At 63.6% G+C, this 49,540-nt stretch carries 52 protein-coding genes and 1 riboswitch; of the genes, 20 read left to right on the top strand and 32 right to left on the bottom strand.

Annotation, left to right across the window (positions count from 1 at the left end; all coding sequences use genetic code 11):
* The first annotated feature begins 417 nt into the window (after positions 1 to 417).
* Entirely contained in the window at positions 418 to 1,374 is a 957-nt protein-coding gene (locus tag J7573_RS22340) for an AraC family transcriptional regulator (RefSeq protein WP_294340433.1), read from the top strand.
* A 6-nt stretch (positions 1,375 to 1,380) separates the two neighbouring features.
* On the opposite strand, the gene J7573_RS22335 is transcribed toward J7573_RS22340, so the two are convergent.
* On the bottom strand, positions 1,381 to 2,532 hold the full coding sequence (locus J7573_RS22335) for an acyl-CoA dehydrogenase family protein (protein ID WP_159410252.1): 1,152 nt from the start codon (positions 2,530 to 2,532) through the stop codon (positions 1,381 to 1,383).
* 16 nt (positions 2,533 to 2,548) lie between these two features.
* Complete coding sequence (locus J7573_RS22330; protein WP_294340431.1) at positions 2,549 to 3,619, bottom strand: enoyl-CoA hydratase/isomerase family protein; 1,071 nt, start codon at positions 3,617 to 3,619, stop codon at positions 2,549 to 2,551.
* Positions 3,620 to 3,920: 301 nt separating this feature from the next.
* Here J7573_RS22330 and mdcA point away from each other — a divergent pair, with 301 nt between their 5' ends.
* The 9 genes from mdcA to madM all read left to right on the top strand — a co-directional run bounded on the left by mdcA (position 3,921) and on the right by madM (position 11,266).
* The gene (mdcA, locus tag J7573_RS22325; protein WP_294340428.1) at positions 3,921 to 5,582 is read left to right on the top strand and encodes a malonate decarboxylase subunit alpha; all 1,662 of its coding nucleotides are present in this window, start codon (positions 3,921 to 3,923) and stop codon (positions 5,580 to 5,582) included.
* A gap of 104 nt (positions 5,583 to 5,686) precedes the next feature.
* On the top strand, positions 5,687 to 6,553 hold the full coding sequence (locus J7573_RS22320; RefSeq protein WP_294340419.1) for a triphosphoribosyl-dephospho-CoA synthase: 867 nt from the start codon (positions 5,687 to 5,689) through the stop codon (positions 6,551 to 6,553).
* Position 6,554: 1 nt separating this feature from the next.
* Positions 6,555 to 6,854 (top strand): malonate decarboxylase subunit delta, encoded by a 300-nt coding sequence (locus tag J7573_RS22315; RefSeq protein WP_294340418.1) that lies wholly within the window; start codon positions 6,555 to 6,557, stop codon positions 6,852 to 6,854.
* Positions 6,847 to 7,695, top strand: a complete 849-nt coding sequence (locus J7573_RS22310; protein ID WP_294340416.1) for a biotin-independent malonate decarboxylase subunit beta — start codon at positions 6,847 to 6,849, stop codon at positions 7,693 to 7,695. The genes J7573_RS22315 and J7573_RS22310 overlap by 8 nt, the downstream gene beginning before the upstream one ends.
* Positions 7,692 to 8,483: a biotin-independent malonate decarboxylase subunit gamma gene (gene mdcE, locus J7573_RS22305; protein ID WP_294340414.1), complete on the top strand. Its 792-nt coding sequence runs from the start codon at positions 7,692 to 7,694 to the stop codon at positions 8,481 to 8,483. Before J7573_RS22310 ends, mdcE begins: the two co-directional genes overlap by 4 nt.
* 1 nt (position 8,484) lies before the next feature.
* Positions 8,485 to 9,099, top strand: coding sequence for a malonate decarboxylase holo-ACP synthase (locus tag J7573_RS22300; protein ID WP_294340412.1), 615 nt, complete (start codon positions 8,485 to 8,487; stop codon positions 9,097 to 9,099).
* Positions 9,096 to 10,016, top strand: coding sequence for a malonate decarboxylase subunit epsilon (gene mdcH, locus J7573_RS22295; protein ID WP_294340411.1), 921 nt, complete (start codon positions 9,096 to 9,098; stop codon positions 10,014 to 10,016). The genes J7573_RS22300 and mdcH overlap by 4 nt, the downstream gene beginning before the upstream one ends.
* A gap of 60 nt (positions 10,017 to 10,076) precedes the next feature.
* Positions 10,077 to 10,499: a malonate transporter subunit MadL gene (gene madL, locus J7573_RS22290; RefSeq protein ID WP_294340408.1), complete on the top strand. Its 423-nt coding sequence runs from the start codon at positions 10,077 to 10,079 to the stop codon at positions 10,497 to 10,499.
* A gap of 2 nt (positions 10,500 to 10,501) precedes the next feature.
* Positions 10,502 to 11,266, top strand: a complete 765-nt coding sequence (gene madM / locus J7573_RS22285) for a malonate transporter subunit MadM (RefSeq protein ID WP_294340406.1) — start codon at positions 10,502 to 10,504, stop codon at positions 11,264 to 11,266.
* 156 nt (positions 11,267 to 11,422) lie between these two features.
* Here madM and J7573_RS22280 read toward each other — a convergent pair whose 3' ends face one another.
* From J7573_RS22280 to fni, 4 genes are all read right to left on the bottom strand, one after another.
* The gene (locus J7573_RS22280; RefSeq protein ID WP_294340405.1) at positions 11,423 to 11,692 is read right to left on the bottom strand and encodes a DUF3077 domain-containing protein; all 270 of its coding nucleotides are present in this window, start codon (positions 11,690 to 11,692) and stop codon (positions 11,423 to 11,425) included.
* 91 nt (positions 11,693 to 11,783) lie between these two features.
* Positions 11,784 to 12,026 (bottom strand): hypothetical protein, encoded by a 243-nt coding sequence (locus J7573_RS22275; RefSeq protein WP_294340403.1) that lies wholly within the window; start codon positions 12,024 to 12,026, stop codon positions 11,784 to 11,786.
* 368 nt (positions 12,027 to 12,394) lie between these two features.
* On the bottom strand, positions 12,395 to 13,306 hold the full coding sequence (locus tag J7573_RS22270) for a LysR substrate-binding domain-containing protein (RefSeq protein WP_294340402.1): 912 nt from the start codon (positions 13,304 to 13,306) through the stop codon (positions 12,395 to 12,397).
* A gap of 51 nt (positions 13,307 to 13,357) precedes the next feature.
* On the bottom strand, positions 13,358 to 14,404 hold the full coding sequence (gene fni / locus J7573_RS22265; protein WP_294340401.1) for a type 2 isopentenyl-diphosphate Delta-isomerase: 1,047 nt from the start codon (positions 14,402 to 14,404) through the stop codon (positions 13,358 to 13,360).
* Positions 14,405 to 14,537: 133 nt separating this feature from the next.
* Positions 14,538 to 14,744: riboswitch (cobalamin riboswitch) on the top strand.
* A 98-nt stretch (positions 14,745 to 14,842) separates the two neighbouring features.
* Between fni and cobW the strand changes: the two genes are divergently transcribed.
* Genes cobW through J7573_RS22245 form a run of 4 tightly spaced genes read left to right on the top strand, consistent with a single transcriptional unit; the run spans position 14,843 to position 21,346 of the window.
* Positions 14,843 to 15,910, top strand: coding sequence for a cobalamin biosynthesis protein CobW (gene cobW, locus J7573_RS22260; RefSeq protein WP_294340399.1), 1,068 nt, complete (start codon positions 14,843 to 14,845; stop codon positions 15,908 to 15,910).
* 3 nt (positions 15,911 to 15,913) lie between these two features.
* Entirely contained in the window at positions 15,914 to 19,675 is a 3,762-nt protein-coding gene (gene cobN, locus J7573_RS22255; protein WP_294340398.1) for a cobaltochelatase subunit CobN, read from the top strand.
* A gap of 1 nt (position 19,676) precedes the next feature.
* Positions 19,677 to 20,678 carry an ATP-binding protein gene (locus J7573_RS22250; protein ID WP_294340397.1) on the top strand — a complete coding sequence of 334 codons (1,002 nt, stop codon included), beginning with the start codon at positions 19,677 to 19,679 and terminating at the stop codon, positions 20,676 to 20,678.
* 35 nt (positions 20,679 to 20,713) lie between these two features.
* Entirely contained in the window at positions 20,714 to 21,346 is a 633-nt protein-coding gene (locus tag J7573_RS22245) for a VWA domain-containing protein (protein WP_294340395.1), read from the top strand.
* A 114-nt stretch (positions 21,347 to 21,460) separates the two neighbouring features.
* Here J7573_RS22245 and J7573_RS22240 read toward each other — a convergent pair whose 3' ends face one another.
* Positions 21,461 to 21,727: a hypothetical protein gene (locus J7573_RS22240; RefSeq protein WP_027919312.1), complete on the bottom strand. Its 267-nt coding sequence runs from the start codon at positions 21,725 to 21,727 to the stop codon at positions 21,461 to 21,463.
* Between the two features lie 345 nt (positions 21,728 to 22,072).
* On the opposite strand from J7573_RS22240, the gene J7573_RS22235 reads away from it, so the two are divergent.
* Positions 22,073 to 23,398: a sigma-54 dependent transcriptional regulator gene (locus tag J7573_RS22235; RefSeq protein ID WP_294340393.1), complete on the top strand. Its 1,326-nt coding sequence runs from the start codon at positions 22,073 to 22,075 to the stop codon at positions 23,396 to 23,398.
* On the opposite strand, the gene J7573_RS22230 is transcribed toward J7573_RS22235, so the two are convergent.
* The 10 genes from J7573_RS22230 to J7573_RS22185 all read right to left on the bottom strand — a co-directional run bounded on the left by J7573_RS22230 (position 23,399) and on the right by J7573_RS22185 (position 34,312).
* The gene (locus tag J7573_RS22230) at positions 23,399 to 25,600 is read right to left on the bottom strand and encodes an LTA synthase family protein (protein ID WP_294340392.1); all 2,202 of its coding nucleotides are present in this window, start codon (positions 25,598 to 25,600) and stop codon (positions 23,399 to 23,401) included. It abuts the gene before it with no gap.
* Positions 25,601 to 25,721: 121 nt separating this feature from the next.
* Positions 25,722 to 27,002 (bottom strand): hypothetical protein, encoded by a 1,281-nt coding sequence (locus tag J7573_RS22225; protein ID WP_294340390.1) that lies wholly within the window; start codon positions 27,000 to 27,002, stop codon positions 25,722 to 25,724.
* A 47-nt stretch (positions 27,003 to 27,049) separates the two neighbouring features.
* A complete protein-coding gene (locus J7573_RS22220; protein ID WP_294340389.1) occupies positions 27,050 to 27,796 on the bottom strand; it encodes a hypothetical protein in 747 nt (248 codons plus the stop codon).
* A gap of 46 nt (positions 27,797 to 27,842) precedes the next feature.
* Complete coding sequence (locus J7573_RS22215; RefSeq protein WP_294340387.1) at positions 27,843 to 28,523, bottom strand: C39 family peptidase; 681 nt, start codon at positions 28,521 to 28,523, stop codon at positions 27,843 to 27,845.
* Positions 28,524 to 28,591: 68 nt separating this feature from the next.
* Entirely contained in the window at positions 28,592 to 30,079 is a 1,488-nt protein-coding gene (locus tag J7573_RS22210; RefSeq protein ID WP_294340386.1) for a heme utilization protein, read from the bottom strand.
* 53 nt (positions 30,080 to 30,132) lie between these two features.
* Positions 30,133 to 30,711 carry an adhesin gene (locus J7573_RS22205; RefSeq protein ID WP_294340384.1) on the bottom strand — a complete coding sequence of 193 codons (579 nt, stop codon included), beginning with the start codon at positions 30,709 to 30,711 and terminating at the stop codon, positions 30,133 to 30,135.
* 1 nt (position 30,712) lies between these two features.
* Positions 30,713 to 31,144 carry a hypothetical protein gene (locus J7573_RS22200; protein ID WP_294340383.1) on the bottom strand — a complete coding sequence of 144 codons (432 nt, stop codon included), beginning with the start codon at positions 31,142 to 31,144 and terminating at the stop codon, positions 30,713 to 30,715.
* 297 nt (positions 31,145 to 31,441) lie between these two features.
* On the bottom strand, positions 31,442 to 31,993 hold the full coding sequence (locus J7573_RS22195; RefSeq protein WP_294340435.1) for an AAA family ATPase: 552 nt from the start codon (positions 31,991 to 31,993) through the stop codon (positions 31,442 to 31,444).
* 11 nt (positions 31,994 to 32,004) lie between these two features.
* Positions 32,005 to 32,571 (bottom strand): nicotinamide riboside transporter PnuC, encoded by a 567-nt coding sequence (pnuC, locus tag J7573_RS22190; RefSeq protein ID WP_294340381.1) that lies wholly within the window; start codon positions 32,569 to 32,571, stop codon positions 32,005 to 32,007.
* 106 nt (positions 32,572 to 32,677) lie between these two features.
* Positions 32,678 to 34,312, bottom strand: coding sequence for a methyl-accepting chemotaxis protein (locus tag J7573_RS22185; RefSeq protein WP_294340379.1), 1,635 nt, complete (start codon positions 34,310 to 34,312; stop codon positions 32,678 to 32,680).
* Between the two features lie 299 nt (positions 34,313 to 34,611).
* Here J7573_RS22185 and J7573_RS22180 point away from each other — a divergent pair, with 299 nt between their 5' ends.
* On the top strand, positions 34,612 to 35,442 hold the full coding sequence (locus J7573_RS22180) for an undecaprenyl-diphosphate phosphatase (RefSeq protein WP_294340378.1): 831 nt from the start codon (positions 34,612 to 34,614) through the stop codon (positions 35,440 to 35,442).
* 1 nt (position 35,443) lies between these two features.
* Positions 35,444 to 35,872: a DUF1294 domain-containing protein gene (locus J7573_RS22175; protein WP_294340376.1), complete on the top strand. Its 429-nt coding sequence runs from the start codon at positions 35,444 to 35,446 to the stop codon at positions 35,870 to 35,872.
* Here the strand turns inward: J7573_RS22175 and J7573_RS22170 are convergent, their stop codons facing one another.
* Both J7573_RS22170 and J7573_RS22165 read right to left on the bottom strand, forming a co-directional pair.
* Entirely contained in the window at positions 35,873 to 36,232 is a 360-nt protein-coding gene (locus J7573_RS22170) for an MmcQ/YjbR family DNA-binding protein (protein WP_294340375.1), read from the bottom strand. It abuts the gene before it with no gap.
* Positions 36,225 to 37,127, bottom strand: coding sequence for a LysR substrate-binding domain-containing protein (locus tag J7573_RS22165; protein ID WP_103447234.1), 903 nt, complete (start codon positions 37,125 to 37,127; stop codon positions 36,225 to 36,227). The genes J7573_RS22170 and J7573_RS22165 overlap by 8 nt, the downstream gene beginning before the upstream one ends.
* A 133-nt stretch (positions 37,128 to 37,260) precedes the next feature.
* Between J7573_RS22165 and J7573_RS22160 the strand changes: the two genes are divergently transcribed.
* A complete protein-coding gene (locus J7573_RS22160) occupies positions 37,261 to 37,872 on the top strand; it encodes an FMN-dependent NADH-azoreductase (RefSeq protein ID WP_294340374.1) in 612 nt (203 codons plus the stop codon).
* Between the two features lie 130 nt (positions 37,873 to 38,002).
* Complete coding sequence (locus J7573_RS22155) at positions 38,003 to 39,037, top strand: dienelactone hydrolase (RefSeq protein WP_294340373.1); 1,035 nt, start codon at positions 38,003 to 38,005, stop codon at positions 39,035 to 39,037.
* Here J7573_RS22155 and J7573_RS22150 read toward each other — a convergent pair.
* The 11 genes from J7573_RS22150 to J7573_RS22100 form a co-directional block, all read right to left on the bottom strand.
* The gene (locus tag J7573_RS22150; protein ID WP_294340372.1) at positions 39,008 to 40,201 is read right to left on the bottom strand and encodes an MFS transporter; all 1,194 of its coding nucleotides are present in this window, start codon (positions 40,199 to 40,201) and stop codon (positions 39,008 to 39,010) included. The genes J7573_RS22155 and J7573_RS22150 overlap by 30 nt on opposite strands.
* Positions 40,202 to 40,467: 266 nt before the next feature.
* A complete protein-coding gene (locus J7573_RS22145; RefSeq protein ID WP_027919182.1) occupies positions 40,468 to 42,054 on the bottom strand; it encodes an ABC-F family ATPase in 1,587 nt (528 codons plus the stop codon).
* Positions 42,055 to 42,074: 20 nt separating this feature from the next.
* Positions 42,075 to 43,268, bottom strand: a complete 1,194-nt coding sequence (locus J7573_RS22140) for a site-specific integrase (protein ID WP_294340369.1) — start codon at positions 43,266 to 43,268, stop codon at positions 42,075 to 42,077.
* Between the two features lie 212 nt (positions 43,269 to 43,480).
* Entirely contained in the window at positions 43,481 to 43,903 is a 423-nt protein-coding gene (locus J7573_RS22135) for a hypothetical protein (protein ID WP_294340368.1), read from the bottom strand.
* Between the two features lie 64 nt (positions 43,904 to 43,967).
* Positions 43,968 to 44,165 carry a hypothetical protein gene (locus J7573_RS22130; protein WP_294340367.1) on the bottom strand — a complete coding sequence of 66 codons (198 nt, stop codon included), beginning with the start codon at positions 44,163 to 44,165 and terminating at the stop codon, positions 43,968 to 43,970.
* A 52-nt stretch (positions 44,166 to 44,217) separates the two neighbouring features.
* Positions 44,218 to 44,625 (bottom strand): DUF2591 domain-containing protein, encoded by a 408-nt coding sequence (locus tag J7573_RS22125; protein ID WP_294340365.1) that lies wholly within the window; start codon positions 44,623 to 44,625, stop codon positions 44,218 to 44,220.
* Positions 44,622 to 44,945, bottom strand: a complete 324-nt coding sequence (locus tag J7573_RS22120; protein ID WP_294340364.1) for a hypothetical protein — start codon at positions 44,943 to 44,945, stop codon at positions 44,622 to 44,624. Before J7573_RS22120 ends, J7573_RS22125 begins: the two co-directional genes overlap by 4 nt.
* Entirely contained in the window at positions 44,942 to 45,193 is a 252-nt protein-coding gene (locus J7573_RS22115) for a hypothetical protein (protein ID WP_294340362.1), read from the bottom strand. Before J7573_RS22115 ends, J7573_RS22120 begins: the two co-directional genes overlap by 4 nt.
* Positions 45,190 to 45,630: a hypothetical protein gene (locus J7573_RS22110; RefSeq protein ID WP_294340361.1), complete on the bottom strand. Its 441-nt coding sequence runs from the start codon at positions 45,628 to 45,630 to the stop codon at positions 45,190 to 45,192. The genes J7573_RS22115 and J7573_RS22110 overlap by 4 nt, the downstream gene beginning before the upstream one ends.
* Positions 45,627 to 45,956, bottom strand: a complete 330-nt coding sequence (locus tag J7573_RS22105; protein WP_294340359.1) for a hypothetical protein — start codon at positions 45,954 to 45,956, stop codon at positions 45,627 to 45,629. The genes J7573_RS22110 and J7573_RS22105 overlap by 4 nt, the downstream gene beginning before the upstream one ends.
* Before the next feature lie 320 nt (positions 45,957 to 46,276).
* Complete coding sequence (locus J7573_RS22100; RefSeq protein WP_294340357.1) at positions 46,277 to 47,086, bottom strand: hypothetical protein; 810 nt, start codon at positions 47,084 to 47,086, stop codon at positions 46,277 to 46,279.
* A gap of 421 nt (positions 47,087 to 47,507) precedes the next feature.
* Between J7573_RS22100 and J7573_RS22095 the strand changes: the two genes are divergently transcribed.
* The gene (locus J7573_RS22095) at positions 47,508 to 47,921 is read left to right on the top strand and encodes a hypothetical protein (protein ID WP_294340356.1); all 414 of its coding nucleotides are present in this window, start codon (positions 47,508 to 47,510) and stop codon (positions 47,919 to 47,921) included.
* Here J7573_RS22095 and J7573_RS22090 read toward each other — a convergent pair whose 3' ends face one another.
* Entirely contained in the window at positions 47,922 to 48,845 is a 924-nt protein-coding gene (locus J7573_RS22090) for a DNA cytosine methyltransferase (RefSeq protein ID WP_294340354.1), read from the bottom strand.
* Between the two features lie 13 nt (positions 48,846 to 48,858).
* Complete coding sequence (locus J7573_RS22085) at positions 48,859 to 49,083, bottom strand: hypothetical protein (RefSeq protein ID WP_294340352.1); 225 nt, start codon at positions 49,081 to 49,083, stop codon at positions 48,859 to 48,861.
* Between the last annotated feature and the right edge of the window lie 457 nt (positions 49,084 to 49,540).

The raw sequence follows: 49,540 nt of genomic DNA, 5'->3' as shown, positions 1-49,540 counted from the left end.
GAGAGGTGGTGGTTGTTGGGCGATAATCGAACGGATTTGCGGATTTGTGTTGCCTGTACCGGCCTCTTCGCGGGCACGCCCGCTCCCACAGAGATCGCGCAAGCCTGAAGCTGACGCTATTCCTGTGGGAGCGGGCGTGCCCGCGAAGAGGCCGGTACAGGCAACACAAATCCGCAAATCCGTTCGATTATCGCCCAACAACCACCACCTCTCTGTCCGCTATTCGCCCACCCAATCCGAACATCTCATTGCCCAACCCCCGCCTTTTTGCTTAGTGTGTCACTTGTGCGCCAGTGGTCAGTTGCCCCCGAAACCCTGACCCCAGCCCGATAGAATGACCGTGAACGACCGCAACCACGAGCCCAGGGCCAGTAGGAAGCGGCGCCCAGAACAATAACGATGCCGAGTGCCTAGCCTATGGAAAGCCGCCTGCTGAGCGAGCGCAGTAGCGTGTTCCATCACGCCGACCCCTATGCGGTGTCCGACTACGTCAACCAGCACGTCGGCCAGCACTGCATCGGCCTGTCGCGTACCACCCACCCACAGGCCAGCCTCAGCCACCGCAAATTCGCCGAACTCGACCTTTGCCGCATCAGCTACGGCGGCAGCGTGCGGGTTACTTCGCCGGCGCTGGAATCCATCTACCACCTGCAAGTGCTGCTCAACGGCAACTGCCTGTGGCGCGGGCACCAGCGTGAGCATCACCTGGTGCCGGGCGAACTGCTGCTGATCAACCCGGACGACCCGGTCGACCTGACCTATTCCGAAGACTGCGAGAAATTCATCCTCAAGGTGCCGACCCGGCTGCTCGACACCATTTGCGACGAGCAGCGCTGGCAGCGGCCGGACGGCGGCGTGCGCTTCCTGCGCAACCACTACCGGCTGGAAGAGCTGGATGGCTTCGTCAACCTGCTGGCCATGGTCTGTCACGAAGCCGAGGTCAGTGATTCGCTGCCGCGGGTGCAAGGGCACTACAGCCAGATCGTCGCCAGCAAGCTGATGACCCTGATGAGCACCAACATCCGCCGCGAAAGCCTGGGTACGCCGGGTGCGAGCCTGGAGCGGATCCTCGATTACATCGAGCGCAATCTCAAGCTGGAGCTGACCGCAGAGGCGTTGGCGGAGCAAGCCTGCATGAGCCTGCGTTCACTGTATGCGCTGTTCGACCGCCAGCTGGGCACCACGCCCAAGCAGTATGTGCGCCAGCGCAAGCTGGAGCGGGTGCATGCGTGCCTGAGCGATGGCAGTTGCGCAGTGCGCAGCGTGACCGAACTGGCCATGGATTACGGCTTCCTGCACCTCGGGCGGTTCTCCGAGGTGTATCGCCAGCGGTTTGGCGAGCTGCCTTCGGAAACCCTCAGGCAGCGCCACTGATGGGGCTTACAAGGGGTAGTGCTTGAGTTCACGGGCGATCAGCATGCGCTGGATCTCGCTTGACCCCTCGTAGATCTGGGTAATGCGCGCATCGCGGTAGTAGCGCTCGACCGGGTAGTCCTCCAGGTAGCCATACCCGCCGTGCACCTGAATCGCCATCGAGCACACCCGCTCGGCCATTTCCGAAGCGAACAGCTTGGCCTGCGATGCCTCCGACAGGCACGGCTTGCCCGCCGTGCGCAGCCGCGCGGCATGCAGGATCAACAAACGCGCAGCGTTCACCTGCACCTGCATGTCGGCCAGCAGGTTGGCGATGCTCTGGTGCTCGTTGATCGGCTTGCCGAACTGGATGCGGTCGCGCGAGTACACCAGCGCCGCCTCGAACGCGGCACGGGCGATGCCCAGTGCCTGGGCGGCGATGCCGATACGCCCGCCTTCGAGGTTGGACAAGGCGATGGCCAGGCCCTTGCCGCGCTCACCGAGGATATTGGCCGCCGGAATGCGGCAGTTGTCGAAGGTCACCGCGCAGGTGTCGGAGGCGCGGATGCCCATCTTGTGTTCGCTGCGGTCAACCTTGAACCCGGGGTTGTCGGTGGGCACCAGGAAGGCCGACAGGCCTTTCTTGCCCAGCTCCGGGTCGGTGACGGCGAAGACGATCGCCAGCCCGGCACGGCGGGCGTTGCTGACGAACTGTTTGGACCCATTGATGACCCATTCGCCATTGACCAGCTCGGCGCGGGTACGCAGGTTGTGCGCTTCGGAGCCTGCCTGTGGCTCGGTCAGGCAGAAGCAGCCAATCACCTCGCCAGTGGCCAGGCGTGGCAGCCAGGCCTGCTGCTGTTCGGGGGTGCCGTAGGCGAGCAGGGGGCCGCAGCCAACCGAATTGTGGATGCTCATCATCGCGCCGGTGGCGCCGCAGCCGGCGGCGATTTCCTCGACGGCCAGGGCATAGGCCACGTAGTCGGTGTAGCTGCCGCCGAAGTCTTCGGGCACGACCATGCCGAGCAGGCCCAGCTCGCCCATCTTGCGCACCACACCATCGTCGATCCAGCCGGCCTTTTCCCAGGCCTGGGCATGGGGCGCGATCTCGCCACGGGCGAAGTCCCGGGCCATGTCGCGGATCATGATCTGTTCTTCGCTCAGTTCCAGGTCTTGCATCGGTGTACTCCCGGGCTCACAGGCCTTCGAAGAATTGGTCGACCCGCTGGCGCGACAGCCCGGCCAGGGTCGGCGGGTTCCAGCGCGGCTGCTTGTCCTTGTCGATGATCAGGGCGCGCACGCCCTCGATGATGTCGCCGTACTGGAACCACTGGCGGTCGATGTGCAGCTCCATGGCGAAGCAGTCTTCCAGCGCCAGGTGGCGACCGCGGCGCAGCATCTCCAGGGTAACCGCCATGGCCAGCGGCGAGCGGCTTTCCAGCTGTTCGGCGGTCGCCAACGCCCACTGGTGGCTGTCGCCGATGCTCACCGCGCGCAGTTGCTCGATGATCGCCGCCAGGTCGGGCTGGGCGAAGAAGTGGTCGATGACCGGGCGCAGCTTTTCCAGCGGCGCATCGTCCAGCACCTGGCTGCCAAGCCTGGCCAGCAGGTTCTGCAGGTCCTTGAGCGGGTGGTCGCCGAAACGCAGCGTATCCAGGCCTTCATCCAGCGCGGCAAGCTTGTCGCTGGCCAGGTACCAGTCGGCCAGCCCGCAGTACAGCGCATCGGCGGCCTGGATCTGGGCGCCGCTGACGCCCAGGTAGGTGCCCAGTTCGCCCGGGATGCGCGAGAGGAAGTAGCTGCCGCCGACGTCCGGGAAGTAACCGATGCCGACCTCAGGCATGCCCAGGCGGCTGCGTTCGGTGACGATGCGCAGGTCGCAGCCCTGGGCCAGGCCCATGCCGCCACCGAGGGTGAAACCGTCCATCAGTACCAGCACCGGCTTGCGGTAGCGGTGGATGGCCAGGTCCAGGGCGTATTCCTCGACGAAGAAATCCTCGTGCAAGGTTTCGCCAGCCTTGTAGCTGTCGTGCAGCGAGCGGATATCGCCACCGGCGCAGAAGCCCTTGGGGCCTTCGCCGCGCAGCACCACGGCCTGCACCTGTGGGTCTTCGGCCCATTGGTCGAAGTGCTGGCGCAGGCTGCGCACCATGTCCAGGGTCAGGGCGTTGAGGCCGGCAGGGCGGTTGAGGGTGAGGTGGCCAATCTGGTTGCGGACCTCGGCCAGTACATGAGCCGTTGCCGAGGTATGAGCGTGCGCGGTCATCGCGTTCTCCCTGCTTTGTTATTGATTTTCCAAGTGAAGTCTGGAGTGCGCTGGAGGATCGCTGGATCCTGGCATGCGAATTTGCCTTGTACAATCGACAAATCTGCAGGGGCATCGTGCGTTTTTGTCGTATAGGTGGCGCACACCGGGCTGTGTACAGCCACTCTAGCAAGGTATTGCCCAAGGCCCTATCCGGCCGATCATTACGATGACCGTAACGATCAGCCCTCCAGCTTGATTGATCCCCCAATCGCGCTCGCCCTAATGTGCCCCCACGACAGCGAACCCGTGGAGTCACCCAATGACCATAACGAAGAATCCACCGCCGCAATGGTCCAGGCGACGCGCCGAGAAGCAGCGCCGCCTGGACCGCGTCCGTCACCTGGCCGACGGTGTGGTGCTGCCCACCGAGCGGATCGTCGAAGCGCTTGAACTGCTGATCGCCCCGGGCGACCGGGTGGTGCTCGAAGGCAACAACCAGAAGCAGGCCGACTTCCTCTCGCGCTCGCTGGCCAAGGCGGACCCCGAGCGCCTGCACGACCTGCACATGATCATGCCCAGCGTCAGCCGCGCCGAGCACCTGGACCTGTTCGAACGCGGTATCGCCCGCAAGCTCGACTTCTCCTTCGCCGGCCCGCAGAGCCTGCGTATCGGCCAACTGCTGGAAGACGGCCTGCTGGAAGTCGGTGCAATCCACACCTACATCGAGTTGTACTCGCGGCTGCTGGTCGACCTGATACCCAATGTCACGCTGGTCGCCGGTTTCATGGCCGATCGCGACGGCAACCTGTACACCGGCCCCAGCACCGAAGACACCCCGGCGCTGGTCGAGCCTGCGGCCTTCAGCGACGGCCTGGTGATCGCCCAGGTCAACCAGCTGGTGGACCGCGTCGACGACCTGCCACGGGTGGACATTCCGGCGTCCTGGGTCGACTTCGTGGTGGTCGCCGACCAGCCGTTCTACATCGAGCCGCTGTTTACCCGTGACCCGCGCCATATCAAGCCGGTGCACGTGCTGATGGCGATGATGGCGATCCGTGGCATCTACGAAAAACACCAGGTGCAGTCGCTGAACCACGGCATCGGCTTCAACACCGCCGCCATCGAGCTGATTCTGCCGACCTACGGTGAGTCGCTGGGCCTCAAAGGCAAAATCTGCCGCAACTGGACGCTCAACCCGCACCCGACGTTGATCCCGGCCATCGAGACCGGCTGGGTCGAGAGCGTGCACTGCTTTGGTACCGAGCTGGGCATGGAGGACTACATCGCCCAGCGCCCGGACGTGTTCTTCACCGGCCGCGATGGCTCGTTGCGGTCCAACCGCATGATGTGCCAGCTGGCCGGGCAGTACGCAGTCGACCTGTTCATCGGCGCCACCTTGCAGGTCGATGGCGACGGCCATTCTTCGACCGTCACCCGAGGCCGCCTGGCGGGCTTTGGCGGGGCGCCGAACATGGGCCATGACCCCCGCGGCCGGCGCCATGCGACCCCGGCCTGGCTCGACATGACCGTGCCCGAGACGATGCTTGAACGTGGCCGCAAGCTGGTGGTGCAGATGGTCGAGACCTACCAGGAAGGCGGCAAACCCACCTTCGTCGAAACCCTCGACGCCGTGGAGGTGGCGAAGAAAGCCGGCATGCCGCTGGCGCCGGTGATGATCTACGGCGACGACGTCACCCACTTGCTCACCGAAGAAGGCATCGCCTACCTGTACAAGGCGCGCACCTTGGAGGAGCGCCAGCAGATGATCGCCGCCGTGGCCGGGGTGACCGCCATCGGCCTGCGCCACGACCCCAGGGACACCCAGCGCCTGCGCCAGCAAGGCCTGATCGCCTTGCCCGAGGACCTCGGTATCCGCCGCACCGACGCCAGCCGCGAGTTGCTCGCCGCGCGCAGCATCGCCGACCTGGTGGAATGGTCCGGCGGCCTCTACAACCCGCCCGCACGGTTCAGGAGCTGGTGATGAATGCGCACGACTTGAAACCGCACCAGCTTCTTCGCGAGCACGCTCGCTCCCACAGGGTTAGTAGTGAACTCCAGTTCGGCGCGGTCCCTGTGGGAGCGGGCATGTCGGAGCGCCGAACCGCCGCGAAGGGGCCAGCACAGCAAACGGATATCTCCCTGGCTGATCAGTTGGCCGACCTGGCCACCGAGGCCCTGATCGACGAAGCCGACCTGTCCCCCAAACCAGGCCTGGTCGACCGCCGCAGCAGTGGCGCCCACACCGACATGACCTTGGCCCTGATGCACGCCTCGGCGCTGGCCTTGTGGCCTTGCCTGCGGCAAATGGCCGAAGCTGCGCAGGCCCATGGCGAAATTGGCCCGCCGCTGCGCGCCGAACTGGGCCGCATCGGCCGTGAAGGCGAACAGGCCATGCTCGCCACCACGGGCGGCATCAACACCCATCGCGGTGCGATCTGGGCCCTTGGCCTGCTGGTGGCCGCGCAAGCGCTCGATGCCAAGGCCGATCCCCAGGCGGTAGCCGCACGTGCCGGCCGCATCGCCCTGATCGACGACCCGGCAACCCCTGTTCAGGAAAGCCACGGCACCCAGGTCCGCCACCGCTACGGCGCCAGCGGTGCCCGCGAACAGGCCCAGCAAGGCTTCCCCGCCGTGCTCGAACACGGCCTGCCACAACTGCGCCGCAGCCGCGCCGCCGGCGCCAGCGAAAGCCACGCCCGGCTGGATGCCTTGCTGGCAATCATGGCCGCCCTCAGTGACACCTGTGTGCTCTGGCGCGCCGGCCCGCAAGGCCTGCAAACCCTACAGGCAGGCGCTCGTGCGGTGCTGCAAGCGGGCGGCTGCGCCAGCCTCGATGGCCGTCGTCAGTTGCGCCTGCTGGACGCACAACTGCTGCAACTGAACGCCTCACCGGGCGGCGCCGCCGACCTGCTGGCCGCCTGCCTGTTCCTCGACAAAGCCGGGAGCCTGTGAAATGGAAACCCTGAACTTTCAATTCCCCGCCGCCGAGCCTGGCCGTGGCCGCACCTTGGTCGGCTGCGTCAGCTCCGGCGACCTGGAAGTGCTGATCGAGCCCGGCAACGCCGGGCGCCTGGAGATCCAGGTGGTCACCTCGGTCAACGGCAGCAGCGCACGCTGGCAGCAGCTGTTCCAGCGCCTGTTCGAAGGCCGCACGCTGCCTGCGGTGAAGATCGACATCCACGACTTCGGTGCTACCCCTGGCGTGGTGCGCCTGCGCCTGGAGCAAGGTTTCGAGGAGATTGCCCATGACTGACATCGCCCGCCTGCTGCAAAGCCGCAGCTTCGTCGAACTCGGCGCCCGCCAGCGCGCCCGTGCCTTGCTCGATGCTGGCAGCTTCCGTGAACTGCTCGGCCCGTTCGACCGCCTGATGTCTCCGTGGCTGCCACGCCAGGGCATCGTGCCCCAGGCCGACGACGGTGTGGTCATCGCCAAGGGCCTGCTCAATGGCCGCAATACGGTAATTGCCGCCATCGAAGGCGCGTTCCAGGGCGGCAGTATGGGCGAGGTCGGCGGTGCCAAGATCGCCGGCGCTCTGGAGTTGGCCATCGAGGACAACCGCAACGGCATTCCCACCTGCGCCGTGCTGTTGCTGGAGACCGGTGGCGTGCGCCTGCAAGAGGCCAACCTTGGCCTGGCGGCCATTGCCGAGATCCAGGCGGCGATCGTCGAGCTGCGCGGCCACCAACCGGTAATCGGCCTGATCGCAGGCTCGGTTGGCTGCTTCGGTGGCATGTCCATCGCCGCCGGCCTGTGCAGCCACCTGTTGGTCACCCGCGAAGCTCGCCTTGGCCTCAACGGCCCGCAAGTGATCGAGCAGGAGGCCGGTATCGCCGAGTACGACGCCAAGGACCGCCCGTTCATCTGGAGCCTGACCGGGGGCGAACAACGTCACGCCAGCGGCCTGGTGGACGGTTATGTGGCGGATGACGTCGACAGCATCCGCCAACACTTGCTGCAACTGCTGGAAACGCCATCGGCCAATCGCGCCGGCTGCCACGCCTGGTACCTGGAGCGCCTGGCCAGCCTGGGCGTCGACTGCCCGCAACTGGACGCCGCCGCCGTGCGCGCCCTCTACCAAGGAGATGCCCCATGAACCGTGCCCTGAACTGGCTGCCGGGCCTGGCCGCTGGCGAAGCGCTGTCGGGCTATCCCGCTTCACTGCGGGTGATCGATGGCGAACTGGACAATCGCCTGGCGCGCTTCATTGCCGTGGTACCCGACGCGCACAACCCGTTCCCACGGGCGCGTGCTGGCGAAGTCGGCCTGCTCGAAGGCTGGGGCCTGGCCAAGGCGGTGAGTGAGGCGGTCGAGTTGGACCGCGAGGGCGAGAAACGGGCCATCGTCGCCGTCATCGATGTGCCGAGCCAGGCCTATGGCCGTCGCGAGGAAGCTCTGGGTATCCACCAGGCACTGGCAGCCGCCGTGCAGGCCTACGCCCAGGCGCGCCTGGCCGGGCACCCGGTGATTGGCTTGCTGGTCGGCAAGGCCATGTCCGGCGCCTTCCTTGCCCACGGTTATCAGGCGCAGAGGCTGATCGCCCTGGATGACAGCGGTGTGATGGTGCATGCCATGGGCAAGGCGGCCGCAGCGCGGATCACCTTGCGCAGTGTCGAACAACTGGAGGTACTGGCCGCCGAGGTACCACCGATGGCCTATGACCTCGCCAGTTACGCGTCGCTGGGCTTGCTTTGGCGGCGCCTCCAGGTCGAGAGCGCCGATGCACCGAGTGCCGCTGACATTGCCCAGGTACGCGCCTGCCTGGCCGAGGCTGTGCGAGATATTGGCCATTCGACTGACCTCAAGTCACGCCTGAACGGTGGACACCGCAGCGCCTCCCGCGACGTGCGCGCCCGCCTGCGCAGCCAGTGGCAGGAGGCCTGAGATGAACCTGCCGCAGCCACATGACCTGCTCTGGGGCATGCCCCCGGCCGACCTGCCTGCCGATGCGCCTGCCTGGGCCGTGCGGGCATTGGCAGCCGGGCAGCCGGTGGTGGTGCGGCGTGCCGCCTGCGACAGCGGCTGGGTGGCAGTGGGCGTGCGTGGGCAGGGGCGGGAGCAGCGCCTGGGTGTGCACATGCGTGTGCGCGATATCCAGCGGCAGCTAAGCCCCGAGGCATTGCGCGGGGCGGGGCAGAGTCCCTGGCCAGCCTTGCGGGCGCTGGTCTCGGTGGCACCTGTGCTCGATGCCTGCGGCCTGGCTTGGGGGCCGACGGGAGGGGTCGGCTACCAGTTGGCCACCGGCTGCAATGTCGTGCATGGCACCAGTGACCTCGACCTGCTGGTGCGCACGCCACAGTTCATGGCGCGTGCGAAGGCGTGCGAGTTGCTGGATATTCTCGATTGCGGCCCGTGCCGTATCGATGTGCAACTTGAGACGCCAGCCGGTGCTGTGGCCCTGCGCGAGTGGGCTGGCCTGGCGCGCCGGGTGTTGCTGAAATCAGCCCAGGGTGCACGCCTAGTCGCCGACCCTTGGAATGCGCTGGAGTGTGCAGCGTGAGCAGCCTGTTCGCTTTCCCAGGCCAGGGCGCGCAACAGGCAGGCATGCTGCAGCGCCTGCCCGAGGGCGCCGCGCTGCTGCTGGAAGAAGCCAGTGATGCACTGGGCGAGCAGGTAGCGACCCTCGACACTACGCCGGCCTTGCAGTCGACCCGTGCCGTGCAACTGTGCCTGCTGCTGGCCGGGGTGGCCTGGGCGCGCTGGCTGCAGCAGCGCAGCCCGGCGCCGGACTTTGTGGCCGGCCTGTCCATCGGTGCTTATCCCGCTGCCGTGACAGCCGGGGCACTGCAGTTTGCCGATGCGGTGCGCCTGGTGGCCTTGCGTGGCGAGTTGATGCAGCGGGCCTACCCACAGGGATACGGCATGACCGCCCTCAGCGGCCTCGACTTGAGCAGTGTCGAACGCCTGCTGGAGGACGTGGGCGGCGAGGTGTACCTGGCCAACCTCAACAGCGATAACCAGATCGTCATCGCCGGCAGCGACACGGCCATGGCCGAGGTCGCCGCCAGGGCACGTGCCCGCGGCCAGGGCGTGGCCCGGCGCCTGGCGGTGAGCGTGCCATCCCACTGCGCATTGCTCGCCGGCCCGGCCGCCGAGCTGGCGGCTGCGTTCGCCAGCGTCGAACTGCGGCGCCCGCGCATCACCTACCTGAGCGGCAGCAATGCGCGGCCGATCTTCGATCCACAGCGCCTGCGCGATGACCTGGCCGGCAACATGGCCCGGCTGGTCGACTGGCGTGCTACGTTGCGCAACGCCTATGAACGTGGCGTGCGTCTGCACCTGGAAATGCCGCCGGGCAGCGTGCTCAGCGGCCTGGCTTGCCCGGTGTTCGAACAGGGCAGGGTGGTTGCCCTCGAAGCCACCCGCTGGGACACCGTTGACGCGCTGCTGCGCCAGGAGGTGGCCGACAACCGATGACGGCGCTGCAACTCGAAGAACAACAACAAGCAACTTCGACTCAAGCTGAGGACAACAACAATGATCATCTATGGTGTGGCTCTGCTGGCGGTATGCACGCTGGCTGGCGTTATCGTCGGCGACTTCCTGGGCGTGCTGCTGGGCGTCAAATCCAATGTGGGCGGGGTTGGCATCGCCATGATCCTGCTGATCTGCGCACGGCTGTACATGCACCGCAACGGCGGTATGAGCAAGGAGTGCGAGTTCGGCGTCGGCTTCTGGGGCGCCATGTACATCCCGGTGGTGGTGGCGATGGCCGCCCAGCAGAACGTGGTCACCGCCCTGCACGGCGGGCCTGTGGCGCTGCTGGCGGCAATCGGTGCGGTGCTGGTGTGCGGGCTGACCATTGCCGTAATCAGCCGCAGCCATCGCGGCGAACCCTTGCCGGCGCTTGATGCACCTGAAGTTGCCAATACGCAGGTTGCCCCTGCAGGAGGGCGCTGATCATGTGGCCGATCATTGACAATGCCCTGGAACACAATGGCCTGATCACCGCCTTCGCGGTGGTCGGCGGGATCATGTGGTTGTCGGTATTGCTGTCGAAGTACCTGACCTTTGGCCGGGTGCACGGCTCGGCGATCGCCATCGTCATCGGCCTGGTGCTGGCCTGGGTCGGCGGGACAGTGACCGGTGGGCAGAAGGGTCTGGCCGACATGGCGCTGTTCTCTGGCATCGGCCTGATGGGCGGGGCCATGCTACGCGACTTTGCCATTGTCGCCACGGCATTCGAGGTGCAAGCCACCGAAGCACGCAAGGCCGGGCTGATCGGTGCGCTGTCGCTGCTGCTTGGCACCGTGCTGCCGTTTATCGTCGGTTGTGCTGTGGCTTATGCCTTTGGTTATAGGGACGCAGTGAGCATGACCACCATTGGCGCCGGGGCGGTGACCTATATCGTCGGGCCAGTGACCGGGGCGGCGTTGGGGGCGAGTTCAGATGTGGTGGCGCTGTCGATTGCCACCGGGTTGATCAAGGCGATTCTGGTGATGGTGTTCACGCCGGTTTCGGCGCGGTTGCTGGCGTTGGACAATCCGCGTTCGGCGATGGTGTTTGGTGGGTTGGCGGGGACGGTGTCGGGGGTGACTGCCGGGTTGGCGGCTACTGATCGGCGCTTGGTGCCTTATGGTGCGCTGACTGCCACCTTCCATACCGGGTTAGGGTGTTTGATGGGGCCTTCGATACTGTATTTCTGTGTCAGAGGATTGGTTGGCTAGTGGCGCGTTCCCTGTGGGAGCCGCGCTTGCCGGCGATGGGCCGCAAAGCGGCCCCGCGATTTCAAGGTTGTTGCATAAATTGCCGGGGCCGCTTCGCGGCCCATCGCCGGCAAGCGCGGCTCCCACAAGTACAAGCGCATGCCTGGAAGTTGGTGATCAAGGCGTTTTCATCATGCCCAGTTCGGCATCATCGAGCAGCGCCTTGGCCAGGGCGCTGAGGTAGTGCGAGGCCCAGAGCAGCTGAGGTTTGTCTTCCATGAGCCCGTCGATGGTCAGGTCGCGAACATAGCCCATCAGTTCAGAGGCCTGTTCACGGGCGCTTTGGCAAGGGATTCCGGGTTCGATACGGAAAAGGGGATGGGTCTGGTTTTCACCTTGGAAGAAGGTGGTTTTGCCGACTGTGAATTGGGTTTCTTCGGTGGCCATGGCTTGATCCCCCTGAAGTTGTAACTGCCTGGGCTGGCCCTGCCGCCGACAACCCTGCGAAAGCGTCGGGCCAGGCTCATCATGATGCGGATTAATGCAGCGAGTGCGGATCGGCTGGCTTCTGGATTTGAGTTAGCGCCGATTCGAGCAATTTGCGCAGGGAATCCAATTCGTGCATTGACGTCATGATCAACAACGACACGGGTGATTTGGGCTGCATCAACATCGCCTGCTGGGCAACGACTTCTGCGCAAAGTGCGTAGTCGGCCGCCATCATCAGTGTGTCTTCGAGGGAGTGGAGATTGTAGGGTGGATCGGGGACTATCTTCAGCATGCTTACGCTCCAACAATGGTTGAGCTGCACACCGATCAGCCGTCAAGCATGGAGAGTGGCAACTGTACGCAGGTTGACGGACCGAGATTGTTGGCACTCGGCGCACTCAATGTGCCCGTACGTACAGCCGCCATAAGCGTATGCACACGAACAACAATCTACGGCCCGTCAAGGTCGGTCGCTGAATTGGCAGCGACCGGCCGAGACTAGGATCCACGTTGATCATGTGCAACGAAAAATGGGCGTCGGCAGTATCTTTGGGAAAGGTCCTACAAGGAAGGGGCTAAATCTGATTTTTTCAGCGGCTAGGCGTAACAGGATGTAACGCGTGAGCGTGCAGGCGCTATCTCTGCCGTGAATGGTCCAACTCAATTTTCCCGGCTGTACATCCGGCATTCAGCTAACAAAGCCAGCAAATTGGGCTCTCGTTCCCGGGCCTTCAGAAACACCACACCGATATGCTGCTGCAGCCGGTAGCGCGATTGCAGTGCAATCAACTTCACGCGGTTCTCGTAAACCGCTGCGATCCGCCCCGGCAGCAGCGCGAAGCCAACCCCCGAACTGACCATGCTCAGCAAGGTAAAGATGTCGTTCACCTGCATCGCCACCTTCGGCTCGAACCCGGCCTGCTGGAACACCCGTGCGCCGTCGCGGTGGGTGGCGAAGCCCTGGGTCAGGGTGATGAAGGTGGAGTCGGCCAGGTCCGCCAGGTCCACTTCCTGCTGCTCGGCGAACGGTGAATCGGTCGGCACGGCAAGGAAAATGTCGTCGGAGAACAGCGGCAGCTGCTCGCATGCCGGGTCCGCGACGCTTTCGTCCAGTGACACCAGAATCGCTTCCAGCTCGTGGTTTTTCAGGCGTTGCAGCAGGTCGACGTTGGAGCCCAGGGTCAGGTCGATGTTCAGTTCGCTGCGCCGCAGCTTCAGGCCCATCACCAGCTTTGGCACAGTCTTGACGGTCAGCGAATACAGCGCGCCAAGGCGGAAGCGTTCGGCATAGAAACCGGCCGCCTCGCGGGTCTGGCGCACCATCTGCTCGGCGTCCTGGATCAGTTGGCGGGCTTTCTTCTCCAGCACGTAGGCGCTTTCCAGCGGGATCAGCTGGCGGCCTTCGTGTTTGAACAACGGGCAGCGCAGGGCGCTTTCCAGGGAGTGGATGGCGCGGTGCACGCTGACTGCGCTGGTGGACAGCTCGGCGGCGGCGCGGCCGAGGTTGCCGCTGCGCATGAAGGCGAGGAAGGTTTCGAGCTTTTTCAGGGTCAGTTCTTCGTCGATCAGCATGCACAGGGGCCCGAGGGAAGTGAGCCGCTGATCATGCCACAGCAGCCAGCGTCATGGCGGCGTCAGGTTGCCCGGCAGCAAGCGCGCACGGCGCAGTTGCGCAAGGTTGCGCGAGCCGGTACAGAAGCAGGCGATGCGCAACTGACGCAGGAGAATATCGAAATGTTCCACCACGGCCTGGGTGGAGATCATTGCCGCATTCAGTACATTGGCGGCCTGGCCTACCAGGTCGGCACCGAGGCGAATGGCCTTGGCGGCATCGACGCCGTTGGCCACGCCGCCGGAAGCGATCAGGCCGATTTCCGGTACGGCACGGCGTACCGCCAGCAGGCACTGCGCGGTCGGGATGCCCCAGTCGGCAAACGCCAGGGCGACTTCGCGTTCTGCGGCGTTGCCGGCGCGCTCGGCTTCCACGGCTGCCCAGCTGGTGCCGCCGGCACCAGCCACGTCGATCATGGCTACGCCAGCGTCGTGGAGCATGCGCGCCACGCGGGGAGAAATGCCGGCACCGACTTCCTTGACGATCACTGGTTCTGGCAACTGGGTGGTCAGGGTTTCGATGCGTTTCAGCACCCCGCGCCAGTCACGATCGCCTTCTGGCTGTACGGCCTCCTGCAGTGGGTTCAGGTGGATGATCAGGGCATTGGCCCGCAGGGTGTCGACGGCGCGGCGTGCCAGGTCCAGGCCGTCGGCCTCTCGCAGCTGGGCCGCGCCTAGGTTGGCCAGTAGCGGCACATCCGGTGCCAGGCGGCGCAGCTCGCCGGTCAGGCCCTGGTCCTGGCCGCTGCGCAGGCTGACCCGCTGCGAGCCTACGCCCATGGCGATGCCCAGCGCCTGGGCGGCTTCGGCGAGGTGCTGGTTGATGAAGCGTGCGCGTTCGGCGCCACCGGTCATGGAGCTTATCAGCAGTGGGGCGCGTAGTGCTTGGCCGAAAAGTTCGGTGCCCAGGTCGATGTCGTCCAGGGCCATTTCCGGCAATGCACAATGTTCGAAGCGCAGTGCTGACCAGCCAGGGTCCACGGTATGGGCGGTGGTGCCGGCGGCCAATACGATATCCAGGTGATCGTCCTTGCGTTGGCTTAGCGGGGTTTTCTTCATGCCGGCTCCATGTCGAGGGGGCAGCAGTTGTATGGCGCTTGTGTTGTATAGATAAGCTGAAATATCAGGCAGCAGGGCATGCTGCTGGTTCCTTTGGCGGACACCTGCCAGTTGACCACCCGCCACCCCCCGCGTAGCCTTGCGTCTTCGAGGTTCTTCGGCCCTGCCGAAGCTAAGACGGGAACGCGGTACAAGCCGCGGCTGCCCCCGCAACTGTAGGCACCGACAACGGATCGACACAGCCACTGCGCCAACGCGCGGGAAGGCGTCATCCCGCCAGACTCTTTACCGGGCTGGAACGGTGCAAGCCAGGAGACCTGCCTCGAGACGATTTCGACTTTCAACCGGGCGGGGTGATCCGGTGGCGAACGAGCCCGGCCGGCCTGGCCCGCGCTTTCGTCCCGTGTGCCCGCGCCATCCTGCCAAGGGCAACGCGACATGAAAACACTGGCCAAGCTCCCCGTCACCATCGTTACCGGCTTCCTCGGCTCGGGCAAGACCACCTTGCTCCGCCACATGCTCGACAACGCCCAGGGCCGTCGCATCGCGGTCATCGTCAACGAATTCGGCGAGCTTGGCATCGACGGCGAAATCCTCAAGCAATGCAGCATCGGCTGCACCGAGGAAGAAGCCAGCGGCCGCGTCTATGAACTGGCCAACGGCTGCCTGTGCTGCACCGTGCAGGAAGAGTTCTTCCCGGTGATGCGCGAACTGGTCGCACGCCGCGGCGACCTCGATCACATCCTCATCGAGACCAGCGGCCTGGCACTGCCCAAGCCTCTGGTGCAAGCCTTCCAGTGGCCAGAAATCCGCAACGCCTGCACCGTCGACGCGGTGATCACCGTGGTCGACAGCCCGGCCGTGGCTGCTGGCACCTTCGCCGCCTACCCGGACCAGGTCGACGCACAACGCAAGCTCGACCCCAACCTGGACCACGAATCGCCGCTGCACGAACTGTTCGCCGACCAGTTGGCCAGTGCCGACCTGGTGGTGCTGAACAAGGCCGACCTGATCGATGCCGAAGGCCTGGCCAAGGTCCGTGCCGAAGTGGCTGAGGAGCTGCCGCCAGCGGTCAAGGTGATCGAAGCCAGCAGCGGCCGGCTGCCGCTTGAAGTACTGCTGGGCGTGGGCGCAGAGTCCGAGGCGCACATCGATGGCCGTCGCACCCATCACGATTCTCACCATGATGGCGATGATCATGACGATCACGACCACGACGCCTTCGACTCGATCTCCATCGACTTGCCCGAAGCCGACGAAAGCCTGCTGCTCGATGCCCTGACCCAGCTGGTGGTGGAGTTCGGCATCCTGCGCGCCAAAGGCTTTGCGGCCATCCCTGGCAAGCCGATGCGCCTGTTGGTTCAGGGCGTTGGCACCCGTTTCGACAAGCACTTCGACCGCGCCTGGCGCGCCGACGAGCCACGCATCACCCGTCTGGTGCTGATCGGCCAGGACCTCGATGCCGTGCAACTGGAAGCGCGCCTGCGCCAGGCCCTGGGCGCCTGACCCGTGCACCTGCTGCGGACCCAGCCCGGCGGCTTCGTGCCGGACGACAGCATCGCCGACCTCGGCCAGACACCCGCCGACCTGGTGATCCTCTGCAGCGGCGACTCGCACCTGGCATTGCTCGCCGAAACCGCCGAGCAACTGCCGGACGATTTCCCCAGCCTGCGCCTGGCCAACCCGATGCAAGTGCAGAACCATGCCTCGGTCGACCTGTATGTCGACGAGGTACTGCGCCATGCCAAGGTGATCCTGGTGTCGCTGCACGGCGGTGTCGGTTACTGGCGCTACGGCGTCGAGCAGCTGGTCGAGCTGGCAGCACGCGGTGTGCAACTGATCCTGGTGCCCGGCGATGACCGCCCGGACCCGGAGCTGACCGGCCTCGGCACGGTCATCGGCGAGCCGGCCGAGCGTCTCTGGCACTACCTGCGCCAGGGCGGCAAAAGCAATGCCGTCAACCTGTTCAAATGCCTGGCCAACCAGTGGCTGGGGCGCGATTACCGTTGGGACGAACCGCAGCCTTTGCCGCGGACTTCGGTGTATCACCCGCGCAAACCTAGCGCGCTGCTCGAAGACTGGTACAGCCAGTGGAACCCCGAATACCCGGTGGCCCCGCTGTTGTTCTATCGCTCGCACCTGCAGGCCGCCAACACCGCCTTCATCGACGTGTTCTGCGAGCGCTTGCAGGCCGCCGGCCTCAACCCGCTGCCCATCGCAGTGGCCAGCCTCAAGGAAAGTGCTTGCCTGGAACAGGTCGAGGCCTGGCTGGACGACGTGGGTGCGCAGGTGTTGATCAACACCACAGGGTTTGCCTTGTCCAGTCCGGAACGCCCCAACCTGCGCCCGTTCCGCCGTGACATCCCGGTGCTGCAGGCCATCTGCGCGCAGGATAACCAACCCGGTTGGGAGGCTAGCGAGCAGGGCCTCGGCGCTCGCGACCTGGCCATGCACATCGCCCTGCCGGAACTGGACGGACGCATCATCACCCGCCCGGTGAGTTTCAAGGACATGGCCTGGCGCAGCGAGCGCAGCCAGTCCGACGTGGTCTGCTACCGCGCGCACCCCGAGCGCATGGACTTCGTCGCCGAGCTGGCACGGCGCTGGGTCGAACTGGCGCGCCTGCCCAATGGGCAAAAACGCGTGGCCCTGGTGCTGGCCAACTACCCGACCCGCGATGGCCGCATTGGCAACGGCGTCGGCCTGGACACCCCGGCTGCCGCCCTGAACATCCTCAAGGCGCTGCAGGCCGAGGGCTATCCGCTCGCGGAGCTGCCAGGCAGCGGCACGCAATTGATTCATCAGCTGCTTGGCGGCGTCACCAACGACCTCGAACACCTCGACCAGCGCCCCTGCGCCCAGAGCCTGAGCCTGGCGGACTATAAGGCGGCGTTCGAACGCCTGCCCGAGGCCAACCGCCTGGCCGTGATGGAACGATGGGGGCCGCCCGAGCAGGATCCGATGTACCGCGCAGGCCGCCTGATGGTAGCTGGTTTGCGTTATGGCCTGACCTTCGTCGCCATCCAGCCGGCGCGTGGCTATCAGGTCGACCCCAGCGCGGTCTACCACGACCCGGACCTGGTGCCGCCGCATGGTTACCTGGCGTTTCACTTCTGGCTGCGCCATGCCTTTGCTGCCGATGCCGTCATCCACGTCGGCAAGCACGGCAACCTGGAATGGCTGCCCGGCAAGGGCGTCGGCCTTTCCGCGCAATGCTGGCCGGACGCGCTGCTCGGCCCGCTGCCGAACATCTACCCGTTCATCGTCAACGACCCTGGCGAAGGCGCCCAGGCCAAGCGCCGGACCCAGGCGGTGATCATCGACCACCTGATGCCGCCGCTGACCCGTGCCGAAACCTACGGGCCCTTGCGCCACCTGGAGCAGCTCGCTGACGAATTCTACGAAGCCCAGTTGCTCGACCCGCGGCGCGCGCGTGAGCTGCAGCGCGACATTCTGGAACTGGTCAAGGCCAACCACATCGACCGTGAGTTGCAGCTGGAAGGCCAGCTGGACGATGCCGCCGTGTGGCTGCCGCGCCTGGACACCTATCTGTGCGACCTCAAGGAGTCGCAGATTCGCGACGGCCTGCATGTATTCGGCCAGTCGCCGCAGGCACGCCTGCGCATCGATACCTTGCTGGCCTTGCTACGGGTGGAGCGTGGCGATGGCCGCGGTGGCAATGCCAGCTTGTTGCGAGTGCTGGCCAAGGCACTGGCGCTGGGCTTCGATCCGCTCGATTGCGACCTTGGCGAGGCCTGGTCAGGCCCGCACCCGGCGCTGCTGCAGGCCGTGCAAGAGGGCGCTTGGCGCACCTGTGGCGATACCCGCGAGCGCCTTGAGTTGCTTGCGCTGCGCATCATCGAGCAGGCACTGGAGGGGGATGCGCAATTGCCCGAGCAGTCCGAATGGCAGCCGGTGCACGAGGTGATAAAAGCCCTGCGCGAGCAGGTCGCACCGGACCTGGATGCGTGCGGTGCGGCAGAAATCAATGGGCTGCTTGCTGCGCTGGCCGGGCGTTTCGTACCGGCCGGCCCCAGCGGCGCACCCAGCCGTGGTCGCCTGGACGTATTGCCCACCGGTCGCAACTTCTACACCGTGGATGTGCGCAACCTGCCGACCACCACGGCCTGGCGCCTGGGGTTCGCCTCGGCCAACCTGATCCTCGAACGGCACCTGCAGGACCATGGCGACCATTTGCGCCAGCTGGGCCTGTCGGTGTGGGGCACGGCAACCATGCGCACCGGTGGCGACGACATCGCCCAGGCCATGGCGCTGATGGGCGTGCGCCCGGTGTGGGCTACCGGCAGCCAGCGGGTCGACGACTTCGAGATCCTGCCACTGAGCCTGCTCGACCGCCCACGGGTCGACGTGACGTTGCGGGTTTCGGGCTTCTTCCGCGATGCCTTCGGCAACCTGATCCGCCTGTTCGATGCGGCGGTGCAGGCCGTGGCGGCACTGGACGAGCCGGACGACCTCAACCCCCTGGCTGCACGGGTGCGCAGCGAGCGCGCCAGCCTGCAGGCGCAGGGCGTGGACGCCGAACAGGCGGCGCGGCAGGCGGGTTGGCGGGTATTCGGGGCCAAACCTGGCGCCTACGGTGCCGGCGTGCAGAACGCCATCGATGGCCGCTTGTGGCACAGCCGTGACGACCTCGCCGAGGTTTACCTCAACCATGGCGGCTACGCCTACGGCGCCAGCGATGAAGGCACCCCGGCGCGCGCCCAGTTCGCCCAGCGCCTGGGCCAGGTGCAGGCGGTGCTGCAGAACCAGGACAACCACGAGCACGACCTGCTCGATTCCAACGATTACTATCAGTTCCAGGGCGGCATGCTGGCGGCGTCGGAGACCTTGTCTGGCGGGGTAGTGGCCAGTTACCACGGCGACCACAGCCAGGTCGACCGGCCGCGGATCCGTACCTTGAAAGAAGAGCTGAACCGCGTGATCCGTGCCCGTGCCCTGAACCCGAAATGGATCGACGGGGCGAAACGCCATGGCTACAAGGGCGCGTTCGAGCTGGCCGCGACCGTCGACAACCTGTTCGCCTTCGACGCCACCACGCACCTGATCGACGACCATCACTACCAGTCGCTGGCCGATGCCTACGTGCTCGACCCGGCGACCCGCGACTTCATGCGCGAGCACAACCCCGAGGCCCTGCGCGACCTCACCGAACGCTTGCTGGAAGCCCAGCAGCGCGGGCTTTGGGAAGCCCCCGGTGAGTACCGCGAGGCGCTTGAGGAGCAATTGCTCGACGGCGAGGAACAGGCTTGAAATGAGTGAACCCGTACAATTCCCACTGGCAGCCGTGGTCGGTGCCGAGGACCTCAAACTGGCCCTGTGCCTGACCGCCATCGACCCGAAGATCGGCGGCGTGCTCATCGAAGGCCCACGCGGCATGGCCAAGAGCACCCTGGCGCGCGGCCTGGCCGACCTGCTGGGCGAGGGCCCATTCGTGACCTTGCCGCTGGGGGCGAGTGAAGAGCGCTTGGTCGGCACGCTGGATCTGGATGCCGCGCTCGGCCAAGGCAAGGCGCAGTTTTCCCCTGGTGTGCTGGCCCACGCTGATGGTGGCGTGTTGTATGTCGATGAAGTCAACCTGCTGCCAGACACCCTGGTTGACCTGTTGCTGGATGTGGCCGCCAGTGGCACCAACCGCATCGAGCGTGACGGCATTTCCCATCGGCACAGTGCCCGTTTCGTCCTGATCGGCACCATGAACCCCGAGGAAGGCGAGTTGCGCCCGCAACTGCTCGACCGCTTCGGCCTGAATGTGGCGCTCGATGGCCTGCCAGCCCCAGAGGCGCGCCAGCAGATCATTCGCCGGCGGCTGGCCTTCGACAGCGACCCGCAGGCATTCTGCGAGCAGTGGGCCAGTGCCCAGGCGCAACTGCGCGAGCGCTGCCAGGCGGCGCGCCAGGGGCTGGCGGCGATTGCCCTGGACGATCAGGCCCTGGCCTGGATCACCGAGCGTTGTTTCGCCGCCGGCGTCGATGGCCTGCGTGCCGACCTGGTCTGGTTGCGCGCCGCCCGTGCCCATTGTGCCTGGCGCGGTGGCCAGGCGATCGAGGAGGGGGATGTCGAAGCCGTGGCCGAGTTCGCCTTGCGCCATCGCCGCCGCACATCGCCCGATGCGCCAGCCACTTCGCCACCCGGTGCAGCGGATGGCCGCGACAGGCAGGACGAAGGCGGGCAGGGCGATTGGGGCGCGCTGCCAGCGCAGCCTGTGAGCAGCGGTGCGCGGCGAGAGGTGCCGAACTGGGCAAAAAAGCCCTGAGCATCCGCCAGCCAGGTTTGAAGATGGCGGATGCCATGCCCCGTGTCGGCAAACTGGCGGGTGCCAGCCGTGGCCGCGCCCGTGCGGCATCCTCTGGCCGGGTAGCCTGGCTGCCGACCTTGCTCAAGGGGCGCCCGAAGCTGCGCCAGGATCTTTGCTGGCAGCAGCGCCAGGCCCAGGCCAATGAACTGTGGCTGGTGATCGTCGACGCATCGGCTTCGACGCGGCGCCATCAGGCCCTGGCGCAGTGCAAAGGCCTGCTGGCCGAGTTGTTCGACCAGGCCTATCGGCAGCGTGCCCGTCTAGCCCTGCTGACGGCCAGCGGTGGCGTACCGCAATGGCAGCGTCATGGCCTCAAGGCGTCGGCAAACCTGCAGCCTTGGTTGCAGGCTCTGGGGGCTGGCGGCGGCACGCCTTTGATCGCAGCGCTCGAGCAGGCGCGGCGCTGGCTGCAGGCCCGGCAGAAAGCCCATCCCCACGAGTTGCAGCGCTGCCTGGTATTCACCGATGGTCGGCTGCAACGCTGGAATGCCGTGCACCCCATGCCTTGTTCAACGGTGTTGGTGGACATGGAATTGGCGCCAGTTCGCCTGGGCCGGGCACAACAGTTGGCCACGGAACTACAGGCCGACTATCAGCATCTTGAGCAATTCAAGGTAATGGAGTGAGTTAGGCGAAAGGGATAGGCGCGACACTATGTCGCAATAAGAAAGTTGCCTGGCAGGCCAATGAAAAGTTGTTCAAGTGCGTGCCGGGCACGCACTTGCAGGGACGCAGCGATATTACTTCGGCATCGACCAAGGCTGAAGGTCATAACCTTTCTGGCACAGTTCGGCGCGTACTTCCTCGATCAGGCTGGCCCATTGTGCAGGGTCGGAATAGATACGCGACGATACTTGTTTGCTGCCGATACGGGTGCTGGTCCGGTCAATCACCGCCAGGCTCAGCTCGCCGGTGCCGTTGGGCGCATCCCAGGCAACGCACTGGAAGGGTTCGAAGGCGTGGTCGGCAATCAGCAGTGCCTCGTTGACACGCAGCGGTGCATTCATGGTTCGGTCTCTCTATGGTCCCAAACATCGAAATTAGGTCCGCGTAACTGCTACGTCGCTTCAGGTGTTATCGCGATCCGCAGCGCGGGGTTACTCGTACTGATGCTCCAAGTTAGGGGTGGAGTCACACAGCGCGTGTAAAATTTTTTGCGAGTTACAAATTTTTTTGTTTCCCAGCGCCGCTGTGACGCCAACAAATATGAAAAATTCCCGAACGGTTCTGGCTGTGCAGAATCCGGCAGACAGACGGTCGTGGGCGGCGTCAAGTTCGTTGCTACTGTTAATTCGGCGCCGCAACTTACTGTTTTCATGTAAAAAACCAACAATTGGCGCCAAGGAACGGTCATGCACGAGACTGCCGCCCTGCGTCGCTTGCTTATCGTCGACCCCTGCGACGATTGTCACCGTCTGTTACCCGGCCTTGAGAGTGCCGGCTGGGAGGTTCACAGCTGTGGCCTGGACCTGGCCCTGGAGCATCGTTGCGATATCGGCCTGTTGCGCCTGCAGGCGTCGCACCTGCGTCATCCGGACGCGGTCAAGGACATGATCAAGCGCAGCAACACCGAGTGGATTGCCGTGCTCAACGCCGAGCAGTTGCGCATGCAGAATGTCGGTGATTTTGTCTGCGAGTGGTTCTTCGATTTTCATACCTTGCCTTTCGACTTTTCCCGCGTATTGGTGACGCTGGGGCGCGCGTTCGGCATGGCCCGTCTGCGCGGCAAGGGCACGGTGCGGGTGGATGGGCTGGAACATGAGCTGCTGGGTGACAGCCGGCCGATCCTGGAATTGCGCAAATTGCTCGGCAAGCTGGCGCCTACCGAATCCCCTGTGCTGATCCGTGGCGAGAGCGGCACCGGCAAGGAGCTGGTGGCGCGCACGTTGCACCGGCAATCCCAGCGCAGCGAAATGCCGTTCATCGCTATCAACTGCGGGGCGATACCTGAGAACCTGATCCAGTCCGAGTTGTTCGGGCATGAGAAAGGTGCCTTTACCGGTGCCCATCAGCGCAAGGTGGGGCGGATCGAGGCGGCCCATGGCGGCACCTTGTTTCTCGACGAAATTGGCGACCTGCCTCTGGAGTTGCAGGCTAATTTGCTGCGTTTTCTGCAGGAAAAGCACATCGAGCGCGTGGGTGGAAGCCAGCCGATACCGGTCGACGTGCGGGTACTGGCAGCTACCCATGTCGACCTGGAGAAAGCCATCGAGCATGGGCGCTTTCGTGAAGACCTCTACTACCGGCTCAATGTGCTGCAAGTGGTGACGGCGCCGCTGCGTGACCGGCATGGCGACCTGTCGATGCTGGCCAACCACTTTTCGCACTTCTACAGCCTGGAAACAGGCCGCAGGCCCCGCTCATTCAGCGATCATGCGCTGGCAGCGATGGGGCGCCACAACTGGCCTGGCAATGTACGTGAGCTGGCCAACCGGGTAAGGCGCGGGCTGGTGCTGGCCGAAGGGCGCCAGATCGAGGCCCAGGATCTTGGCCTGCAGGGCCTGGAGCAGGAAGAGCAGCCGCTGGGCACCCTGGAAGACTACAAGCACCGGGCTGAGCGCCAGGCGCTGTGCGATGTGCTGGACCGGCACAGCAACAACATGAGTATTGCCGCGAAGGTGCTTGGGGTATCACGGCCGACGTTCTACCGGCTGTTGCACAAGCACCAGATCCGCTGATCAGCTGGATTGGGCGATATGCCCGTCCGACAATTCCTCCAGCGGCTCTTCCTCGCCCGGTAGCGCGGTGATCACGCTGAAATCACTGACCTCGACCTCGCCACCGCCGTAACCGAGCAGGTGGAACGAAAACGCTTTGCGCACCGTCGGGTTATCGAAGCCGAATTCCATTTCCAGCGGTTTGTCGGCGGTTACCTGGATCTCCTCGGGCAACCCCAGCGGCACATCCTGCTCCAGCTCCTTGGCCTTGAGCTGGATATAGGCCGGGTGCTGCGGGTCCAGCGACCGTACCTTGACCCGCACGCGGGTATGCGAGCCCTCGGGCATTTCCAGGTACTGCGCGCCGATCAGGTTGTCAGCCCAGTCGTCGCGGATGCGTGCCTGCAACTGAATGGCGGACGGGCCGCCGAACTGGTAACGCAGGTTGAGCGGCGTCTGCAGCAGGGACTGGTCGAGCACGCCGGCCAGCGCGCCGATCTGTGCACCTAGGGTGCTGTCGCCGGGACCGAGATAGCGGGCCTTGTCGGCGATGAAACCTGGGCTTTCGTAGCGGCGGCAGCGCTGCTGGAAGTCGCACTCGGTGAAGACGCCCTTGCCATCGTGGTAGCGCAACATGCCGTTGGTGTAGGAAATCATCTCCCGGCCGCTGTCGTAATCGCGGTACAGCGAGCGCCCGCCAAGGGCGACCGGGATCGGCAGGGCAAAGTAGTCGAGCAGCGACGTGGCCAGGTCGATGTGGCCGTAGGTACCGGTCTTGATGTGCGGCAGTTGCGCTTGCTCCGGTGCCAGGGTCAGGTTGAAGCCCCAGGACGAGGCCAGGCGCACGCCATCAATACCGTGGGATTCGTCCGAAGTGACCACTACCAATGTGTCCTTGAGCACGCCCTGGCGTTCGAGGTTGTCGAGGAAGGCGCCGATCGCATCATCGAGGTAGGCAACCGCCGCTTGCTTGGCAGTGTCGTAACGTTGCAGGTATTCCTCGGGGGCGGAGTAGGGCTGGTGGGTACCAACGGTCAGCAAGGTCAGCATCCATGGGCGGTCTTGCTGGCGCAGCTGGCCGACATAATCCAGGGCGCCTTCGAAGAAGGCCCGATCGTCCTTGCCCCACGGGAACTCCAGGTAGTTCTTGTTGCTGAACCACTCAAGCCCGTGAACCGAGTCGAAGCCGATATGCGGCATGATCCGGTCCTTGGCCATGAAGCGCAGGCCCGCGCCTTGCAGGTAGTGAGTGGTGAAGCCAGCCTGGCGCAGCTGTGCCGGCAGGCAGGCCTGGTTGCGCTGTTGCTGGGTGAGCAGCTCGACACCCTTCGGCGTGCCATTGGCCAGCTTGTCGTAGTCGCCGCACAGCATCGCATACAGGCCGCGGATGGTCTGGTGGGTGTGCAATACGTAGTCTGGGGTGTTCATGCCGCGTTCTGCCCAGTGGCTGAGCTGGGGCATCAGGTCTTCGTCGAAACGGCTGTGCAGGGCCTGGCGGTTGGGGCGCACATAGGCGCCCGGGATGCCTTCCAGGGTGATCACCAGCAAGTTGCGGGCGCGGCCTGGCGCTGCCAGCAGCTTCTGCCCGCTCAGGTCATGCTGGGTCAGGCCGGCACTTGGCAGCGGTGTGACGGTGGTCGTCTGGCCGGCCCAGTGCTGGACCTGACGCTGCAGATCGCCGGTGGCGGCAGTCAGCAACTGATGGGGAAGGTTGTACTGGCGCCACTGGTCAGCCTCGCTCGGCGCCAGGTGCTGGCTGCCCCAGTGGGCCGCGAACAGCAGTGCCGGGATGGCCCAGGCCTTGCGCGTGAACGGCTTGCCAGGTTGGCGGCGGCTGCGCCAGGCGCTCCCCAGCCAGGCCAGCAGGCCGCCACCCAGCAATACGGGCAGCCAGGCATGGGCCAGGCCGCCACCGGTGGAGTTTTCCATGAACTGCGGGTCGAACAGGTAGCTCAGGTCGGCACTGTTCGGCAGCCTGCCAACGGCGCTGACCAGTTCGGCCGAAGCCACCCAAAGCGCGGCCCAGGCCAGCAGAACCGGCAGCGCCAGCCACCACGCGCGGCGATGCAACAGCAACACCAGCAGGCTGCCCAGCGCCAGGTCCGACAGATAGCCATAGGGGCTGGACCAGCCCAGCGCCGCGCGCACGACCAGGGGAATCACCAGCACCAGTGTTGCCAGGGCGAGTAGCCGGGTGCGAGGTGGGCCTTGCAGGTTCTTCACGAAAACTTTCCTTTTTGCCATGAAATCGTCACATATTTGTGCGCGATGATAACAGGCCGATACCAGGAAAGCCGCTGGCTACAAGGTTGGTAACCAATTGGGGCGCGATGCGCCCCGGATGTCAGAAGTAATACGGGAACTTCAGGCTGAAGGAAAAGTCCGGCGCATCATCTGTCAGGCCAATCGACAAGTTCGGTACGATCGTCAGGTTGTTGGAGGCTGCAAAGGTCAGGCCGACGTTGAAGTTGGCCGCGTTATAGTCGCTGTTGGTGATCGATTGCCAATCGCCGCCGTCAGGCTTGATCTTGCTCTTGCGGGCAAATTGATCGGTGACCGAGAACGACATACTCATCTTTTCGTTGAGGGCGAAGGCAATACCGCCGCCGATCTGCCAGGAATCACCGAGCTTCACGTCACCCGGTACCTTGGTGTCCACCTGCGGGCTGATGTCGCTGAACGAGTCCTGCAGGTTGTAGGTGTACGACAGGCTGCCGAACAGTACGGCGGGGTCGAAGGTCTTGACCAGCGAGATGCCCGGGGTGATGGCCCACACACCGTTGCCGGTCGGCAGGTCCTCAGGCACCGACAGGTTGTCGTTGCCCGCCACCTGCTGCAGCTTGATGCCGTACGGGTCCTTGCCGGTTGGCGCCTTCACGCGCAATGTGGCAACGGCATCCGGCCAGGTCTCGTTCTCATCAAGGAACTTGTAGGCGATACCGAAGTTGACGTCGCCGATGGTCGGGTCGCGAGTGACCGAAGCGTCGGACGTGACCCCGGCGGCGCCGCCGGCACCACCGGACGAGTAAGTGGATTCGCGATAGACGATGGGCACGTTGATGTCGAACTGCCAACGCTGGTCGACGTTGTAGCGCGCCGTCAGGTCCAGGGTCCAGTTGTCCGCCTTGATGCGGTCGATGTTGATGTTGCCGAGGAAGATCGAGTCCAGTGCCAGGAACCCGTTGAGCACCAGGGCGCGGGTGTCGTAGTGGGTGTAGGTCAGCCCGGTTTCGACGCTGAACTTGCCGCCCCCGAAGAAGCCGCTGGCTTCGTCATACAGGTTGGACACGCTCTGCGCCGGCTCCGAGTTGTCTTGCAGCGACTGCCCATAAGAGGCGCCGCTGCTGCCCGGCGTGCCGGTGGCCACGGTCTGGCCACCTTTTACCCCCTCTGCGGGGGACTTGGTCAGACGCCTCGGTGCTGGCTGGGCGGGGGCCTCCTCGACCTGCTTGAGCCGCTGTTCCAGCACCATCAGTGCGTTCTGTTGGGCTTCGTAGCGCTGTTTCAGCGCAATCAGTTCCTGTTTGAGTGCTTCGACCTGAGGGTCGGTTGCCGCTTGCAGCAGAGTGGCCGGGGCCAATGTTGAAATACAAACGATAGCTCTGAACGTCGACAAACGGTGCATGGATTAGCCGTCCCTTCTGACTACATACGATGAGACATGAGCGTAGTTCAGTATCCGAGATTGCGAAGGCCTTTGAGCTGCTCAAGATTGGCCCCCACGGAACCCGCCATTGGCGGACTGTCGCGCAGCACGACATTGAGTGATGTCAAGTTGCTGACACGGTTGCTGGCGCCCAGCAGGGTGGTGTTCTGCATCAGCCCGCCTTGGCCCAGGGTTTGCATTGAACTGCCCTGATTGCCGTTGGCGACGATATTCATCTGCACGCCATTGCTGGTGGACGACACGCTCATCGAGCCTGCGCCATTGCTCCCGCTCAGCGTGGAGCCCGCAGCCAGGGCCTGGCCCTGCGGCTGGCCGGCTGGCGCTTCATTACCCTTGGTGACGTTGATGTCGACATTGTTGTTTGCCGCGTTGAAGTCACCCGCGGCACGGACCACCTGGGTCACCCCCTGGGTCGTATTGAGGCCGCTGCCGCCGCTGACCGTGCCGGTCCCGGTGCTGCTGGTCTGCGCGCTGCCGGTGCCTTTTTCATTGATCATCGAGACATAGAACTGCGGCTTGATGGTCGATTGCTGGACCTGCATCGCCGAGGTCGCGCCAATCACTTCGCCGTTGGCGTTCTGCCAGGTGCTGGTCATGACGATGCCAAAACTCACGATCCGCCCAGGCATCACGTAGCGTCCGCGCAGGCTGGCCAGTTCCTGGTCCTTCAGCTCTATCGGTTTGAACGTTTCGGCCTGGGTTGGCAGGCTGACGGCCAGGCAGACCATTGCCAGCCAGTGGGAAGTCTTCATGGAGTGCTCCCGGAGTGTCTTGCCCTACTTCATTGGAAGAAGGCCATTAGAAGAAGTCGCTTCGAATGAAACCGAAGTCCATCAATTCCGCATCCTTGACCGGGGTGAAGTTGCTGATGCGGTTCTTGGCGCTCAGCGGCAGCGGCGGGTCGAGCAGGATATTGTTCTTGTCATAACCCTGGCCGATCACGGCGAAGATGATGCCGTTCCAGCCCTTGACGAAGTCATCGAGCTTGAAGCGCTTGTGGCCCAGCACCGGGTCACCGATGTAGACCCAGCCGTTGTCGACTTTCTGCATCACCACGAAGTGCTTGTAGCCGCGGATGTCCATCAGTACGACCACCGGAATGCGGATACTGTGCAGCGTGTCAGGGGCAACCTTGTAGCCACGAGCCCGCATGCCCAGGCTTTCGACATATTTTTTCATGTCGAGCATGGAAAACCCTTGGGTACGGACCAGGTCCTCGTTGGCGTGGGCAAGCATGCCCTCGATCACCTGATGCTCATCCACGTCCAGCCAGTAGGCCTGGCGCAGGATGGTCGCCAGGGAGGCCGCGCCACAGCTGAAGTCGGTTTTCTGCTGGACCAGGTCGGCGAACTTGCGCTCGCGGATGCTCTGGATCGGTTTGTAGATCACTGCACCACCTGGCAGCACGGACAACGGCATCTGGGATGCTTCGGCAACACTGGCAATGCACAGCAGAACTGCCAAGGCGATAATGCGCATGTTTGACGCCCCCTGCCTTTTTCTTGTTAGAAAGAGGCTCCCCGAAGGGAGCCTCCAGACCGCAGTTGTTACATCGAGGTGTTGGAGATGGCCAGCGAGTTGCTTTGCTGGTTGCCTACACCTGCTGCCACGTTCACACCCAGGTTGCCGCTGCCACCGTTCACCGAACCACTCAGGGTCGCGGTGTTGGTCACAGGGTTGGCCCAGCCGGTCGGGGTCAGCACTTGGAACGACACGGTGTTGCTCAGGGCATACTCGCTAGACTCGCTGAAGCTCTTCGAGATGCTGTCCGAGGACTGCGAAGCTTTCTCGTGGGCTTTCTCGTAGGCCGAGGCACTGGCGCTTTCCCATGCCGATGCGTTGGCCTTCTCGTAGGAGGTATCGCGAGACTTGTCATAGGACGAGTCATGGCTACGGTCATACGAAGAGTCGTAGGCCTTGTCGAAGGACGAGCTGAGCGACTTGTCGAACGACGAGTTGTTGGCCGACTGATGCGACTTGTCGACAGAAGCGTCCAGCGAAGCGCTGAGCGATGCGTCGAAGTCGGAGCTGCGCGAGCGGGTGAAGTTGCCGAAGGTCTGCGACGACGATGCACTGCCATTGGCGCTGGCATCGAGCGAGGCGCTGACCGTGGTGTTGGACGACGAGCTGTGGTTGTTGCTGGCGCTTCCGTTGGCAGCGTAGTTGTTGGAACCGCTGGCGCTCATGCTGTTGCTGCCGCTAGAGCTGCTGCTGTTGGAGCCGCTGGCGGTCATGCTGCTCGAGCCGCTGGAGCTGCTGCTGTTGCTGCCGCTGGCGCTGGCGCTCTTGCTGCCCGACGCGCTGTAGCTCGAGCTGGAGCTCTTGTCGACGCTGGCATCGAATGTGCCGCTACGCGAGGACGAACCACTCGAGGACGTGGTGAGAGACAGCGTGTCGACCCGGTAGGTGCGGTCGGCAGCGTTGTTCACCTGCAGGCCAGGGCCGCTCTGGTTGGCCGAAGCAGTTGCGGAGGAATTACCGACAGGTGCGGAGTTGTTGGCGATGGCCATGCTGTTTTTCTGCTGGTTGAGATCGCCGCCAGCCACGTTGATGCCGATATTGCCGCTGCTGCCCTGGGCCGAGCCGCTCATGACAGCGGAGCTTTGCGTCGACCAGTTGTTGACCTTGTTGTTGTTGCTGCGTTGGGTGATTTCGGCAGTGGCGGTGGAGGTGCCAAAGACGAAGCTGTTGTCGATCGCTGCATTGTCGGACGAGGTATTGGCAATAGCCGACGCGTTGGCCTGCTGGTTGCCGTTACCGGCCGCCACGTTGACACCCACGTTGCCACTGGCACCCGCGCCGGAGCTGCTCATCTCGGCTGAGTTGATGGTGCCTTGGTTGTTGATGGTGTTACCGGTGCTTGTCTGGCCATCATTGGCTCGGGCAGTGGCGTCGGTAAGCACCGCACGGGCAGGTGGGGTGTGGTTGTTGTGGTGGTCGTGACCACGACGATCGTTTTGCTCCGCTTGTGCAGCAACAGCCATGACCGCAGCAATTGCGAAAACCAGAGGCTTGATTGCCATCGAGGGTTTCATGGTGTTTCTCCGTTCTTTAGGTTAAGTGTTGTTCTTACCTGTTACCTGCAGGGTCAGTTTGCGACCCGTACGCTCAGGGTGTTTGCCGTCTGGTTGCCCACCCCGGCGCTCTGATTCAGCTGAATGACCCCGCGGCTACCGGTGAATGCCTGGTCACTGGTGGTGACATGGCGATAGCCGGGTGAGGTGTCAGATGGATCGGAGCTTTTGATCAGCGCCACGTTCTGTTGCAGCAGGACGCTGTCATCGATGCTTTGCGGTTGTGTACTGATGCTGATGCGCAGGGCATTGGCCTGCTGGGTGGCAGCGCCTGCACTCTGGTTGACGCCCAGTGCGCCGCTGCCTTGGCTGAAGGCATTGCCCTGGATACTGGCGCTGGCGCCCATGTTGGGGTCGACGATGGACAGTTGGCGCTGGCGGATCTGCGTGGTTGCTGCGGCCTCGTGGCCAGTGGCGATTGCCCGGGCGTTGGCTTGCTGTTGGCCATCACCCGCGGCCTGGTTGACGCTGAAGTTGCCTTGGTATTGTGCGCCGGAACTGTTGATGTTGGCGTCGTTGAGCACCGGAACCGGTGATTGCGCCAGCGCCGAGGCACTGCTCAACAGGGCCAGGGTAAACAGCGTCTGCCTCATGTCATTTGCCTCCCGTAAGGATCTGCAGTGGGGCAAGGCCGCGCTGGACGCTTGAGTTGACCATGTTGGAAATGCCATTGCCCGCACCGCTGCCACGGCCAGCCGCCTGGTTTGACAGCTGCGTCTGGTTGCCGATCTGGCCGCCAAGGTTGTCGGTCGGTTGGGTGATCAGCGAGGAAATGCCGGTGCCGCTGGTGATGCTGGCGAAGTCGCCATCGCTCAGCTCGTTGGTCTGCCTGAGAACATACGCGGAAGGGTTGGCGTTGGCGGTGGTGGGATTGGGGTCGGGCGCCAGAGGCGCTCGGGTGGCCATGCGCGGCTGCACGTCACGGGTGATCACGATGAGGCCGTTATCGGCCTGAACGGGCAGCGCCGAACCCAGTGCACAGCCGACCAGCAACAGGCGAAAAACGCCTCTATCCAGTTTCCCCATGACGGCTACTCCTTCTTAGAGCGCTGGTCTTGATCAGCGTTGCGAAGGAGGTGAGCGAAAGCCGTGCCGTTTTTGGATATTTATTGAAAATCAGCAGCTTGAGGGCATTGCCTGAACTAACCGTCAAATTGCTGTATCAGGACTGAGACAAATTTTCAGGGATATGGCGTTTGGCCCAGCATTTGCGTTACTCGAAGGGCATTTTTAACGAATGTTTCACCACCTTGACACTGCCCCCACAAATGGCTGGGAGCCCACAGAAACGGGGGCTTGGCCTCAGCCAGGTGTGTCATGGGGTTAACACTCGGTGGGGCAGAGTGGGGGTTTTCCCTGCAGCAGGCGCTGAACTGCAAGCAGGGCCGTCGCACTGCGTTGCGGCCAGTCTCCCTCGATGATCTGCAGCGCTTGCCCATGGTGCTCCAGCCAGCGGCGGCTGTCCTCGAAGAACACCTGGCGGTCGGCAAGATCCGGCTGGCTGCGCTGACCGTCGGCGACCCACCCCACCCCTTGCGGGCTGAGCAGCAGGTGCAGGTCGTAACGGCGGGCCAGCAAAGCCTGTTCCAGCCAGGGTGGGCAAGCGTCGAACAGGGCATGGCTCCACAGCATGTTGCTGAGCAGGTGGGTATCGAGGATCAGCAGCTCAGGTGCCTGCTGGCGGGCCTGGTCTTCCCAGGCCAGCTGGCCGCGGGCGATGGTGGGAATATCGGCATAGCAAGTGTCGCGGCATTCCTGGTCGATGAAGTGGCGTACATACTCACCCACCACGATGCCGCCGAAATGCGCCTGGATTTCACCGCTGAGCCAGCTTTTGCCGCTGGATTCGGGGCCGCACAACACCAGGACCTTCATGGATGCACGCTTCATGGGTGTACCAGGGCGGGGTCACGGCGCCATTCCAGCCAGCCGCGTACCGCGATCAATGTCAGTACGGCAAAGAACCCGGCCGTGAAGTACAGCTGCTGGTGCAGGTACTGGCCGACATAGACTACATCCACCACGATCCACAGTGGCCAGCATTGCACGCGCTTCTGCGCCATCCACAGTTGCGCGACCAGGCTGAAGCCGGTCAACGTGGCATCCAGCCAGGGCAGGGCGGCATCGGTCCAGCCGGCCATCCCCGCACCGAGTGCCACACTCAGCAGCAACCCTGCCAGCAACCCGCCGAACAGCGCCCGGGCTGGCAGGTGCGAGACCTGGCGAGCGTCCTCGACCCGCTCCGGGCGCTTCCACTGCCACCAGCCGTACAGTTGCAGCACGGCGTAGGCCAGCTGCAGCAGCATGCCCGAGTACAGCTTCACTTCGTAGAACAGCCAGCCATAGATAAGCACCATGACCAGGCCGATCGGCCAGCACCAGGCGTTCTGCTTGACCGTGAGCCACACGGCGGTGACGCCGAGTACGGCGGCGATGAGTTCGAGGCCGGACATCGGCGATCCTTGGTTGGCAAAGGGCGGCGATTGTAGCTTGCGCAGGCCAGGAGGTGTAGCGCCCAACCGGCACCGGCCCGCTCACGGGCCGGTGATCACACCCGGCTCAGACCCGGAACTGGCGCAGCAGCTGTTCAAGCTCCTCGCTAAGCTGCCCCAGGGCCACGCCCGCATCGCTGGACTGGCGTGCGGCATCGGCGGTCTGCTGCGACAAGCCGGCGGTGTCCAGCACATTGCGGTTGATCTCCTCGACCACATGCGACTGCTGCAAGGTGGCACTGGCGATCGAAGCGTTGAGGGCGGTGAGGCTGTGCAGCGCCTGGCTGATGGCATCCAGGCTGGAACCGGCCTCGCGGGCTTGCTGCACGGTCTGGCGCGAGGCCTCGCTGCTGGTGTCGATGGCCTTGACCGCCGCATCCGACTGGCCTTGCAGGTGCTCGATCATGGTGTGGATTTCCGCCGTCGACTGCGCGGTTCGTTGTGCCAACAGGCGTACCTCGTCGGCCACCACGGCAAACCCGCGGCCCTGCTCGCCAGCGCGAGCGGCTTCGATGGCGGCGTTGAGGGCGAGCAGGTTGGTCTGCTCGGCGATGGCGCGGATCACCTCCAGCACCCCGCCAATCTTCGTGCTGTGCCCGGCCAGCTCACGGATCACTTGCACGGCCTGCTCGATGGTCGCCGAGAGGCGGTCGATCTGCTGCAGGCTGCCGTTGATGGCTTGCTGGCCGTATTCAACCTGCTGCTGTGCGGCGCGCATCTCACCGGCGGCCTGTTCGGCCGTCTTGGCCACGTCCTGCACGGCATAGGTGACTTCGTTGACCGCCGTCGCCACCTGGTCCATCTGCAGGGACTGCTGGGCGCTGTGCTGCTGGGCGGCGCCCGCATTGTCGCCGACGTGCCCGGCCGACTGCGCCAGGGCGTGGGCAGCGCCCTGAAGCTGGCCGACCACCCCTTGCAGCTTGCCGTTGAACTGGTTGAAGTGCTGGCCCAGGTGGGTGATCTCGTCACGGCCGTGGGTGTCCAGACGGCGGGTCAGGTCGCTTTCGCCGCTGGCGATGTTGCCCATGGCCTGCACCGCTTCCTGCAAGGGGCGGGCAATACTGCGGGCGATGAGCATGACCACCAGGGCCATCAGCACGGCGATGGCCAGGCCGACCAGCGAGGCATCACGCAACTGGCGGGCGAATTCGGCCTGCACATCGTCGACGTAGACGCCGGAACCGATGATCCAGCCCCAGGGTTTGAACAGTTGGACATAGGAGGTCTTGGCCACTGGCTCGCTGGCGCCTGGCTTGGGCCAGCGGTAGTCGACCGGGCCGGCGCCCTGGCTGCGGGCGAGGGCAACCATTTCGTTGAACACGGCGAAGCCGTCCGGGTCGCGAATGGCGGAGAGGTCCTGGCCATCGAGCTTGGGGTTGGCCGGATGCATGATCATCTTCGGCCCCAGGTCATTGATCCAGAAATAGTCGTTCTGGTCGTAGCGCAGTGCCCGCACCACTTGCAGTGCCTGTTGCTGGGCCGCCTCGCGGCTGAGCGTGCCGGCGGCCTCCAGGCCCTGATAGTAGGCCAGCACGCCTGCGGCGGTCTGCACCACGTGGCGGGTCTTTTCCGCCTTGGCCTGGTACAGGTCGCCATGGATCTGGCGCAGCATCAGCAGGCCAAGCATCACCAGCATACCCACCGCTACTACCAGAATCAGCCACAGACGACGGCTGATCGACATCGACCGCAATGCCTTCATCGAATCCACTCCTGCCTTGTTCTTTTTATTCAGGTGCATCCAAGCACGCTTTGCAGGCGGCAGGCACCCGACTAATGGCTAAGTGCTAGTTATTGGCTACTCTGCCACAAGCTGCGCGCGCCTTTGTCATGCCGCTTTGGTAGGATCTCGGCCGCGCAAGATGAAACCTTTAGCCGGGGTGAACTTTTCCCCTGGCGCAGGTCCCAGCAGTCGCTGTAAAAAGGCCGCGCCGCGTGCGGCAATCACAAGCAAACCAAGAACAAGGAGCCTGCAAGCAGCAGTGCTTCATCGGGGGAACAATGGATTTTTGGACTGCCTTCCAGGCAATTATCTTAGGTGTGGTCGAGGGGCTCACGGAGTTCCTGCCGATTTCCAGTACCGGCCACCAGATCATCGTCGCCGACCTCATCGGGTTTGGTGGCGAACGGGCCATGGCGTTCAACATCATCATCCAGCTGGCCGCGATCCTGGCAGTCGTGTGGGAGTTTCGCAGCAAGATCCTCGAAGTGGTGTTCGGCCTGGCCAGCCAGCCGAAGGCCCGGCGTTTCACTGGTAACCTGCTGCTGGCGTTCATGCCGGCGGTGGTGCTGGGCGTGCTGTTCGCCGACCTGATCCACCAATACCTGTTCAACCCGATCACCGTGGCGACGGCGCTGGTGATCGGTGGCGTGATCATGCTCTGGGCTGAACGTCGCCAGCACACCGTGGCGGTGGAGCATGTCGACGACATGCGCTGGACCCATGCCCTGAAGATCGGTTTCGTGCAGTGCCTGGCAATGATTCCGGGTACCTCGCGCTCCGGTTCCACCATCATCGGCGGCCTGCTGTTCGGCCTGTCGCGCAAGGCGGCCACCGAGTTTTCGTTCTTCCTGGCAATGCCGACCATGGTCGGTGCGGCGGTCTATTCGGGCTACAAGTACCGCCATTTGTTCGAGCCGAGCGACCTGCCGGTGTTCGCCCTCGGCTTCGTGACCTCGTTCATCTTCGCCATGATTGCCGTGCGCGCGCTGCTGAAGTTCATTGCCAACCACAGCTACGCGGCCTTTGCCTGGTACCGCATCGTCTTTGGTCTGCTGATCCTGGCGACCTGGCAGTTCGGCTGGGTCGACTGGTCGACGGCGCACAGCTGACATGGCACGGGCACAGAACACGGCGCCACGCGGCGCCGAACGCACAGCAGGTGTGCGCAATGCGCGCCTGAAGCTGTTGCTGCTGGGGGTGTTGTGCCTGTTGCCGGTGCTTGGCGCGGTACAGATGGGCTGGAGCGGGCAGACCTGGGTGCCGCTGGCGTTGTACCCGCTGGTCAGCCTGATCAGCCTGCTGCTGTACTGGCAGGACAAGCGCCAGGCCCAGGGCAATACCTGGCGCACGCCAGAAAAGGTGCTGCATGCCAGCGAGTTGCTGGGGGGCTGGCCCGGCGCGCTGGTTGCCCAGCAGCTGTTCCGGCACAAGACACGCAAACTGTCTTACCAACTGGTGTTCTGGGGCATCGTGCTGCTGCACCAGGTGTTCTGGCTCGACTACCTGTTCCTGGGTAGCCGATTCCTGCCGTTCAACTGATCAGCTCAGCAGGCCTGCCTGCAGCCGTTTTGGCAGCCGTCGCACCACCAGCTGGTGCGAGCGCTGCAGCAGGTCGCACAGTTCATCCCGGCCCATGGGGTAGGGTGGCGTCATGCTGATCCACTTCGCCCGCGCCAGATAAGGCGCCGGCCGCACGCCGGGCCGGTCGCAATAGCCCAGAAACAGCTCGTCGGCGACCTTGAACGACAGCCCCGCTCCGGCCAGGTCGAGCACCGCGAACATCTTGTTGCCGGCCACGGAAAACACCCGGATGCCGCCCCATTTGTAGTCTTCCCGCGCGCCCGGCAGGCTCAGGCAATAGGCCGCCACCTGTTCTTCGGTCATTTTTTGCTTAGACATAACGCTCCCCGCACGCTTCGAACGATGCCGCCAGGTGATCTATCCATGCCCGCACGGCTGGCAACAAGCCACGTCGATGAGGGTAGACCGCCTGCAGGTAGCCGCCTGGCAACGACCAGTCCGGCAGCAGCTTCACCAGCTCGCCGCGTTCCAGTTCCTCTTCGCAGAACATGCTGGGCAGGGCGGTAAAGCCCAACCCGGCGCGCACGGCGGCGTTGCGCACGACAAAATCGTCAATGGCCAAGCGTGGCTCCAGGGCGATTTCCTGCTGACGGCCATTGGGCCCGTGCAAGCGGAAGTGCACCAGCCGGTCGGCTTCGGCGGCGCCCAGCACTGGGAGCGTGGCCAACTCGGAGGGCTCGCGGATATGGTCGGCAAAGCCGGGGGCTGCCACCAGCTGCATCTGCGCCTGGCGCAGCCTGCGGGTCACCAGTGCCGGGTCTTCATCGCCCAGGTCGCGTACGCGCAGGGCGACGTCGATGCCTTCGGAAATCAGGTCGACACGGCGATTGAGCAGGACCATGTCCAGCTGCACCTGCGGGTACTGTTCGAGGAAACGGCTGATCACTTCCGGCAGGAACGCATGGGCCAGGGCTACCGGGCACGACACGCGCAGGCGGCCGCGCGGTTCGCTGCTCATGCTCGCCACTACCTCGTCGGCAGCCTCGGCCTCCAGCAGCATGGCCTGGCAATGGTGCAGGTAGCGCTCACCGACGGCAGTCAGTTTGAGCTGGCGCGTCGTGCGTTGCAGCAGGCGGGTGCCAAGGCGCTCTTCCAGTTCGGCAATGCGCCGCGACAGGCGCGACTTGGGAATGCCCAATTGGCGGCCGGCCGCAGCAAAACCGCCGGCTTCGACCACCTGGGCAAAATAGAAGAGGTCATTGAGGTCTTGCATGGGGCTGTCTCACTGTTCTACCTGTGGGACAAACTAACGCATTTTTACTGACTTTTCAGCCATTCGGCATCCCGGTAGGATTCTCTCCATCGTGATCGCCCACCGCCGCGGTCTTCATTCACAGGAGAGTCCCATGAAACTGTTGCATATCGATTCGAGCATCCTGGGCGACAATTCCGCCTCTCGCCAACTGAGCCGCGAAGTGGTCGAAGCCTGGCAAGCCGCAGATCCAAGCATCGAAGTGGTCTACCGTGACCTGGCTGCCGACGCCATCGCCCACTTCTCGTCCGCCACCCTGGTGGCTGCCGGCACCCCGGAAGAAGCCCGTGACGCCGCCCAGGCCTTCGAAGCCAAGCTGAGCGCCGAAACCCTGGAAGAATTCCTCGCCGCCGACGCCGTGGTGATTGGCGCGCCGATGTACAACTTCAGCGTGCCGACCCAGCTCAAGGCGTGGATCGACCGCGTGGCCGTCGCCGGCAAGACCTTCCGTTACACCGAAGCCGGCCCGGAAGGCCTGTGCGGCAACAAGAAAGTGGTGCTGGTCTCCACCGCCGGTGGCCTGCACGCTGGCCAGCCGACCGGTGTTGGTCATGAAGACTTCCTCAAGGTGTTCCTCGGCTTTATCGGCATCACCGACCTGGAAGTGGTCCGTGCCCACGGCCTGGCCTATGGCCCAGAACACCGTACCCAGGCCATCGACGCCGCCCAGGCGCAGATTGCCAACGAGCTGTTCGCTGCGGCCTGATCGCCGGCGACAAAAAAAACGGCTGGCGCCCCGTGCGCCAGCCGTTTTTTTCATCCAGTTTTCATCTGCCGGTGGTAAGGCCGGATCTATGCTGACGCTATCCTGATGCCTGCTGCGCGATAGCTGACCGATGAACACTCCCCGCTGTTTGCTGGCATTGCTGCTCGGTGGCCTGTTGGCCCATGCCGAGGCCTCCCCGTGGGTGGCCGGTCTGCATCACATGACCCTTGACGACCCGGTCGACGCCAGGCCGATGCAGGCCCTGGCGTTCTATCCATCCCATGGCACACCGCGCAATATCCGCATCGACGGCTACCCCATCGACGTTGCCGAAGAGGCCCCGGTAGCGCTCGGGCAGTTTCCGCTGCTGGTGCTGTCCCACGGCAACACCGGCAGCCCACTGGCGTTGCATTACCTGGCCACCTCCCTGGCCCGCCAGGGCTTTGTCGTGGTGGCGGTGGTGCACCCGGGCGACAATGCCCGGGACCACAGCCGCCTGGGCACGCTGAGCAATCTTTATGGTCGCCCCTTGCAGGTCAGCGAGGCCATCACGTCCGCCCGCGAAGACGCGTTGCTTGGCCCTTACCTGAATGACGGCAAGGTCGGTGTGATCGGCTATTCGGCCGGCGGTGAAACCGCGTTGATCCTGTCTGGCGCCCAACCTGACCTGGACCGCCTGCGCCGTTATTGCCTTGAGCGCCCAGGTGATGCCGATGCCTGCAAGACCCATGGCGTGCTGATTGCCGACCGCAGCGAGCTGGCGCCCAAGGCCGACTCACGGGTCGGCGCGGTGATGCTGATGGCACCGTTGAGCCTGATGTTCGGCCGCCATGCCCTGGCCGGGGTGAAGGTGCCTGCGCTGATCTACAGCGGCGACAGTGACCAGCTGGTAGCGGTGGACCGCAATGCCGAGGAACTGGCGCGCAAGTTGCCGATCACCCCGGACTACCGCTTGCTGGCCGGGGCCGGTCACTTCGTGTTCATGGCTCGCTGCGACGATGAGCAGCATGCGCGCATGCCGGCGCTGTGCAAGGACGCCGACGGTGTCGACCGGCGCCACATTCACCATTCGTTGCAGCGCGATACGGCAGCATTCTTCACCCAGGCCCTGGGTGCGCCTCAACCTGCCGAGCGTTCAGCCGCGACGACTGCGCCGCGCCAGTAGCAGCGTCAGGCCGACCCCGGCCAAGGCCAACAGGGCCGCGACGCAGAAAATAGAGGCATAACCCAGGTGCATCGCCACCGCGCCCATCACCGGGCCGGCGATGGCCAGTGCCATGTCGAAGAACACCGCATAGGCCCCAAGCCCCGCACCACGGCTGCTGCTCGGCACTTGCTTGATCGCTTCGACGCCCAGTGCCGGGTACACCAGCGACAGGCCGAAGCCGGTCAGGCCGGCCCCGACCAGCGCCCAGGGCGGCGAGGGCGCCAGCCACAGCAGGCTCAGGCCGAGCACTTCGGTGGCCATGCAGGCCATGGCCACGTTGTAGCCACCAAAGCGGTTGACCGCATTGACGAACAACAGCCGCGAAATGATGAAGCACAGGCCGAAGGCGCTCAGGCACCAGGCCGCACCGACCCAGCCACGCTCCAGGTAATAAAGGGTGACGAAGGTGGTCAGGGTGCCATAGCCGATTGACGCCAATGTCAGCCCCAGGCCACAGGGTGCGACGCGGCCGAAGGCCGACCAGAACGGCAGCCGCTCGCCGCGCGTCACCACGACCTCCGGGCGTTTGCGCAGCACCAGCAAGGCCACTAACGCCAGCACCAGCAAGGCCGGGCCGAGCACGCTGAAATCCAGGCCGGCCACCGCCAGTACACCGACCGGCGCACCGATGGCGATTGCGCCGTACGAGGCGATGCCATTCCACGAGATCACCCGCGCCGTGTGTTCCGGTCCCACCTGGCTGATGCCCCAGCTCAAGGTGGCGACGCCGATCAGCCCCTGCGCCAGGCCCAGCAGCACACGGCCGCCGAGCAGCAGGGCCAGGCTCAGCAGCGGCACCTGCAGCGACCAGGCCGAGAGCAGCGTCAGCACCCCGCAACCGGCGATGCCCAGCAGGCCATAGCCAATCGCCTTCTTGCCCCCCAGGGTATCGGCCACGCGCCCGGCGAAAGGGCGGCTGAGCAGGGTGGAAAGGTACTGCAGGCCGATAGTCACCCCTGCAATCACCGCCCCGAAGCCAAGCTGGTCGTGCACATAGCTGGGCAGCACCGCGATCGGCAGGCCGATGCAGAGGAAGGCAATGAAGGTGTAGAAGACGATCGAGAGGATCTGCAGGGTAATACTGAAGGTACTGCTGGCAGGGGCGGGCTGTTGCGCGGTCATGGGCTCTTTCGCGGGCGGGCGGTTGGGCGTGCCCTAATCATGGCCGCTGCGCGAAGTAAATGAAAGCAGGCTAACGAATTATTCATCGGGGAGTGCCAGCCTGTGGGATTGGCGGCGGATTCTTCGCGGGTAAACCCGCTCCCACAGGGACCGCACTGTACTCAAGGGCAGTGCACATCCCTGTGGGAGTGGGTTTATCGAGGCGTCGAACCGCCGCGAAGAGGCCGGCCCAGCCACCCAAAGGCGACCAGGCCAGCTCAGCTACCTCAGACCACGACGCCCTGGCTACGCAGGTAATCGTCATAGGTGCCGCTGAAGTCCACCACACCATCAGCGCTCAGCTCGATGATGCGGGTCGCCAGCGACGACACGAACTCGCGGTCATGGCTGACGAACAGCAGGGTGCCCGGGTAGTTTTCCAGCGCCAGGTTCAGCGCTTCGATCGATTCCATGTCCAGGTGGTTGGTCGGTTCGTCCATCACCAGTACGTTCGGCTTCTGCAGGATCAGCTTGCCGAACAGCATGCGACCTTGCTCACCACCGGAAATCACCTTCACCGACTTGAGAATCTCGTCGTTGGAGAACAGCATGCGCCCCAGGGTGCCGCGGATCACCTGCTCGCCGCTGGTCCACTGGCCCATCCAGTCGAACAGGGTCATGTCGTCTTCGAAGTCGTGGGCGTGGTCCTGGGCGTAGTAGCCCACTTCGGCGCTGTCGGTCCACTTCACGGAACCGGCATCCGGGGTCATCTCGCCGACCAGGGTGCGCAGCAGGGTGGTCTTGCCGATACCGTTGGGGCCGATGATCGCTACGCGCTCGCCGGCTTCGACGGTGATGTCGAAGTTCTTGAACAGCACCTTGTCATCGAAGGCTTTCGCCATCTTCTCGACGACCACCGCCTGGCGGTGCAGCTTCTTGGTCTGCTCGAAACGAATGAACGGGCTGACACGGCTCGAAGGCTTGACCTCGGCCAGCTGGATCTTGTCGATCTGCTTGGCACGCGAAGTGGCCTGCTTGGCCTTGGAGGCGTTGGCCGAGAAGCGGCTGACGAAGGTCTGCAGCTCGGCGATCTGGGCTTTCTTCTTGGCGTTGTCCGACAGCAGCTGCTCGCGCGACTGGGTGGCCGCGGTCATGTATTCGTCGTAGTTGCCCGGGAACAGGCGCAGCTCACCGTAGTCCAGGTCGGCCATGTGCGTGCACACGCTGTTGAGGAAGTGCCGGTCGTGGGAAATGATGATCATGGTGCTGTTACGCGCCGTGAGGATGGTTTCCAGCCAGCGGATGGTGTTGATGTCCAGGTGGTTGGTCGGCTCGTCGAGCAGCAGCACGTCCGGGTCCGAGAACAGCGCCTGGGCCAGCAGCACACGCAGCTTCCAGCCCGGCGCCACTTCGCTCATCGGGCCAAAGTGCTGTTCAAGCGGAATACCCAGGCCCAGCAGCAGTTCACCGGCGCGGGATTCGGCGGTGTAGCCGTCCATTTCGGCGAACTCGGTTTCCAGCTCGGCGACGGCCATGCCGTCTTCCTCGGTCATTTCCGGCAGCGAGTAGATGCGGTCGCGCTCGGCCTTGACCTTCCACAGCTGGCCGTGGCCCATGATCACGGTGTCGATCACGGTGAATTCTTCGTAGGCGAACTGGTCCTGGCGCAGTTTACCCAGGCGGGTGTTCGGCTCGAGCATGACCTGGCCGCCGGACGGCTCCAGGTCGCCGCCGAGGATCTTCATGAAGGTCGACTTGCCGCACCCGTTGGCACCGATCAGGCCGTAGCGGTTGCCGTTGTTGAATTTGACCGAAACGTTTTCGAACAGCGGCTTGGAGCCGAACTGCATGGTGATATTAGCGGTGGAGATCAAGGAGCTTACCTATCAATAACTTACGTGGCTTCTTCGCAGCTACGGACCAATTTCGGACCAATCTGGAGCTTTTCCAGCTCCTGCCAGTCGTTGGACGAGTTAATCCAGCGCGCATAAGTCGATAAGAGCATCTGCACGCTATGCCCGAGCTGTTGGGCGATAAATGCGGGGTTGAGACCAGACATTAAGCATATTGTCGCATAGGTGTGGCGGCAGTTATACGGGGGGCGGTACCTGATCCCCAAACCTTTCAGGATTGGCCGCCATTGGTGGTGCAGGTCCGACGTCTGCTTGACGTGCTCCCCATTCTTCCCGGGCGGGAAGACGAACGACGATTCGGTGAATTGCCCTTTGCCCTGCCTGCGGCGTTCTGCGTACTGCTTGGCGAACTCCAAGGCGTGCAAGGCCCTGTCGTTGAGCAGCACAAACCTATCCTTCCCCGTCTTCGTCCTTTCCTCAACCACCCCCAGTGCGATGGTTCTCCGCACGTGGGCGGTCTTCTTGGTCGTGTCGACCGCATCCCATCTCAATGCCAGGCCTTCGGACAGACGCAGGCCAGTGAAAAACATGAACTCGAAGAATGCGGCATAGATCTGGCTGGGCCAATGAGGGTGCTTGTAGAGCTCAGCGATGATCGTGTTTGCCTCGTCCAATGTGAAGGGATCAACTTCCTTCCTGGAGCGCGCTGGCAGTTGAATGGCTTCCGCGGGGTTTCTCGTGATCAGCCCGTCAAGCACCGCTGAACGCAGGATGGTCGAAAGCTTCACCATTGCATTGCGCTTGACCGATGGTGATGTCCAGGTGATCGAGGCGACAATCCGCCTCAGCAGCGTCGAAGTGATCAGATCAATGCGAACAAACGCTAGATGGGGCACCCAGTACAGATTCAGGGTGCCCTTGTAGTTGAGCCTGGTGCCAGCTGCGATCTCACGGCTGTCCAGCCACAGCTGGGCGTACTCGCCGAACGTTGGGACACCGCCCACGACGGCTGCGGAACTGGGAAACAGCTCCGCGTATTTGTCGTGGTCCAAGAGGTTGAGCTTGATCAGACTGTTTACTTTATCGCGAAGCTGGGATGCAGCCTTGATGCCTTTTTGTGTCGGGGGGTAGGGAAGGGTCTCACTTCGGCGAGTACCTTCCCACATGAACCTGAGCCGGAGCGAGCCGTAGTGGACGTCGATGCCAGGGGGTAAATCCATTGGCTTTCCAGCCATTCGTCATACCTCTTCTTGCTGTAGATGATCCGGCCGCCGTGCTTCATCCAGACGCCCTCGGGGATTGCCCCACGTAGGCGCCGGCCCTCCAAGGCACGCTTGGTGCAGCCGAGCAGGTCGGCCATTCGCTGTTCGGTGACTTTATCGACGTCACCGGAGCGTTCATTTTCCATGGGATGGTCTCCACGCCGCCGGTGGCGGCTGGTTGGTGGTCAGGCCAGGTCAGCCAGGGCGAACACGATGCCGCGGCAGTACGGCTCTCCATCCTCAACCACTTCGAAAGTGGCGTGCGGGATGTCGGTCTTGTATGTCCAGCTGTAGCCTTCTTCCTTGCACCAGCAGGCCTCGATAGGCATGGCATTGGCCTTGCGCTGGTAGTACTTCATGGCCCCGTCACTGTCGTGATCGTCGAGGCAGTCAGGGTCTGGAAGTGGGCCATCCTGGTCGACGTAGGCATAGCCTCCGTCGTAGCAGCCAATCTCTTCCCGGCGGGCGCCGTAGAACTCCATAAGGTCGTCGCTGGCTCCGCAGAGGATCACCAGGCCGGAGCTCTGTGCTGCGACGATGAGTGCGCCCGGGATGCGAGTTGGGTATTCAATGCCGGTCAGCTGGGCTGCCAGTTCTTCTTTCGTCATGGCGATAGCTCTCCATGCCCGCGCATGTCGGCGGGCTTGAGTTGTCGAATTGGGGGAGGAGGGGTTAGGCGAGTTCGGCCGCGAATGCGTCGACCAGTGCCTGGCTGGTGAAGTTGAGCGGGAGAGCGTCGGTGCTCTTGCCGTCGCTGATCAGCACCCAGCCGTTTTTGTAGAGGGTGCAGGTGTTGCTACCGTGCTGGACGCGCGCGATGGGCAGGCCGCCAAATGGCAGCCAGCGGTTGATGCGGTAGATCAGCTTCATCGCGGCGCCTTCCATACCAGATAGGCCATGAGCAGTGGTGCTGCGAGTGGGATCAAGAACATGGCATCAGCTCCTTCGGCACCTGGGCCGTATCGCCAGTGTTTAGGGTCACTATCGCCCTGCAGCCTGCGGTGAGGATCGTTGGACCACCGGCTAAGCGGCTGAATCCAGTGGGCCGGTTGTAGGCGAACGCTCGGTACCGGGAGTCTGTGCCATCCTGCAGCATGCCGAAGCCCTTGCAGTGCTTGTCGAATAGCGGGCCGCCCAGCGCCCAGTCTTCCCAAGGGTTGTAGCGCTTGGTGTGCTCGGTGGCCGTGGCCTGGTACCGGGCGAACACCCGCCAGGGGTTGCCGTACTGCGGCGGGACCAGGAACACGTCCAGGCCTTCAGCCTTGCCTACAGCCCACCCCAGCGCTTCGCCGGCCAGATCTGCCGTCTTCACTTCGATCAGGTCGGTCATGCGCGCCTCCGCTCGGGATTGCCATACTGGTCGTACTCCGGGCGCTCTGGCGGATATGCCTCAGCGGTGAGCGCCTGGTCGATGGCGGCGCGCAGGTTCTCGTTGTAGTTCTCGCCGAGCACGCGCCGGTTTGGCTTGCCCATGTAGTGGCCAATGATCTCGATTCCGATGCTGTAGTCGCCGTCCATGCCGTTCGAATGGCTTTCGAAGCTGACATCCCAGCAGCAAGATTCCAGCGCGTTGAGGCGGGCCCGGTCTTGGCGCAACTCCTCCAGCTCGGTGCTGGAGACGATGGTAAAGTGAGTTTTCTTCTTGCTCACAGGCGATACCTCTCATCAATCCAGCGCCCAGGCGCCAGTGCGGGTGTAGGTTCGGGTTGTGTTTCGTGCGGGGAGAGCTGGCGCTGGTTGCCGGCCTGCAGCTGGCTGTCGGGGATGCAGCTGATGCCGACCCCATTCAGCAGGTAGCAGGTGACGCCGCGCTGGCTGTCGTGCTGCACGTCGATGACGTTCTCGGTTGCGCTGGCGCCGGTGGCCAGCAGCAGGAGGCAGAGGGCGAGGCGGGTCATGGCTGCACCTGCTGGATGTGGGATTCGACCCAGTTGCGCATGCGCTGCCATCGGCTTTCGGGCGTGTCCCGAATCAGCTTCCAACGCCCAACATCGTCCTGCACGAACTGACCTGGGCTTTCATCGTTCTCGAAAACGATCTCGGCGGCCAGTGCCTCAGCGATGCCGAAGGCCTGTGCCACGCTCTCGCGGTCGTGGGCGTCGATCAGGCTCATGTCGAGCCCGCGCTTAGCGCCGAGCGCACCCAGGGTGCAGAACTGACCATCGGCCTCCAGCGTGTCGGTGACCAGGCGCTTGTCGGGCATGGCGTCCAGGGCGTCGCGCAGCTCGACCAAGAAGGCCTGGCCACGCTTGCCCCGGATGGCTGACGCGACAGCGCCCCGCCAGCAGATGAGGCCCCAACCACTGCAGTCGTCGCTGTATCCGCTGCGGCTCATGGCTTCACCTCGCGGCGCGCCCACCAGCACACAGGGCCGTCGTCGGTGTCGTGGATGGCTAGGCAGAACCAGCCGTCACCCTCGGGCTTGCCTGGCTCCCAGTAGCCGCAATGCGGCTCGCCGGCTTCGAAGTAGCGCTCAGCGACCTCTTCAGGCGCGTCGGTTTCTAGGTAGACCATGACGAGTTGCAGGCCCTGCTGCGCGATCCAGGCTTTGCACTTCTCGCCGTCGCCCTCGTCGAAGTCGGGTAGGTCGGGATGCTCGAACATCCCGTATTCGTCGCGCACGACCGGCGCCGGCTGGATCAGCTTGATTTCTTCAGGCATGACGATTCCTTGGCCGCCATATCGCGGCAGTGAATAGAGGGGAGAGGGGGCTACTGCTTGTAGGAGAACAAACGTGCTTTGGTAACCAGGCGGCTCTTTACGCGAGCCCGGTTACATCACGAGAAGCTTCGACAAACTCGCACAGTGCCCAATGTTTGGCCGTGAAATCGACCAAAATTCCTCTATCAAGCTCGTCTTGGGCGGCTTACATACCGGCTTTCGCGAGCTTTGCTGAGCGAGCGGAGGCGCAAGCCAAACGACTGACGCCGGGCTGGTGCTGTGGAGGAACGGTGAAATGGGGCTAGATAAGCCCCATTAGATCAGAAGACGGTCTTGATGACCTTCACGACGCCGTCAATGAGGTCTTGGACGTCGGCGTCCTTGGGGTCGGCGGCGCGTTTGTGGCCACAGTTGTTACGGACATCGCCGAGAAACTCGATGTGACGGGACTGCGCCTGATCGATTACCCCTGCTGCTTTCAGCGCATGGTTGAGCGGGTTTATGGTCGTCAGCGTTTTGGGTAGGCCGTGTTTAGCGGCGACCTCCTTCAGATGCCCCTCCAAAACCACCCCGGCAATAGCGCCCGCAGCGCGCGCAAACCCTGCCTTCAGCAGCCCTCGAGCCGTGTCCAATTCCGAGTCAAAAAGGTCGGCTTGTACCAGTTGTTTGATGTCGAAGAGGGAGCTTTCGAACCGGCGTTTCACTGACTCGAGAATCGCAATCTGTTGAGTAATCAGCGAGATTGCTGTTTTCTTGCCTATCGTAGCGGCGTTAGGCCTCGGCCGCGCGATACCTTGGCAGGCGTCCTCAATGCGGTAGGTGTCGAGAGTGATTTCTCGGCGATTCTTTGGCCGCTCGTACAGGCGGACGAAGTCTGCGTGACGGTCCGGCAGCAGCTGTTTTATGACCACAACGGCTTCCGAGTACCAGTGGTGGTAAGCGACGCGGAAGGGCTTCAACTGGCGGATATGTTCTTCCGCCAACTTCTCATCCCCTCCCACCTCCGCCAGTACCCAGTCCAGAAACTCCTCGGGCTGGACTTCGTTGTAAAGCGAGTTGCGGACGGATTGGGCTTCACCGACTAAAGCGTCAAGGTCCTTCCGGTACTTCTCTAGGTTCGTCTCAGTCATTTCGCATCCCATGATGATCGGCCCCTCACTTTCCTGGTGGGGGCTTAACCTTCGAGAGTAATGGCAACCTGATGTGAACCTCAAGCCTTCAGGTTTTCTCGATTCCGTTCTGCACAGTCCACGCTAGGCCTGGTCGTTCAGCGTGCTTGGGCGTCTCTGCGCTGGTAAACGACCAGTAAGGGTCGGGGCGGCCATCTCCTGGGTTGCTGGATCGGTTTTCTGTGGGCATGGGAATACCTCGCGGCTATAGTTCGCAACCATTTAGGCTTGATGGAGTATCAGGGTGTTTGGGCTTACAGTTGATCAATGGGCCATCATCAACGGTTTCGCGAATTGGTTCGCTGCCGCTGGGACGATATGTGCCGTAGTCGTGTCTCTCTATCTTTCGATGAAGACTGGAAAACGGAGCGCGGATCTCTCTGTGAACTTGATGCTCATGGCGGAGCCGGGAGCTGAACATCATCCAGAGCACATTGTGTTCAAGCTGGTGAACACAGGCGATAGGAGCTTTCATCCGGACTCTATTGGATGGGTTTTTGGCAAGAAAAAAGCCAGGAGCAGCTTCATTCAGATGTTTGATAGGGCGCTCAGCGACGACTTGCCGACACTTCAAGCGTCGGGAGTCGCACATAAATGGCTTTTCTCGGTAGATGATCAGCGGTGGTTTGCAAAGATGGCGGAATCATTAGGGGCTGACTGGAAGAGCAACATCAAGACGCTTCGTGCGCTCGCTACTACAACGACTGGCGAGGAGTTCCTTTGCGTGCCGGGGGAAACAATAATCGCCAAGATTAAAGAGCAGTGTCTTTCGCTCCATCAGGTCGCACCGAGCTAGTTATGCGGCTTTCAGCAGCGCTTCAATCACTCGTTGGCCGGCCAGCGGCGGTACCGCGTTTCCGGCCATGTGCATGGTCAGCCGATGGTTGTCTGGGCGAAGGGTGTCAGCCGGGAACGACATCGCGGCCAAGGCTTCGTTGGCGCTGAGCATTCGCATTCGATCGCCGTCGACCAAGGCCCAGCGGTCCAGGGTGGTGATGGTGCCTATCGGCCTGTTGATGTCGCGGCCGGTGGTGCCGGAGCCTTTGCCGTAGTAGGGCATGATGAACCGATCGCCGAAACGCTGGCGGCCGTTGCGCACCCGGTCCAGCGTGGCCTGGGCCCGGCCTGGTTTTTCGATCGGCGACCAGCGCCCAGCGTCGAAGTCGAGGAAGCTGCTGGCCGGCACATGCTCGCACTGTTGCAGCTGCAGCTGAATCGGTGCCTTGCTCTTGGTGCAGATCAGGAACAGGCGCACACGGTGCTGCGGGACGCCCAGGTCGGCACAATCTACGATGTGCGGCGCGACCTGGTAGCCCAGGCGCCGCATCGCATCTACCCAGCTGGGGTAGAGCACCCAGTTCACGAACTCGGGCACGTTCTCGACTACCCAGGCATCCTGTTTCAGCACCTCAGCAGCAGATGGAACTGCCCAGGCTGTGGAGCGCGATGCGTCATGCTCCGGATTTTCGCTCTTCTTGCCGCGGGCGTTGGTGAATCCTTGGCAGCATGGAGAGGCGATGCCGATGTCCGAGCGAGGGACCTTCGCCCAGTTCGCTTGTTGGAGGTCCTGGCAGACGTGTTCGGTGTTCTTATGGTTGGCCGCATGCCACTTAACTGCCTCTGGCCAGTGGTTTGCCGCCCAGAGAACCTGGACGCCTGCGGCGCGTGCGCCGGTGCTCCATCCGCCGAGGCCGGCGAACAGGTCGATTGCTGTGGTCATGGTGATTTCCGTGTCAGGCTGCTTTGTGAGTTTCTGGTTTCCAATCCGCCCAGCCAATGACGGGCATTCTGGTCTTGGGACTGAGGATCTTCTTGCCCTTCTCGTCGAGCAGGGCGGCCTTGCAGCGGATCTTGAGGTCGCGGCAAGCGCCGGCTTTCTTGGCCAGCTCGATGAATTGCTGGGCGTGCTGCGGAGTATCGAAGAGGGTGCTGAGCTGCTTGACCCTTTCGCCGGCCATGATGGCGTCAGCGTTTCGCTGAGGCGTTATCGTTGAATAGGGGAAGGCGCTGGCGGGCAGCGCCGAGTGATATGCTTCGCCGCTTACCAAACAAGGAGAGTGGTAATGGGGTTGCGGGAGCGGCATAAGGCTTTTCAGGAGTGGCTCACTCCAAGGCGCCGTCGGCGCGCTGGGATAACGCTGATCGTTGCCTGGATCGCTGTGACGGTAGTTTGGCCAAGCATCAACTGGGCTTGGATAGGTGGGCCAGGTATGTACATGCTCTTCACCGCTTGGCCGCCAGAGCTTCACGACAAGCGTTAAGGCGCTGGCGGGCAGCGCCGGAGGGTCAGGCGGCTTTGCGTGGCCTGGGTAAATTCATCTTCAGGCCTTCACCGCACCGTTGAACACGTCGAAGGTCTCGTACACAACCAGCCCGCCCTCTGTTACCGCGCCTTTGTTGTCGATCACATAGGCG

Origin of the sequence: Pseudomonas sp. (assembly GCF_017744435.1) — a bacterium.
In the GTDB taxonomy this organism is placed as follows: Bacteria; Pseudomonadota; Gammaproteobacteria; order Pseudomonadales; family Pseudomonadaceae; genus Aquipseudomonas.
This window is presented reverse-complemented; position numbering and strand designations above follow the sequence as displayed.

Bases quoted from the DNA above. Each gene is read 5' to 3' on its own strand.
- J7573_RS22340 (WP_294340433.1), top strand. From the start codon at position 418: ATGGAAAGCCGCCTGCTGAGCGAGCGCAGTAGCGTGTTCCATCACGCC.
- J7573_RS22335 (WP_159410252.1), bottom strand. From the start codon at position 2,532: ATGCAAGACCTGGAACTGAGCGAAGAACAGATCATGATCCGCGACATG.
- J7573_RS22330 (WP_294340431.1), bottom strand. From the start codon at position 3,619: ATGACCGCGCACGCTCATACCTCGGCAACGGCTCATGTACTGGCCGAG.
- mdcA (WP_294340428.1), top strand. From the start codon at position 3,921: ATGACCATAACGAAGAATCCACCGCCGCAATGGTCCAGGCGACGCGCC.
- J7573_RS22320 (WP_294340419.1), top strand. From the start codon at position 5,687: ATGTCGGAGCGCCGAACCGCCGCGAAGGGGCCAGCACAGCAAACGGAT.
- J7573_RS22315 (WP_294340418.1), top strand. From the start codon at position 6,555: ATGGAAACCCTGAACTTTCAATTCCCCGCCGCCGAGCCTGGCCGTGGC.
- J7573_RS22310 (WP_294340416.1), top strand. From the start codon at position 6,847: ATGACTGACATCGCCCGCCTGCTGCAAAGCCGCAGCTTCGTCGAACTC.
- mdcE (WP_294340414.1), top strand. From the start codon at position 7,692: ATGAACCGTGCCCTGAACTGGCTGCCGGGCCTGGCCGCTGGCGAAGCG.
- J7573_RS22300 (WP_294340412.1), top strand. From the start codon at position 8,485: ATGAACCTGCCGCAGCCACATGACCTGCTCTGGGGCATGCCCCCGGCC.
- madL (WP_294340408.1), top strand. From the start codon at position 10,077: ATGATCATCTATGGTGTGGCTCTGCTGGCGGTATGCACGCTGGCTGGC.
- madM (WP_294340406.1), top strand. From the start codon at position 10,502: ATGTGGCCGATCATTGACAATGCCCTGGAACACAATGGCCTGATCACC.
- J7573_RS22280 (WP_294340405.1), bottom strand. From the start codon at position 11,692: ATGGCCACCGAAGAAACCCAATTCACAGTCGGCAAAACCACCTTCTTC.
- J7573_RS22275 (WP_294340403.1), bottom strand. From the start codon at position 12,026: ATGCTGAAGATAGTCCCCGATCCACCCTACAATCTCCACTCCCTCGAA.
- J7573_RS22270 (WP_294340402.1), bottom strand. From the start codon at position 13,306: ATGCTGATCGACGAAGAACTGACCCTGAAAAAGCTCGAAACCTTCCTC.
- fni (WP_294340401.1), bottom strand. From the start codon at position 14,404: ATGAAGAAAACCCCGCTAAGCCAACGCAAGGACGATCACCTGGATATC.
- cobW (WP_294340399.1), top strand. From the start codon at position 14,843: ATGAAAACACTGGCCAAGCTCCCCGTCACCATCGTTACCGGCTTCCTC.
- J7573_RS22250 (WP_294340397.1), top strand. From the start codon at position 19,677: ATGAGTGAACCCGTACAATTCCCACTGGCAGCCGTGGTCGGTGCCGAG.
- J7573_RS22245 (WP_294340395.1), top strand. From the start codon at position 20,714: ATGCCCCGTGTCGGCAAACTGGCGGGTGCCAGCCGTGGCCGCGCCCGT.
- J7573_RS22240 (WP_027919312.1), bottom strand. From the start codon at position 21,727: ATGAATGCACCGCTGCGTGTCAACGAGGCACTGCTGATTGCCGACCAC.
- J7573_RS22235 (WP_294340393.1), top strand. From the start codon at position 22,073: ATGCACGAGACTGCCGCCCTGCGTCGCTTGCTTATCGTCGACCCCTGC.
- J7573_RS22225 (WP_294340390.1), bottom strand. From the start codon at position 27,002: ATGCACCGTTTGTCGACGTTCAGAGCTATCGTTTGTATTTCAACATTG.
- J7573_RS22220 (WP_294340389.1), bottom strand. From the start codon at position 27,796: ATGAAGACTTCCCACTGGCTGGCAATGGTCTGCCTGGCCGTCAGCCTG.
- J7573_RS22215 (WP_294340387.1), bottom strand. From the start codon at position 28,523: ATGCGCATTATCGCCTTGGCAGTTCTGCTGTGCATTGCCAGTGTTGCC.
- J7573_RS22210 (WP_294340386.1), bottom strand. From the start codon at position 30,079: ATGAAACCCTCGATGGCAATCAAGCCTCTGGTTTTCGCAATTGCTGCG.
- J7573_RS22205 (WP_294340384.1), bottom strand. From the start codon at position 30,711: ATGAGGCAGACGCTGTTTACCCTGGCCCTGTTGAGCAGTGCCTCGGCG.
- J7573_RS22200 (WP_294340383.1), bottom strand. From the start codon at position 31,144: ATGGGGAAACTGGATAGAGGCGTTTTTCGCCTGTTGCTGGTCGGCTGT.
- J7573_RS22195 (WP_294340435.1), bottom strand. From the start codon at position 31,993: ATGAAGGTCCTGGTGTTGTGCGGCCCCGAATCCAGCGGCAAAAGCTGG.
- pnuC (WP_294340381.1), bottom strand. From the start codon at position 32,571: ATGTCCGGCCTCGAACTCATCGCCGCCGTACTCGGCGTCACCGCCGTG.
- J7573_RS22185 (WP_294340379.1), bottom strand. From the start codon at position 34,312: ATGAAGGCATTGCGGTCGATGTCGATCAGCCGTCGTCTGTGGCTGATT.
- J7573_RS22180 (WP_294340378.1), top strand. From the start codon at position 34,612: ATGGATTTTTGGACTGCCTTCCAGGCAATTATCTTAGGTGTGGTCGAG.
- J7573_RS22175 (WP_294340376.1), top strand. From the start codon at position 35,444: ATGGCACGGGCACAGAACACGGCGCCACGCGGCGCCGAACGCACAGCA.
- J7573_RS22170 (WP_294340375.1), bottom strand. From the start codon at position 36,232: ATGTCTAAGCAAAAAATGACCGAAGAACAGGTGGCGGCCTATTGCCTG.
- J7573_RS22165 (WP_103447234.1), bottom strand. From the start codon at position 37,127: ATGCAAGACCTCAATGACCTCTTCTATTTTGCCCAGGTGGTCGAAGCC.
- J7573_RS22160 (WP_294340374.1), top strand. From the start codon at position 37,261: ATGAAACTGTTGCATATCGATTCGAGCATCCTGGGCGACAATTCCGCC.
- J7573_RS22155 (WP_294340373.1), top strand. From the start codon at position 38,003: ATGAACACTCCCCGCTGTTTGCTGGCATTGCTGCTCGGTGGCCTGTTG.
- J7573_RS22150 (WP_294340372.1), bottom strand. From the start codon at position 40,201: ATGACCGCGCAACAGCCCGCCCCTGCCAGCAGTACCTTCAGTATTACC.
- J7573_RS22140 (WP_294340369.1), bottom strand. From the start codon at position 43,268: ATGGCTGGAAAGCCAATGGATTTACCCCCTGGCATCGACGTCCACTAC.
- J7573_RS22135 (WP_294340368.1), bottom strand. From the start codon at position 43,903: ATGACGAAAGAAGAACTGGCAGCCCAGCTGACCGGCATTGAATACCCA.
- J7573_RS22130 (WP_294340367.1), bottom strand. From the start codon at position 44,165: ATGAAGCTGATCTACCGCATCAACCGCTGGCTGCCATTTGGCGGCCTG.
- J7573_RS22125 (WP_294340365.1), bottom strand. From the start codon at position 44,625: ATGACCGACCTGATCGAAGTGAAGACGGCAGATCTGGCCGGCGAAGCG.
- J7573_RS22115 (WP_294340362.1), bottom strand. From the start codon at position 45,193: ATGACCCGCCTCGCCCTCTGCCTCCTGCTGCTGGCCACCGGCGCCAGC.
- J7573_RS22110 (WP_294340361.1), bottom strand. From the start codon at position 45,630: ATGAGCCGCAGCGGATACAGCGACGACTGCAGTGGTTGGGGCCTCATC.
- J7573_RS22105 (WP_294340359.1), bottom strand. From the start codon at position 45,956: ATGCCTGAAGAAATCAAGCTGATCCAGCCGGCGCCGGTCGTGCGCGAC.
- J7573_RS22100 (WP_294340357.1), bottom strand. From the start codon at position 47,086: ATGACTGAGACGAACCTAGAGAAGTACCGGAAGGACCTTGACGCTTTA.
- J7573_RS22090 (WP_294340354.1), bottom strand. From the start codon at position 48,845: ATGACCACAGCAATCGACCTGTTCGCCGGCCTCGGCGGATGGAGCACC.
- J7573_RS22085 (WP_294340352.1), bottom strand. From the start codon at position 49,083: ATGGCCGGCGAAAGGGTCAAGCAGCTCAGCACCCTCTTCGATACTCCG.